The organism is Anaerobiospirillum sp. NML120449, assembly GCF_023051105.1.
Taxonomy (GTDB): Bacteria; Pseudomonadota; Gammaproteobacteria; order Enterobacterales; family Succinivibrionaceae; genus Anaerobiospirillum.
The window spans coordinates 1-52,720 of record NZ_JALKIL010000032.1 but is presented as its reverse complement, the minus strand read 5'-3'; the positions used below and the strand labels follow the sequence as shown (position 1 = coordinate 52,720).

Genomic DNA, 52,720 nt, shown 5'->3' with positions numbered 1-52,720 from the left:
CATTTAACTGCCATACAAGTTGTATTTTAGACATAAAAAAACTACCTCGAGGGTAGTTGCTTATAAACGGCTTATATATGCGGTTTTCTGGCAAGGGTCAACACCATAGGGGGTGGCGATTGTTTTGTATTGCACCTAGTCCAGCGCGCTGACCATCAACCTTGGCAATTACTGAATCAATTTCAGCAATTAGCTTGCTGGCATCGTCCGCTGTAGCAAGGGTAAAACCAGCAGCTTTATCCCATAGCGCATTACCACCTGCAGCGCCTGCAACAAAAAGCTTCGACATAATTGTGGCCTCGACCTCAAAGTCGATGGTGTCACCCTTGTTTGCGCCTACTTGCAGGGTCATTTTGCCTTTTACATCATTACCGGCAGCTGGCTTTGTATAAATAGAATCATCGTTAGCACCGTCAAGAACAGTCTTACCACCGAACTTGGTCTGACGGGCAATACGGGTAATCTCATTACCAAGAGCATCAGCTTCTTTCTTCAGGGCTGCGCGATCCTCAGCAGTATTGGTACCGTTTGCTGCCTGAACAGCCAGGGTACGAATCTTCTGCAGCATGGATGTGGTTTCATCCATGGCACCTTCAATGGTCTGAGCAAGGGCAATACCGTCGGAGGCATTGCGGTTACCCTGATTCAGGCCATTAATCTGAGTGGTTAATCGGGAGGATATCTGCAGACCAGCGGCGTCGTCCTTGGCGCTGTTGATTCTCATGCCTGAACTGAGGCGCTGGTATGTAGTAGTGAGCTGATTCTGTACGTTGTTTAGGTATCTGCGTCCGTTTAAGGAGCTGACATTGGTATTTACATAAACTGCCATCTATAACTCTCCTGAAGTGTGTATATTTAGCCTGAAATGGTGCCTGGGCCCAATTTCTTGCGCAGTATCCTGCATTATCAACTGTAACGGGACAGCAGTTGGTTATTAGACCGTTAACAGGCTGTCGATGCAAAGGCTGCAATATTATCTATATAGATACATGCGATAATAGTAAGACGCACGTATAAATGGGATCATTTGTGAGATCGTTTCCTTATTAAGAAATAAAGTACCTGATGAGAAGTGGGCCATAGAGGAGCGCAGTGACGCCATTATCTCTTTGAGAGGTTACTTTAATTCTGTGTTTACCTGCTGGAAACAAAAAGCCCCGCAGGGCAAGGCTTGCAGCCGTTGCTGTGCGGGGCTTTGTTGCAGCTTAATATCCAGGGGCTGTCCTGGAGGCAGGCCCGGGATTGATTTGTTGCCGGATTAGCGGTTGATTCTGGCCTTGATGGCGTCGAGAATCTGGTCTGCAGGGATGTTCTCGCGCTCGCCGCTGCGGCGGTTCTTGTATTCGATAATGCCCTGGCCAAGACCCTTGGCACCGATAGTGATCACATGAGGGATACCGATTAACTCCATGTCGGAGAACATTACGCCGGCACGCTCATCGCGGTCATCGTACAGAACCTCAATGCCCTGGTCCTCAAGCTCCTTGTAGAGCTTCTCAGCCGCTTCGGCAACCTCAGGGGACTTGCCCAGACCAAGAGCGATAATACCTACGGTGAATGGAGCCATGGAGTCAGGCCATACAATGCCCTTGTCATCATGGTGCTGCTCGATGGCAGCAGCAACTACGCGGGTTACGCCGATGCCGTAGCAGCCCATCTCCATAGGGACAGCCTTGCCATTGGAGTCGGTAACGGTAGCGCCCATAGCCTCAGAGTACTTGGTGCCGAGCATGAAAACCTGGCCTACCTCAATACCCTTGCGCAGGTGCAGACGGCCCTTGCCATCAGGGCTTGGATCGCCCTCTTCAACATTGCGCAGATCAGCTACTTCATAGCCGGTGATGTCGCGGTCGAGGTTAACATTGATTAAGTGGAAACCATCCTCGTTGGCGCCGCAGGCAAAGTTGCTCATGATGTTGACGTTGCGGTCAATAATCACGCGGCCCTTGAAGCCTACTGGACCAAGTGAGCCTGGATGAGCACCGGTGAACAAGAAGATTTCCTCGTCGGTAGCAAACTCAACAGGATTGGCTACGCCCTTAATCTTGCCAGCCTTAATCTCATTTAACTCCTGATTGCCACGTAAGGCCAGCAGAATGAGATCATACTGGCCATTCTCATCAGGCTCGCCGCGTACAACGAGGCTCTTTAAAACCTGGTTTGCATCGAGCTTAAGGGCTGCAGCTGCCTCGTCAACGCTGTGGCAGCCTGGGGTGGCAGCCTTGGAGCAGGCTTCGCCTGGCTCACCACGGGTGCCCTGCGGAGCTACGGCCTCAGCCATTTCGATATTGGCTGCGTAGCTTGACTCATCAGAGTAGGCGATGGTGTCTTCGCCGGCATCTGCCAGAACCTGGAACTCGTGGGAGTTGTTGCCACCGATGGAGCCGGTATCAGCCTCTACAGCACGGAAGGTCAGACCAAGACGGGTAAAGATGTTGGTATAAGCATCGTACATGTCCTGGTAGGTCTTCTCGAGGGACTCGTGGTCAACGTGGAAGGAGTAGCCGTCCTTCATGATGAACTCACGGCCGCGCATTACGCCAAAGCGTGGACGTACTTCGTCACGGAACTTGGTCTGAATCTGATAGAGATTAAGTGGCAGCTGACGGGCTGACTTGATCTCATAGCGGCACAGAGCAGTGATGACCTCCTCGTGGGTAGGGCCCAGAACGAACTCATTCTGCTTGCGGTCATTGAGGCGGCACAGCTCAGGGCCGTACTTTACATAGCGACCGGACTCACGCCATAAGTCAGCGGGCTGAACCACAGGCATGGAAAGTTCGATGGCGCCTTTCTTGTTCATCTCTTCGCGAACAATGGCTTCCACTTTGTGTAGAACTCTCATACCGGTAGGCAGCCAGTTATAAATACCTGAGGCTACCTGGCGGATCAGACCGGCACGCAACATCAGACGGTGGCTGTCAACAACGGCCTCGACTGGATTCTCTTTTAAAGTTGCGAGTAAGTAATGACTGGTACGCATGGAAAAATAAAACCCTAAAGAAAAGATTGACCCCAAAGATAAGCAAGGCCAGTCCCTGTCTGGTCTGGTCGTAATGCTGTGCTCTGGACATGTTCTCAAAGGGCGTATCTTATGGAGTTAACAGCAGCCCGGGCTGCTGCATCCCTGAAAGATATGCCTTTTCAGATCCGCAGACATTATATGACCACTTTGCAGCTAAACCAAATCAATCAAAGTGAGCTGCCCTGACATACTGCAGCTCATATGTCCTGAGAGCCTGGTATGCTGCGCATACGGACACATGAGGTACTACTTCGCAGGCAGACTGGTTGCAGCACAGAGCGGGAACCTCTGCTGTGTCCGGGCTGATGCCGGGACAGCTGCAGGGCAGGTAATGGCGTGATGCTAAGTGAAGGACCTTATCCTGGGGATATGGCGGTGGCGTTGAGCTGTCATTGCGGAGTAATGACAATTCTTATCTGTTCTTTGTCGCTAAAAACGTGCTTTTTCCTTGAGATCAGGCGGTCACTGGTGTTAAATAGATGGTCAGCTGCCTGGACACATGGCAGCTGATAAATCTCTGCTCAATAGTAAGCTCAGGCCGGATAAAGCTTTTGGCTCGATCAGCTTGGTCAGGGATAGCGGGAGATCTTTTAGGATCACTGTTAATTTTCTATAGCTCAGGCTACTGAGGTGTTTTATGGTTTACCTGGTTTCATTCGGCATTTTTCTGGTTTTCGTTTTCTGCCTGGCAATGGGCATGATTTTCAAGAGAGGCGGTCTCAAGTCTGAAAGCGAGGCTCACGCCATTCTTGAGGGCCTGACCTGTGTCGCCTGCACCAACAGCTCCTGCGGCTTCCAGGGCCAGCAACGCAAGCCAACCAAGAAGTGCCTTAACGATACTGAGCACGAGAGCGCCCAGGGCAAGGACAATATCGCTTTCAAGCAGGTCTGATAAAGCCAGGGCAGCCAATGTACGGCAACGTTCTGCACCGTGCATCAAATGCCCGCAGTCTTACCGGCCCACAGGGCAGGGACTGCGGGCAATTTTTTTGTCAGCCTGGAAGCATGCATGTATCCCCATGCCTGGTGAAGTCCTGTTCTGAAGCATAGCGGTTAAGTCCTGGCCCGTGCCTGTTGCTGGCGTGGGGGCATGCAGTTACGATGCTCCATGTCCTGTTGGGCCATCCCGGATGAGGCTGGAATGGCTGGCCGGGCGGGGTAGATTTTTTTTGCGCTGTTTTGTGGCTCATTCGTGTTTATGGATGTTATCGGGAGCGCAAAATAACTTATATTTAGATGGATCGTGCCTTTATGGCTGATTTGTCTTTGGTGTATGATCGCTGCATATGCCAGTTATCCCGTATGGCTGGGTGATTCAGGCGCCTGGGCTGCTGCCGGGCCGGGCCTGATGATTTTGCGGCTGTTCGCTGTCTGCATGATGCCGTTGCAGGTGCAGGGGCGGGCGCTGGTAATGGTGAAAGCGCAGTAATGCCGGAGCCTGTCGTATTATGAACAAGCAGCCTGACCGGGCTGTGAGCAGTAACTGCAGAAACTTATTTTAAAGGGGATGATGGTGACTAAATTTAAGAAAGTACTTTCTCTTTCAGCTGTTGTTGCAGCCGCCTGTATGACCTTAAGCCTTTCTGGCTGCAAGGACCAGGAGCCTGACCGCCCAGCTGACCAGGTTACCGAGAAGTCCACTTCCGTAACCAAGATCGATGGCAAGACCTTTGGCACTTTCTACTACATCACTGTGCCAGGTGGCTATCCAGGCGGTGAAGAAACTCTGCGTAATGATGCCGAGTTCATCTTCAAGAAAGTATCTGATGCCATTTCCTCTTTTGACAAGGAAGCTGAAATTGCCCGCTTCAATGCCTTTGACAGTACTGAGGACTTTGTAATCTCAGGCTATCTGGCCGGCATTATGGAAGAGGTTATCCGCCAGTCCCGTCTGGTTGATCAGGCCATGGACCCAACTGTAGGTCCTCTGGTAAATCTCTGGGGCTTTGGTCCTCAGGGAGATATTAAGAAGTCCCCAACTGATGAGCAGATTAAGACCACCCGTTCCTATGTAGGCCTGGACAAGTTTGAACTGCGCCGTGCCGGTAATACCGCCTACCTGCGCAAGCACGATCCACGTGTGGCTCTGGACCTGTCCACCATTGGTGAAGGTCTGGCCGCTGATGAGCTGGCTGCCCTTATGGATGAAAAGGGCCTGACCAGCTACATGATTGCTGTTGCCGGTGCTATCCGTTCCAAGGGTGGTAACCCTGATGGCAAGCTCTGGCGTGTAGGCATTGAGGATCCTTTAAGCCAGGGTGCCCGTGTCTATCAGGTAGTCTGCCCTCATGACATGGCTATCTCCACTGCCGGTTCCTACCGCAACTTCTTCCTTGATGAAGAGACCAACAAGTTCTACTCTCACGTCATCAATACCAATACTGGCAAGCCAATTGACCACCGCACCGTATCTGTATCAGTACTGGGCCGCAGCGCCATGGTAACTGATGCCCTTGATACCGGTTTGCTGGTACTGGGTGCCAAGGCCGCTGTAGAGTGGGGCAATAAGAACGATATGCCTGTATACGCCATTGAAATTGACGAAAATGGCAAACAGCTGGCTACCTACTCACGTACCTTCGAGCCTTACCTCAAGTGCGTAGTAAATAACAATATCACTCCTGCCAAGTAAGACAGGACAGCTGAAGTTGCTGCATTTCCGGCGATTTTAGACGACAATAGAGGCCGGGTTAATACTTTGAGCATACAGCTTTGAGCATTACCCGGCTTTTTCATGCCCTTTTCAGGCAGAACGGCTGCCCCTGAGCTCTCGGCTCACAGGCTTGCAGATACGCTCTGTGGAGCCAGCCATATGCAGACCGTCATATGGTGCTCTCCATATGGTGACTGCCATCTGATGTCCTCTATATGGTGCTCGCCATATGGTCATCGCTATATGGTGCCACGCAGGGCGCGCGTTACCAGTTTGCCCTTTCAACACAGTCATACCATCATGCATATTCATATCTTAGGAATCTGCGGTACCTTCATGGGAGGTATTGCTCTTATTGCCAAGCAGGCAGGACATAAGGTTACCGGTTCAGATCAGAACGTTTACCCACCTATGAGCGATGAGCTGCAGGAGGCCGGTATTACCATCTACCAGGGCTATGATGCCGCCCAGCTGGATATCAGGCCTGATCTCATTGTGGTCGGAAATGTCATGAAGCGCGGTATGCCTGTAATCGAGCGTATGCTCGATGAACGCCTTAACTATGTGTCAGGTCCGGGCTTCCTTGAGGATCTGTGTCTGCGTTCCCGTACTGTACTGGCCGTCTCCGGTACTCACGGCAAGACCACCACTACAGCCATGCTCACCTGGATACTCGAATATGCAGGTAAGAATCCGGGCTTTCTCGTAGGTGGTATACCAGAGAACTTTGGCTACTCTGCCCGTGTGACCGACAGCGAGTTCTTTGTCATTGAAGCTGACGAGTACGACTGCTCTTTCTTTGACAAGCGCTCCAAGTTCGTTCACTACCACCCTAATATCGCAATCATCAACAATATTGAATTTGATCATGCTGATATCTTCAATTCCATTGAAGACATCAAAAAGCAGTTCCATCAGATGATACGCATCATCCCTTCCTCAGGTACCGTGATTTATCCGGCCGATGATGCCAATGTCCAGTCCACCATAGACAAGGGGCTGTGGGCAAAGCCTCTGGCCACAGGTTCAGATACCTGTCCTTATGTGCTGAGCATCGACAGTGCCGACGGCTCTGAGTTTTCAGTAAAGGACCGTGAGGGCAAAAAGCTCTGTTCAGTCACCATCAATGCCACTGGTCTGCACAATGCCCATAATGCTTTTATGGCCCTGCTGGCAGCCCATGAGGCCGGTGTTTCCTTTGAGGAAGGTGCCCGTGCCATGGCCGAGTTTAAGATGCCAAAGCGCCGTATGGAGCTGGTTGGCCAGATTGGTAATGTGCGTGTCTATGACGACTTTGCTCACCATCCAACCGCCATTGCCACCACAATTGACGGCCTGCGCAAGAAGATGGGCGAGCAGCGCCGCATAGTATGTGTTTTTGAGCCACGCTCCAACTCCATGAAGATGGGCGCCAACTCCGAGCTGCTCGGTCAGTCTTTCAGCGCTGCAGATGAGGTCTTTGTCTATCAGAATGAGGCCGTAAGCTGGGATATGAGCCGTCTGGTTACCGACTGTCCAAAGCCTCTGCACATCATCGATACCACCACAGCTGACCTCATTGACAGGGTAGTAGCTGCAGTTGATGACAACACTGATGTGATTGTCATGAGCAATGGCGGCTTTGAAAACGTCAAGGGCCGCCTGGTAGATGCCCTGCGCAAGGCCCGTGGCTGATAAAGGTCTGCGCAAGGGCCGTGGCTGCTAAAGCCCTGAAACTCCTGGCCGGCTGGCTGCGCTGCTGACAAGGTCAGCAGCCGTATCACTCGCAGCAGCCGGTGCTCAGTTGTCCACAATGAAAAAAGCAGGACTGAGTTCATTCTCAGTCCTGCTTTTTCTTTGGCCGGTCCGGATGGCAGCGCCCTCAGGGCATCAGCCATGCACCAGCAAGCCGCCAGCCCTTTGGGGGCGTCCCGGGCAGGTTAGACAGCTTCGAGGGCCTGACGCAGGTCTTCGATGATGTCACTGACATTCTCAAGGCCTACTGACAGGCGCACCATGCCAGCTTCGATGCCGGCGGCAGAGAGCTGCTCATCTGTGAGCTGGCGGTGGGTGGAGGAGGCAGGGTGCAGCACGCTGCTCTTGATGTCAGCTACGTGAACCTCAAGGCGTACCAGCTTGAGATTGTCGATAAAGCGGGCACCGGCATCACGGCCGCCTTTAAGCACCAGAGCGATTACACCTGAGCAGCCGTTTGGCAGATACTTCTGAGCAAGGCCATAGTCAGATGAGCCGGCCAGACCTGGGTAAGATACAGACTCGACTTTGTCATTGGCAGACAGGAAGCGGGCCACCTCAAGGGCATTGGCGCAGTAGCGCTCCATGCGTAAAGGCAGAGTCTCCAGGCCCTGATTGATGTAAAACGCGTTTTGCGGGCTCTGCAGACAGCCAATGTCACGAATAAGCTGGACACGGGCCTTGACTATGTAAGCAGCTCTTCCAAAGCTCTCGGTATAGACACAGCCATGGTAGGAGGGATCGGGCTCAGAGAACTCGGCGAACTTGTCCTTGTGGGCGCTCCAGTCAAAGTTGCCCGAATCAACAACCACACCGCCTACGCTCAGGGCGTGACCGTCGATGTACTTGGTGGTTGAGTGCATGACAATGTCAGCACCAAACTCAAATGGACGGCACAGATAAGGGGTAGCAAGGGTGTTGTCCACAATCAGAGGTACGCCATTTGAGTGAGCAAGGTCGGCTATACGGCTGATATCAAGAATACGGGTGGACGGATTGGCAATGGTCTCGGCAAAGACAGCTTTGGTATTAGGGCGGAAGTACTTACTAAGCTCCTCATTGCTCAGACTCCCGTCAACAAAGGTTACCTCGACGCCAAAGCGCTTGAGGGTAACGGCCAGCAGATTGATGCTGCCGCCATAGATATTGGAGCAGGCCACCAGGTGATCGCCGCTGACACACAGATTCATGATGGCCAGCATGCAGGCGGCCTGACCTGAGGAGGTACAGATAGCGCCTACGCCGCCTTCAAGTTCGGTTATTTTCTTCTCAACAGCATCAACAGTAGGGTTGGCAAGACGGGAGTAGAAAAAGCCTGCAGACTTGAGGTCAAAAAGAGAGGCTACTTCATCGGTTGAGGTATAGGTATAAGTGGTGTTCTGATAGACAGGGAATACGCCTGGCTCACCGTTTCCAGGCTTATAGCCTGCATGCAGACATTTGGTCGCGAACTTCATTTTCGTTTCCTTTTGATCGCAAATTGCACATTGCCCGGCAAGATTGTGCACAGCTGCTTGCAGAGCTAAAAGAAAAACAGGCCTCAGGGCCTGAGAGAATCCAGCTCTATTAATATAGGACAGTTGCCCCTTATGTGGGGCCTTTTTAGCTCATTAGCTGACTCTTTGCACCAAAATCAGACCACTACTATGGCCCTTGCTCAAATTAGGAGCACATAACGCCCCACAGTGCAGCCATCCGCCAGCAGTCCACAAAGTCGCCTTGACTGCACACAGCACAGCAGCCGCGCTGTGCGCAGGTGTGGTCTCTGGGGCTGATGGAACAGTGGGACATCAGGGGCAGCAATGTTGCTCTGCAGCTATGCTGACCTACAGCCCGGTTGCGGCCTGCAGCTATGCTGACCTACAGCCCGGTTGCGGCCTGCAGCCTGTTGCATGCAGAGGTGTGGCACAGCAGGCCAGGGACAGTCAGCTGCCTGTGTCAGGATGTGTGACATGGCATCTGGGGATTGGTCGCGGGTATGGATTTAAGCTGAGGTCAGCTATAGCAGGCAGGCCTGCTGTTGGGGCAGGTCTGGGGACTATGCCTGCTGCTGTTGGAAGGTACATTTGCACGTGCACGCCAGGAGGGCTCATGGGGGACGGGTCTGCTTTGTGTTCAGGCAGCGCAAAGCGCCTGGGACCATGGGGCTCAGCAGAGAGACTGGTGTCTAAGGGGGAGGTTTACTTGTACGGGAGGGGCAGGGGCCTGGTACTGAAAGAAATGCAGGTCCTGAATCAACATGTGAGGATGCGAGCACATTGCCGGCTCCTGGCCAGCGCCCTGTCTGGGGCTAATGTGCTCGGACAATTTACTGAAAGTGGCTCTAACATAGCGCAAAATCTGATGGTTTTCTAGCCAAACATGAATTTATCTGCAATTTGCACTGATATAAGAGGTGTTACGGGGAAATGCGCCTATATAAGGCATTTTGCTGTTTCTTGCTCCAGAGCAAAATATAACAAAGAAAAAAGCCTGGTACTCCTAATGCATTACTCATTGTGACGTTATATCATGACTGTTACTGTCGTCGATGACCGGTGTTTACTGATAACCTCAGGCTTCATTTTGAATGGATGCTTCATTGATGACCTGAAGCTTCTTTGTGACTGGATGCTTCATTGATGACACGGTAATGTCGCCCCTGAGCGGCAGATAATGATGGAGGTAATCTCAATGGCCCTGAAGTTCAGATCACTGTGCATAGCCGCCGCTGCCGCCGCTTTTGTCGTGGCTGGAGTCTGTTCACCAGCTGTGGCTGACGGCACTGCTCAGCGTGTGACTCCGACCAATCCCTGTGCCCTGTATGCTCAGCTCAGGAAAGATGCCTCTCCTGATGTAGTCAAAGTGCAGATTCTGGGCGTGCAAAACGGGGTGGCCGGCGTGATGATTCTTGGTCTTGCCCGCAGAGTAAATGTCAGCCTCAACGGCGTGGACATGCGCCTGAACAAGGTTCACTCCCAGCAGATAGTCTGTGGTCGTGAGGCCATTGGTGAGCTCAGTGCCTATGATCTCAGCGCAACTGGTATGGATGCAGGTTACTTTCAGGTTCAGGCCGACACCATTGTTGAGGGCCAGTCTCTGGTTATCCGTCAGTATTAATTGCGCTTTCAGGCCCCCCATTCGGGCCGGTAATGGCAGCGCATTAGCGGCCGGTGAAGCCTGCGCAGCTGTGCTGCATCGCACCGCACAGCATCGCGCTGTGCTGCTGCACTCCATCGCGCAGCAGCTCCACCCATAAGCAAAAGGCAGTATTGCTCATCAGAGCGATACTGCCTTTTGCCTTTTCCGGGCTGGTGCACATAAAGGGGCAGGCTGAAGTGTTGACGGCTTAGCCTGATTAGCCTGGGGCTGCGGTTGAGACCGGCTGTTTATGTGGAGCATACTCTGGCAGTCTGTTGCTGATAAGACTGGGCAGATGCGCAGCGCCAGGCTGCGTTGCCTGCAGGGAGCTGATTATGAAGCCATTGCCTGACTGTATGAGAGCTCCCGTACAGGTAAGCTTTCTGAATAGGAAAGATTTATAAGCATGGTACAGACTTTTCTGCCGTTGAGAGCATTCAGCAGCCAGGTGATCGGCCAGAACAGGGACCTTGTTTGAATGCCTGGATGGCAAGGGCCTGGTCTGCCCGTCAGGGACGGAGCCCGGGCCTTGCCTTGCATAGCCTGGCTTTGCAGGCATGGCGCTTGATTTTGCTCCTGTTGCAGACGCAGTGGCTGTTTATAAGTGTTTGTTAAGGGGCCGTCTGTGACGGCCGGGATTCAGGATTTACAAGCATGGAAGCCGGTTCAGAACGGCTGTGCAGGTCGAACTTAAGCCAGTATGGCGGTCTGGCAGCCAGGCCAGGGGCTACACTGTAGCTGACTGCCTGGCTGCAGGGCGACCTTTGTCCATTATCGCATCGAAAGTTCAACTGAACGTGCAGACATGTCTGTATGCAGCATCATAGCGCTGCATGTCTGCCGTATCTCTCTGCCTGGGTCAGAGGCTTTGTCAGTGCTGTTCTGAGCATATCCGGTTATACAACTAAAATTACAAATATCAATAATAACTTTGCGGCTCTCAAATCAGATAAGTCCTTAACAGGCTTAAGTGTGCATATTTTGATGAGAACCACGCATCAGGGCTGCCGCAGGCTGCCGGATAGCTGCTGATGGCCTGGCAGATGATGGCACGGAAGCTTGCGGTATGGCTGATGATATGACGGCATCTGACTGCTGGCAGTGCCGTTATGCTTATCAAACGAAAATATCAGTTTACATTATGCAGAAGGCTCATGTTGCAGCATGGCCGTACAAGGCGGCAGTCCTGACCCTCTCCATACTTATGGCTTTTAAGCAGGGGAGGTTTCTGCATATCATTCATACGCTCTCAAAGAGAACCTGTCCTTGAGGCATACCTCAGCCGGGCAGAGTTCGGCCTGAATGTTAAGCGTAATACCTCAGTAAATCATTGCAAAATAATATACTCAGCTCTTGCACTGAGACTGGCTGAAAATAATCGCTTTAACAGCTGCCACACTAAACACCTCAAGAGTGGCAGCACGAATTATTATCGAGGCAATACTATCATTTAGATACATGACAGGACAATATTTTTCGACACATGAAAGTACGTTTTTATCATGTTTTTTCGATATGTTGTCCTTATTTCTGACCGTGTAATACGTAACAGTTTATGATTGATGAGTATTGATACAGCAGACAAAACTCATCCTCAAATTCATATTAAATTTGCTCGCATGTGGCGGATTTATCCCAGGTTGATATTGGTAAACAGACAGATATTCACGGGAGTGTACTCACGAGATTTTAAGATAAAAAAATGCGTCACCCCCATATGAGGGTGACGCATTTTCTGTCTGTGACCTGAGTGATGCATGTTTACATGGACACCTGGTCATGTATCAAAAGTGATCAAACGGTTAGCTGTATCTGCCCTGTTAATGACCGTGCAGCTGCACAGTCCTGGCTTACAGCTGCAGATCACGGATGTCAGCATGCAGCAGTAAAGCGTTTGCGCAGCTACTGCAGTGCCCGCTGCAGCACCTGCCTGCAGTAAGCATCGTTATCCGGTGCTCCAGGCAGCGCAGACAGGCGCTCAGCGGCAGGCAGCGCAGACAGGCGCTCAGCGGCAGGCAGAGCAGCCCGGCGCTCAGCGCCAGGCCACACGCGGCCTGCCGGGACTCACGCTGACCGGTGACAGCCGGGTGCTTACAGACGGTTGAGCTCTTCCATCTGAGCCTTGATCTTGGCCAGCTGCTCCTTATTAAGCTCAACCTGGGCGCGGGCACCCTCAATGATGTTGGCTGGAGCGCGGGAGACAAAGGCCTCGTTCTGCAGCTTGGCCTCACCGCCCTTAATCAGGCCTTCAAGCTTGGCAGCCATTTCGCCCAGACGCTTGAGCTCGTCTTCCTTGTTGATGAGATCCTTCATAGGAATGAGTACCTCAGCCTTATCAAGAGGCTTGGATACGCAAGGAGGCAGGGTCTCGTCACCGACAAAGACAGGCTTTTCGATGTTGCTGAGCAGGGTGAGGTAAGCTGAGTAGTTCTCCACACAGGAGCGCTCAAAGTCACCGGCACCACGAAGCATGACGCTCAGAGTCATGGCAGGGCTGGCCTTCATTTCGGCTCTGAGGTTACGTACACAGGTAATGAAGTCACGGATCCAGCTGATGGCCTTTTCAGCCTCTTCATCACGGGCATAATCACCTGCACATGGGTAGGCGGCGGTCATGATGGTCTGGTCAGCGTTCATGCGATCAAGCATTGGAGCGGTCTGCTGCCAGATGGTCTCAGTGATGAAAGGAATGACCGGGTGGGCCATACGCAGGATGGCCTCAAGAACGTTAACCAGGGTGTAGGCGGTAGCGTCCTTCTGAGCCTGAGTGGCATTGTCATCCTTTAAGGTGGCCTTGGTGAACTCAAGGTACCAGTCGCAGTACTCGTTCCAGATAAACTCGTAGATAGTGGCAGCTACCTGATCGAAGCGGTAGTTGTTCATATGACCTTCTACGGTCTCAATGCAGCTGGACAGACGGGAGAGAATGTAGCGGTCAGCAAGTGACAGATCGCTGTCCTGTGGACGGGCGAGCTTTTCTGAAGTTACATTCATCAGTACGAAGCGGGAAGCATTCCACAGCTTGTTACAGAAGTTGCGGTAGCCCTCAAGGCGCTTCATGTCCCAGTTGATGTCGCGGCCATTGGAGGCAAGGGCGCATAAGGTAAAGCGCAGAGCATCGGTACCGTGAGGAGCTATGCCGTCCTTGAACTGCTTGCGGGTACGCTTGGCGATCTTCTCAGCTATCTGAGGCTGCATCATGTTGGCGGTGCGCTTGGCTACCAGATCATCAGCACTGATGCCGTCAATCATGTCGATAGGGTCAAGAACGTTGCCCTTGGACTTGGACATCTTCTGACCTTCTTCGTCACGAATCAGGCCTGTAACGTAAACAGTGTGGAAAGGAATCTGGGATGAGCCGTCTTCATTCTTGATAAAGTGCATGGTCATCATGATCATGCGGGCAATCCAGAAGAAGATGATGTCAAAGCCGGTTACCAGAACAGATGTAGGGTGGTACATCTTCATGGCCTGGGTATCATCAGGCCAGCCCAGGGTGGAGAAGGTCCACAGAGCGGAGGAGAACCAGGTGTCAAGAACATCAGGATCCTGAGTCAGCTCAACATCGGCACCGAGGCTGTACTTGCTGCGTACTTCCTCTTCGCTGCGAGCTACATAGACCTTGCCATCCTTGTCATACCAGGCAGGAATACGGTGACCCCACCACAGCTGACGGGAAATACACCAGTCCTGCAGATCACGCATCCATGAGTAGTACATGTTGGTGTACTGGGCAGGTACAAACTTGATGCGACCATCCTCTACGGCCTCCAGAGCCTCCTTGCCCAGGATTCTGGCACGAACGTACCACTGGTCGGTAAGCAGAGGCTCGATAGGCACACCACCACGGTCACCAAAAGGCTGAGACAGGGTGTGATCCTCGATATGATCGAGCAGACCAAGCTTCTCAAGGTCTGCAAGAACAACCTCACGGGCCTTGAAACGCTCGAGGCCGCGCAGATTCTCAGGGATGAAATCAGTAGTCTCGTCAGAGGCAATACCGTCGGTGTTGTAAACCTCGGAAGCGTCACGGATGCAGGCGTCCTCGGTCATGATGTTGACCATAGGCAGGGAGTGACGGCGACCTACGGCATAGTCGTTAAAGTCGTGGGCCGGGGTGATCTTTACGCAGCCGGTACCGGTTTCCATGTTGGCGTGTTCATCGGCGATCACTGGAATACGACGGCCTACCAGAGGCAGCTCGAGGAACTTGCCAATCAGATCGTTAAAGCGCTCGTCCTTTGGATTGATGGCTACGGCAGTATCACCAAGCAGAGTCTCAGGACGGGTGGTGGCTACCAGCAGGTAGTCCTTGCCTTCCTTTGTCTTTACGCCATCGGCCAGAGGGTAGCGGATGTACCACATGGAGCCCTTGACTTCCTTGTTCTCAACTTCGAGATCGGAAATGGCGGTGCGCAGCTTAGGGTCCCAGTTTACAAGGCGCTTGCCACGGTAAATCAGGTCCTCATCATAAAGGCGTACGAAAACCTCAAGCACGGCAGCACTCAGGCCCTCGTCCATGGTGAAGCGCTCGCGTGTCCAGTCTACGGAGTCACCCAGACGGCGCATCTGGCTGGTAATGGTGCCACCAGACTGCTCTTTCCACTGCCAGATGCGCTTGATGAACTCTTCACGGCCAAGGTCGTGACGGGTAATGCCTTCCTCGGCAGCAATCTTGCGCTCAACTACCATCTGGGTAGCAATACCGGCATGGTCGGTACCGCACTGCCACAGGGTGTTGTCACCCTTCATGCGGTGGTAACGGATTAAGGCATCCATAATGGTCTGCTGGAAAGCGTGACCCATGTGCAGAGAGCCTGTCACATTTGGAGGAGGCAGGGCGATGGAGAATGATGGTCGGGAGCTGTCGCCATTTGGCTTGAACAGGCCCTTTTCTTCCCAGTTCTGGTAAATTTTGCTTTCAAAATTTTCCGGTTGGTAGGTCTTATCCATTTCCATAGTAGATTTCTCTAAGATTCCTTTAGGCTGTGAAACAGAAAGCACCCTGGCTCAGTCCCCGGCCCCTGCCTCAGAACAGCATGTCTCTGACGGCTGCGACTGCATACCCCCATCTGGCTATGCCCGGAGGGCGATGCCCCCAGGCCCGCCCTCTGGGCGCGCCCTTGATGGCAAGGCAAATGAAGCCCTTGCCGCATGATGGTATCTGTCAGTCCTGCTGGCAGCGTTGCTGTTCTCAGGCCATGCCAAATTGTGCCCGGCTGAGTGGCGATGACGTCATCTGGCAGCTCACAGCAGCTCTGTGCTCAGCGCTGGCGCTGCTTTACGATCTGTCATCAGGCAGTTCACACTTTGGCATGTCCTGGTATGCCTGCAAGGTCAGGCTTTACTGGTGGCGTCCATAACTTTACTGTTGAGGTTCGCCCGGGGATGAGCTCGGTTTCAGATCGGCTGCATTGGCATTGGCCGACCCGCTTAAGCATAAATAGAGAATTGTACTCTAATTCAGGCCTGACTTTGGGATTTTTCATTTGTCAGGCGGGTAGGGGCCCGCCCATGCCGTCCTCCGCTTTGGCGGTATGTACTCCCGGCCGCAGCAAGCTCTTCAGTTTCAATATGTAGTTGCGTACGCAGCAGGACCTCAGTTGAAGTCACTATTTGCTGGGCTAAAGAGGCAGGGACACGCAGAATGGACTTTTACATATTTATGGGGCTGGCTCTGCATTTGTGGGGCTGGCATTGCAATGAGGAAATGAGGGACCGGTGCGATGTAAGGCGTGGTGTTGTGGGGAAAGGTGACTTACAGCAAGGAGCGGGCTGAGCAGTGACTGGTGGCCTTTGGTACTGTGATAAATGCCATCATAATGGGCTGCGGGATTTGACAAATTGGGGCACTGACTGTAGTTTGTGCCCTGTTTTTGCCTGCAAAGCTCTAATTTTTACAAATCAGGCGCAAAGATTCCGGGAAACAAACCGTTGATCTCTGCGCTTGCTCTTCACTGTCAGCAGCATCAAAAAGCCCAGGGGCAACTGCCCATGGAGCTTAATTGTGATAAATATGTGAGGGCATGACCGACATGTGCAAGGTGCAGATGTCGCGATCAGACAGGCATCGCCACATGGGTGGCATTTTTTGATCAGGCAGGGGCCATAGCTGTTTTTATGGCGCAGCCAGGGACTGACCATTGGGAATGCCCTGGGCTGGCAAGCAGCCTGCAGACCGGCAGCTGTCTACAGGGCAGGCGGCCATGCTGGCCGCTGCTGGCCACAGCAGATGTATGCCGCAGAGTTCGTGCCCATAATCAGGACGGGCACACAGGCAGGCTGGGTAACTGATCAGATTGTAGTAATTATATTAACGAGGCAACTATGGGATATGAATCAAATCAGGAGGCTATGCTCAGGGCACGCAGGCAGGCAAGGGCCGAGTTCAACCGGCTCAAACAGCTTGAGCGTGAGCAGAACCCGCATATTCCACGGGAGCACAAAAGAGGCATAGGATTGTTTCGCATTTTCCTCGTCCTGATTCTCCTTATGGTTATGGGAGTCGGCGGTGTGGCCTTCTGGGGCTACAAGCAGCTGGACGTTATTACAGCAACCGTAATTCCTGCAAGGGAGGAGCCGTACAGGATTCGCCCTGGCTCAACTTTATCCTCTGTAGTGCGTGACCTCACAGGAAATGCCTACCACCGCTATCTTATCAGCGCCTGGGTAAGGCTGCATAATCACGAGTACCCTGTCATTCAGAAGGGTGATTACCTTATCGATGGTGTAAAAACCCTCCCTGAGATTCTCACTGACATGGCCCAGGGTAATGTGATCAAGGTCAAGCTGCCCGGCATGCCCCTGATTGAGGGTATGACCATTACCATGGTAATGCGTCGACTTGCTGCCAATAAGGACATTGCCAAAAAGCCGGAGCTTACTGAGATTCTGGCTACTCCTGATCTGTTCATGGAGGCGCTGCTCATAAGAAATAACAATGACACCTCCTTACTGCAGGCCATAGGTGGCAGCCATCCAACTCTTGAGGGTCTGCTCATGCCGGCCATTTACGAGTACGAGCCGGGCAAGACCACCGATCTGGAGCTCATTGCCAAGGCCCTTATCAAGATGGCTAACTTCATGCGCGAGCGTTACATAGAGCGCAATCAGGCTATCGACCAGGTAGTATCCACTCCTTATCAGGTACTCATTCTTGCCTCGCTGGTAGAAAGAGAAAGCTCGCTTAAAAGTGAGCGTGCCCTGATTGCCGGTGTCTTTATGAACCGCCTGCGCAAGGGCATGAGACTGCAGACTGATCCGGCTGTAATGTATGGTGTAAGCCCTGACTTCAAGGGACCACTGCGTCTGTCTCAGCTGCGCCGCGATACCCCTTACAACACCTATACCAGACGCGGTCTGCCTCCAACTCCTATTGCCATGCCATCTCCTGAGTCTATTGAGGCCGTGCTCAATCCGGCTCAGACTGATGCCCTGTACTTTGTAGCCCGTGGTCCGGATCCAAAGGAGGGTCACATCTTCTCAGCTACCCTGCAGGAGCATAACGCTGCCGTTAAGCAGTACCGCAAGGCTGTAAGTGACTACAAGAAGGAGCATGCTGAGGACGAAGGACAGTAGTCGTCGCATGCAGGCCCGGCTGGCCCATGGCAAAGCCCGCAGGTCCTTACCAGGATGCCCCATGGCAAAGCTCGCTGGTCCTGACCAGGATGGGCAAAGCCCGCAGGTCCTTACCAGGATGGGCAAAGACCGCAGGTCCTGACAAGGCTGGGCGTGGCTCACATGTCTTGACCAGGTGGGCGTGGCCCACATGTCATGACCACGGAGGGGGCCTGCAGGGCATGCCCTTCGGGGCGTGACTGGACCTGAAAACACAGGCCCTGAGCGCATCTGACACATGAGTTTGCAGGTGTGCTCAGGGCTTTTTGCTTTATCAGTACTTAATCAAAAGTTGTAATAATCAGGACATCACGCTGTGACGCTGTCATATCGGTGATATCATTTGCTGAATTTTGAGCAGGGCTGTACCCCGGGTGCCGGTCAGCTGCTGGCTGTTTGTTCTGATTTTTCCCCTGGAGTATTGCTATGCAACGCGGTTTTTTTATCACCCTTGAGGGTGGTGAAGGTGGTGGTAAGTCCACGCAGATTCCTGTTATCAAAGATTTTCTTGAGGGCAGGGGCTTTAAGGTTGAGTGTACCCGTGAGCCAGGCGGTACCGCTGTTGCCGAGCAGATCCGTTCCATTTTGCTAAACCCTGATCATGAAGAAAAGATCTGCTCAACCACCGAGCTGCTTTTGATGTATGCATCCCGTGCTCAGCTGGTAAACAGCAAGATTAAGCCTCTGCTTGAGCAGGGGACAGTGGTCATTTCCGATCGCTTCGACCTGTCGACCATTGCCTATCAGGGCTATGGCCGTGGCATGGATCTGGACCTTATTGGCCGTATCAGAGAGGTGGCCATTGGGGATTTCAACCCTGATTTAATCCTGCTTTTTGACATTGATGTCAAAGAGGGCATGATGCGCGCAGGCAAGCGCAGTGCAGCCGACCGCTTCGAGCAGGAGTCCCTTGATTTCTTTGAGCGTGTGCGTAAGGGCTTTACTTCCTACGCCAGTGCTCATGAAGACCTGGTCAAGGTCATTGACGGGGCACAGAACATTGATGGTGTCAGCAGCCAGGTAAAAAAGGTACTCTCCGATTTTATCGACAGACGCGGCTAGACCAGGCAGGTCCTGGCGGACAGTCGGCTGTGGCGGGCAGGCAGCTCTGGCGAGCAGGCCGCCATGACTGAGATGGCCAGGCAGCTGCACTGAGAATTTATACGTGCTCTTTGACAAAGGGTGGCAGAGGCCACCCTTTGTCATTACCGGGCAGCAAGGTCGTGCGGCCATGACAGGGCGCGCCAGGGGCGGCCATGGCAACGGACCATAGCAGGGCCCTGGCTGATACCTGGCCCATGCTCATGGCGGCATGCTTATGGTCAAACTGTAAGACAGGGAAGTGTTGATTTTTAATCTACTGTGCAGGTCCGTATAATGGCATCTGGCTGCATAAAAGCTTTATGTACTGTCGAATGCAGGCCATTAGCGGCTATAATCTTATGGATTTTTCCGCCTCAGACGCGGAAAAGGGATTTAATGGCACAGGCGGAGTATTTACATGTTGTTTTCCTGGCTTCAACCCTATTACCAGCAGTATCTGGCATCCTTAAGTCAGGGGCGTGCTCCGGCCTCAATTATTATCGCCGGACATCCGGGCCTTGGGGGACGTCATCTGGCTCTGGAAATTGCCCGTGCCTTTTTGTGCCAGAACCGCAGTCCGTCAGGACCATGCGGTCACTGCGTTTCCTGTCAGTCACTCAGCCGCTATTCAAGTTCCGACCTTAAGGTAGCTTACTGCTCCACAGCTGAAGAGGCAGGCAGCGATGCTGACTTCACTCATGACTGCTCGGGACTGATTGTTCCTCCTGAAGCTGCCCGCAGTACCCGTACCATGCGCATTGACACCATGCGTAAGGTACCCCAGTTTATCAATGAGTCGGCCGTAGGCGGCGTGGGCAAGGTCGTGATTATCGACGGCGCCGAAAAGATGACCACAGGCGCTGCCAACGCTATCTTAAAGACCTTTGAAGAGCCGGCCCCTTCTACCATGATTATCATGGTAGCCCGCAGCCTTGAGATGCTGCTGCCTACCATTCTTTCCCGTGCTTCCAAGGTTGTTATCCGTGATGTGCCCATGGAGCAGGCCATGGAGTACCTGCTCAACAGAGAAAATCAGCGTCCGCCGCTTATCAGGCGAGCCTTTGCTGACCCGGCTGAGCAGGAGGAAAAAGAGCGTACTGCCCTTGAAGCCTGTGAGGGCCTGAAAAGCCCTGTAACTCCCGAGCGTGCCGCCATTGCGCTGTCCTTAAGTTCCCTTGCTCCCCTTGAGGCCATGAAAATGCTGCTCTCAGGCGAAGACATCAAGGCCATTAACGTGGTGCGTACTCTGGTAGACGGCATTCACAGAGGCGATCCTTATGACGTGGAGCTTATCGACGGCCTCAACAAATTAAGCCGCACCATGCAAATCACCCTGCTCAGTGAGCTGGTTCTGGAGGTGCTTAAATACAAGGCCTGGGTGCCTGTTGAGCAGCTTCCTCTGATTTTGCACGGCAATGCCCAGATTCTCGAGCGCCTGCAGGGTGACCATCTTTTTGAGGCCGCTGATCTGCTGCGTCATCTGCAGGACAGACCAAACATTATTCCGCACCGTGCTCCTCATGCCCTGGTGCGCAGCTGGCTGCAGGCCTTTAAAAAGGATTTCCGGGCCCGTCGCTGACATCCTGGGCAGCGCCAGGGCTGCAATCATGACCTGCAGGGGTATGACCGCCTGGCCATCCCTGGCGGTGCCAGGTGGTTCCAGGGTTGCGCTGTGTTACTGTGAATTAACCAGGAAAGAGCTGGTAACATGGACAGGTTTAGCAACGAAGAGGGAGCGACCTCAGGGTCATCAGTTTTGGCTTTTCAGCGTTTTTGGCGTATTTTGACGATTTTGCTTTTATTTGGCGAACCAGTGACCTGTTTTGCAGGTCATAGTGTGGTGGCTCTCTGAGGATGTACCCTCATGCACCTCTGGCGGTTTGTGGAGTATCCGTCATGCAGGACACATCTGTTTGCTCAGAACCGGTTTCACAAGCGTCCCGGGCAACCATGGGACTTTCCTTTGGCACGTGCCGGGACTTGCCAGGTCCTGTTAATGGGCGGGCTATGGCCCGTTCAGAGCCGCTTACGGTGCGCTCATGAGCGGGACTTACGCGTTCAGGGCCGCTTACGGTGCGCCCATGAGCAGGACTTGCCCGCTCATGGACGTGCCTTACGCGTCCATGGGCGTGCCGGGCCTTTGTATGGCCTTAGCATGTACTGAGGCTGTTTACGCTGGTTAATGGCCAGGCAGACGAATTTTCAAAGCATCACTGCTCAGGGCGGCTTGCTGCCTGAGGTTTGATACGGAAGACCAGACAGTGCTTTTAGACAAATACATCTTTAAAGAACTTTTAAAATCTCAGCTGGTAGTGCTGCTGGTGCTTGTAACAATTTTCGCCGGCCAGAGTATTGTCAAGCTCATGACTGAAGCCGTGGTGGGTGGTCTTCCTCCACGCCTTATTGCCATGTTCCTGCTCTACTCCCTGCCTGAGTTTCTGGTCTACCTCTTGCCCCTTACCCTTTATGTGGCCATTATCATTACCCTGGGCCGCATCTGTACCGACTCGGAAATGGTGGTCATGCGTGCCGTAGGCTACTCGCCAGGCCGAATCATGATGGTAGCCATGATAATGGGCCTTGTCAGTGCAGTGGCAGTGGGCTATATCTCCATGGTGCTTACCTGGAAAGCCGCCGATGCCCGCTATGCCATGGAGCAGCAGGCGGCCAATGATCCTGAATTCCTTCCTATAGACAGTGGCAGATTTGTAAGCTTCGGTCAGTTCAATATTTACGTGGAAAAGCTGGTCACCCGTGACTCCCAGACCAGGGACGTCAATAATATCTACGTTATTGATGACCACTCCATTACCGTAGCCAGTGAGGGCCATCTTTTTGTTGATGAGGACGGCGTACGCTGGCTGGAACTGAGCGACGGCCGCCGCTATGAATATCCTGCCGACGGCTCTTTCCGCAAAGCTGAGTTCAGCTCCTTCCGGGCCCCGGTATCGGCCAATATCACCGACGAGACCCGTCAGGGCCGCTCCATTGCCCGTACCTCCACCATGGATCTCATTGCACGTGTTGACGGGGTGCGTGAAAAGGTTGAGGTACAGTGGCGTATTATCCCGATTTTAACCACTCTGGTTATGTGCATGGTGGCCGTGCCTCTTTCCATGGTCAATCCCCGTCATGGACGCTTTGCCCGTCTGATGCCGGCCATTTTGATCTATGTGGCCTACTATCTGTTCCTGATGTCGACCCGAAACTTTGTCATGACAGGTGTGCTGCCTCTTTATCCTGGCATGTATGCCGTACCTGTGCTCTTTTTAATGCTGGTAGCCATTCCGCTCAACCTGCCAAAGGCCCACATCAAGCATATCAGGCACAATCGCCGAAAGAATATGGCCGCTGCCCTTGCCGAGGTGGCCGCAACCTCACGCAAGGCCGACGCAGGCTTCTGGGGAGACAATGGTAAAGAGTCATCTGACCATGCAGGCTCCGCAGCTGGCCGATCAGAGAACAGCAACCCGGACCGTAAGGACGGGCACTGATGCCTGGTGCAGCCTCCAATGCCAGGTAAAGCACTGATGGGCTGTGTGGCCAGTGATATCCGGTGTGGCAACTGGTGCCAGGGAAAGCACTGATGGGCGGTGTGGCCGCCTATGCCAGGTAAAGCACTGACCATGAGGCATAATGCCCCCGGTGCAGCAAATTAAAGACCCCTCGGTCGCAGCAGCGCCATTGTGGCGGTGCGTGACAGTAACAGGGCACAGGACGAATACTCAAGGCGCGCAAGAGGACAGTCAATAATGTTTGGCGTAATCGATCGCTATATTGGCAAAACAGTACTTATCTTCATCCTGCTGACTACAGCAGTGCTTACTGTTATTACAGCCATCATTACCTTTATTGACCAGACCCGTCATCTGGGCAATGGCAATATCGACTTTCTCTTCCTGCTTTCGTACATTGCACTGCGTACGCCTACCATGCTGGTAATGATTTTCCCGGTGGCCGTGCTTATTGGAGGTGTAGTGGGCCTTGGTCTGCTGTCCAAAAACTCCGAGCTCATTGTCATGCAGAGCACGGGCATGTCCAAGACAGCCATCATTTTAAGCTCCTGCAAGATGATTATCCCTCTGGTAATTCTGGTAAGTCTGGCCGGTCAGACCATAGTGCCCGAACTGCGTCAGTTTGCTGAAGATCGTTTCAATTACGCCAGCTCTGAGGGCCGTGTGTCGCGCACTGGCAACGGTATCTGGATTCGTGAGGGAGACAGCTTTGTTTTTATCAGAGCTGTCATGTCTGACAGCTCCATACGAGATATCAGCCGCTTTGACTTTGACGGTACCCGTCTTATCAGGATTTCCAATGCCCAGGCAGGTTTTTACAATGCTCAGGACCGCAAATGGGATCTGCGCGATATCAGCAGCCGCAGCTTTGGAGATAAGAAGATCACCCTCGACAGTCAGGAGTCTGTACAGTGGGAGCTCTACCTCAACCCTGAGCGCCTTGAGATCTTCAATCTCAAAAACGATCAGCTCTCAGTGCCTGAGCTTATCGACTACATAGAGTATCTGGAGTCCAACAGTATCGACTCCCAGCGCTACCGTACCGTCCTTTATCAGAAGTTCACCCTGCCTCTGGCCATGATAGTGATGCTTATGCTGGGAGCCTCAACTGTATTCGGCTCGCTGCGCTCAGTGCCTATGTCCCTGCGCGTACTGCTGGGTCTGTCCATGGGCTTCAGCTTCTATCTGTGCAATGAGATTGTGCCGGGCTTTACCTATCTTATCGGTCTGCCACCGGCCATAGGCGTACTGGTGCCGCCGGCTGCCTTTATTCTGCTCTCACTGTACCTGCTCAACCGCAAGGTCTGACACTCCTGGCCGTGCATCAGTGCGGCTCAGCAAGGCAGCGCAGCACCGCATCAGCACGGCAGCAGCTCAGCTGCTGCCCTGAGGACAGCGACCTGCTGCAGCCTATAAGCAAAGAGCCACCATTGAAGAATGGTGGCTCTTTGCGTTGATGGGGCTGCATGGCCTCAGGCCGGCCCTTACAGCTGACGACTAATCATCATCATCATCGTCATCATCACGGTCGTAGCGGTCATCGTCGTCGTCGTCATCATCATCGTCATCGTCGCCAAAAAACTGGCCATTACCAATGGTGATGCCGTTGTTGTCAATGCTGAAGTTGTCTCCCTTATATTCCCACTTAAAACCCTGTGGGCCCTCAGCGCTCAGTGACATGCCACCTGATGGAAACAGGCTGAATGCCCATGCGCTCCCAATGGAGAAACAGCTTAACAGCAGAGCAAATAATGCGGTGCCTAAATACCTGATCATAAATCAATCCTCAGAGCTTACAGTTGAGCTCGTATTAGTTATCAACCCCTCAGTACTGCTCATGGGCATGGGCTAAGCTATGGCCATGGCTCTGCACAACCAGGCGCCTGGCGCCATTTTGCACGCGCCTTGCGCCTTGTCATGCCTGATTCGGCCATGGTCCTGGACCTGGCCAGGCTCCTGGAGCTGAACATGTGGCTTGTCATGCCCGATGCGGCCAGGGGCCTGGAGCTTGCCTGGGGCCTGGAGCTGGACAGGGGCCTTGTCATGGCCATGGCGTTCGCCCATGGATCCGCCTGAAGGTGGATGTGGCCGGGCCAGGCCTTGCCATAGTGCTTTGCCCTGAGATAAGTACCGGCATAGCAGGGGCTTGTTACAGTGTGCCTGTGGTCGCTAAACCAGAAAACAGATAGCGCACTGAATCAGGAAAATCACTGGTGTAATCCTTATGATTCTGACTGGTATCAATACTAAAAAACGAAAATTAGCCCAGACACAGTTATCGGCATTTGGCTGCGCTGCGGTGCATGGCATATGCTCCATATGTGAGCTCACTCGCATTACTGGCCCGATTTCAAGGCCGTATGTCTGTTGTGCTAGATACAACATATGGACAAATTAAAAGCTCACTTAAGAGCTTTGCAATTGCTGGTGCCAAAGATGGGGCTCGAACCCATACACTATTTCTAGCGGCGGATTTTGAATCCGCTGCGTCTACCAATTCCGCCACTTTGGCTGTGCGGAGCCCATTTTACAAAAGGATACCTTTACTTGTCCAGTGATTTTGCAGAGTGCACCGCGCTCACCTTAAGGCGCACAATCAGCCTGTAAATGGCCTGCAGCGGCCTTGGGCGTGCCTTTGCTGCCAGTCAGTGGCGCGCCAGCCTGGCAACACGCCAGTACACAGCATGGCGCTGCTGAGCGCCTGCCCTGCCCCCTTGACTTGCTTTGATGTGAACTCTTAAAGACAAAAAGAACTGCAGGCTCTTCAGCAGTGCTGCAGCGGGCTGCATGGCGGGGTTGCTGTGGCTTTGATGCTTCAGGCCTTTTTGGCCTGGTGTGCGGCAGGCCTGCTACGTGCAGGTGCACGGCGGGGCTGTGCAGCTAAAATAAAGCAGCCGGGGCCCTGTGGGGCACCCGGCTGCGTAGTCAGGGCCGTCAGGCCCATTTGAGACATGCAGTTTGTTGCTACATGGAGCTCATAATCATGTAGAAAGCACCCGTGATAAATACACAGGCAATGGCTACCACCAGAAGCTGCATTACCATGCGCTGATAGGCAATACCAAGGAAGAAGAATGAGAACATCAGCAGGGAGCTGAAGATAATCATTGGAGTGCTTGGGAAGAGCGCAATCAGAGCGGTCAGCATTACAAACAGGCCGATGACGAAGAGAATCATGGAGCGACGTGCCTTCTTCTCCATCTCGGCTTTGGCCTTGGCCTTACGTTCCTGCTGAAGCTTCTTCTGCTCAAGCACCTTGTTCTTGGCGTTCTCAATCTTTTCGCGACGATCGCGCATCTTGGCTTCCTGCATATCACGCAGACTAGGAGTCTTACCAGTGCCCTGCTCAGGTGCCTTGGCGTCTGCTGCTGCCGGTGCCTGTTCCTGGGCCTGATTCTTGGCTGCTGCTGATTTTTTTCTGGTGGCGGCTGAAGCTTTAGTATTGGCCATGGTTAAAAGGTGCTCCTAAAGAGGCGAAAAATAAGTATTACGTGTCCGGAGGCACTGTCTGTCCTGAATCAAGGATCGTGCCATACCTGACTGGCAGAAATCCGGCGCAGTCTGGAGGCGGCTTACACGGCTGCCACAGAGCCTGTATGTATATGGCTAAAATGCCATACATATGGGCCTGAGCAGCTTTATGCAGTGCGGCAGGGGCTGCCTTTGATCTGATGGATTTTGTAAAGTAATCTGTGATGATGTCAGTCTGAGTCTTGCCTTGTGCCCCTGCAATGTAATCAGGGACGCCTGTTTTATGACTGCATGCTGATATTTAACAGTATCGCAACTGTATCCTGGGCCGGTACTGTGGTGTCTTAACTGGCAGTGTGAGTAAGCGCATTATTATGCATCTGCAGGCAGAATGGGCCATGAGCTGGACCTGCCTGAAAGGCAGTATGTATGATTAAGGTACCGTGCCTTAATAACCTGTATACCTTCCCACCCCTGTGGGAATCAGGCTTTTATAATTGATACTGATGTCTGGTCCACCTTGCTGCATGGACAGTGGAGAGCATAAGACGGGTAGGGTTTGCAGCACTTAAAGCCACACTGGCTGCCACCTCTGATCTCTGCTGAGACATAATGGACCGCAATTATAATTGAGATTCTTCCTAGATAAGACATACATGTCCGGGAAAATCTGAGTAATTTTATCACATATATGTTCGATAATGGGAGTATTTTGCCTTAAATATCGCATCCTTAGCAAAATCAGTACTGTGCCATAAGCAAAAAAAGGGCGTACCTGAACAGTATTATTTTATGTACAACAGAGCATTTTCAACCTGTCATACCAGTGGCATCAGGCCCCCTTTTTCAGTTTTCAATATCGATATTGATCATTTAATTAGCAGCTGTATGTTTATGCCTGATTTTCATGCTCTGCAAAGTACATTACCGCAGTTACAGTCGGATATGCATCAGTCTCATCAGTCAGTCTCACGAACGAGGGCAATGCAAGGACGCTGCTGCTGAGAACACAGGGCATAGTGTGATGACTGCGCATACGGTGCCGATGGTGCCTACGGGGCAAGGCCCAGAGTTGCTGGCCATGCCAATGGCCCTGGTCCATGGTTCATAGTGCAAGGCCTCAGGCATGGCTCCGGCCCTGGTCTGGCTGGGTACTGTCACTTATTGGACAGATTAAATAGTGCAAGAGTGCTGCGCCCATGAAAAAAGCTCACCTGGTAAGGGTGAGCTTTTTTCATGGGCCCGTTCGGGTAAAGCCCGAAGGGCGGTGGCAGGATGCAGTCATGAGAGCATCATGCTCTCTTACCAGGGCTATGCCGGGCCTGTCTGCCCTGCATTTTGGACCTGCATCTTAGCGCTGCATTTCCTCTTCGGCTTCGCGCAGGAGCTCGTTGAGGCCGATCTTGGAGCGGGTCTTCTCATCAACGCGCTTTACGATCACGGCTGCGTATAAGGAGTACTTGCCGTCCTTGGATGGCAGGTTACCGGATACTACTACAGAGTATGGAGGAACCTTGCCGTACATGATCTCGCCGGTGGCGCGGTCATAAATACGGGTGGACTGACCGATGAATACGCCCATGGAAATAACAGAGCCTTCACCTACGATCACACCCTCTACAACCTCGGAGCGGGCGCCGATGAAGCAGTTGTCTTCAATGATGGTAGGGCCGGCCTGAACTGGCTCAAGTACGCCACCAATGCCGACGCCGCCGGATAAGTGAACGTTCTTGCCAATCTGAGCACAGGAACCTACAGTGGCCCAGGTATCAACCATGGTGCCGGAACCTACGCGGGCGCCGATGTTAACGAAAGATGGCATGAGCACAACATTTGGCTCGAGGAAGGCGCCCTGACGGACTACGGCACCTGGAACGGCACGGGTAGATTCGGCAGCAAAGCGATCGGCAGTGTAGCCGTTGAACTTTAAAGGAACCTTGTCATAGTAAGCGCCGCCTGGAATGGTGGTCAGCTCGTTGTCCTTTAACTTGAAAGAAAGCAGTACAGCCTTCTTGATCCACTGATTGGTGACCCACTCGCCGTCAATCTTCTCAGCTACACGTAAGGAGCCGTCATCCAGGCCGGAAATTACGTCGTTGACAGCGGCGCGTACATTGGCGTCGCAGTTGGCCATGGTGATGCTGGCACGGTTTTCAAAGGCATTATCGATGATGGCTTGAAGCTGCTGGGTCATCTTTTCAATCCTCAGTATTGAGCTTATCAGGTATATGACAGTACAGCTGTCAGGAGAGCCTGAGCGGCTGCAGACATGGCGAGTGCTCTAAGGCAGCTGCGCATATCATCAATGGGCCGGAGCGCTGTCAGCCTCCCCTTGGGCTTTGTCCTGTCTGACTGTCAGCTCTGAGGCCTTAAGCCTGCAGGCTGCAGTTACAGGGTCTGGCGCCTGAATGGCCTGGTGCTGTCATGCAGTTTGCGTAAATATTAGCCCATAGCATTTATCAGTCAATGGCCATGCATATTTGTGGTGCGCTTTTGAGCTTTAAATGGTGAAATTACCTGATTTTTGCACTTAAGTGATGCTTTTGCCTGGATTTGAGTGCCAAAATAGTGCGCTTATTCTGTACTAATTGCTTATATGGTGAGAGTTGCATGCTTTTGGTGCAAAAATATCAGTAGCGTAAGGTAAAGTAAGGGGCTGTGATCGGCCGCAAGTGATGCAAAGGCCGGAACGCGCAGGCAGTGGGGAGGTACGGGCCTGAAGGGCACAAAGGCATAAGGCGCAGGCTGTGGGGGCGAGTCCGGAATGGCTGTGCAGGAGCTAAGGGCTAAGGTGGGAGTGGGAGGGGTCGCTGGCTTAAGTGCAGGCAAGTCCTGCTCCACCTGCAGCTGCAAGGCCGCTGCTGATGGGGATGCCTGGCGCCGCTGGTGCCCAGGCCAGGACCTGGCCATGGTCCGGGGCGGAGCGGGGCTGGGCGCGGCAGTGCCGGGGTTACTGATCCTGGGCGGACTGTTCGCGGTGGGCGTTGAGGGCGTCGGCCAGGGCTTTGGCCAGCTTGTCCTTGGTGCGCTCGTTAAGAGGGCGGCCCTGCTTGTCTGTCACCGAGAAGAAGTCATCGGCACGCTCGCCTGTGGTGGTGATACGGGCACTGCGGACAAAGAGTGAGAAACGGTTGAAGACAATGCCTACACGGGCCAGCAGGCCTGGCTGGTCGAGGGCTGAAATCTCGAGGCTGGTAGTCTCTTTGGTGTGATCTTCCAGATAGTTGATAACAGTAGGGATTTTGAAAATCTTCTTCTTGCTCTTCTCCGGACCTGAATCGATATTATCGAGACTTGGCTCCTCACTTATGCCTTTGATAAGGGCGCTGCGAATTGAGTGCAGGCGGTCGTTATCGATGCAGCTGCCCATCTGGGACTGGAATTTGATAGTGCAGATAGAGTGATTGAGCCTGTTGCGTATGAACTGGGCGGACTGAATGTTCAGACGCTTCTTGGTCATGATGTAGGCAAGGTAGCCAAAGTTAAAGCGCGGATTGTGCTCTCTTATGAAGATCAGCATTTCCGTGCCTGTACCCTCATGCTGGGCAAAGAGAATCAGAGGGTGGGACTCAACCTTGAAAGTCAGAATATTGCGGGTATGCCAGGCAATTTCCTGAGGGGTGTAGTAGATAAAGTACTCAGGCCTGAAGTATGACCAGTAAGAGCGAATGTCCTGCTCATTGAGATCACGCATGTACTTTATGGCCAGCTCCATGTTTTCACCGGCATGCAGCTTGATGTCATGCGGCATCTCAAGGCCATGGCGCAGAGCCTGACGGGTGGAGAAGTACAGCTGCTTGAAGACCATGTCCTTCCAGGAGTTCCACTCGCGGTCATTGGTAGCGCAGATATCAGCAACCGACAGGCAGTAGAGCAGATTGAGGTGCTCTTCATCCTGAACTTTCTTGGAAAATTCGCTGACCACCTGAGGATCATTGATGTCACGGCGCTGGGCTGTAGAGGACATCAGCAGATGGTTATAGACCAGCCAGGAGACCAGGCGGGTCTGGTAAAGGGTATAGCGGTGCAGCTGACAGAAGTACAGAGCCTCACCGGCACCGAGCTGGGCATGGTGTCCGCCCTGACCCTTGGCAATATCGTGCAGCAGGGCAGCAACAATGAGAATCTCAGGATTGCTCAGCTGACTGTAAACATGCTTGAACAGGTTATAGGCAGGCTCACGGGAGTTGCTGAAGATACCGAAGTTCTTGATGACACGAATGGTGTGCTCATCGACGGTATACAGGTGGAACATGTCAAACTGGCTCAGGCCCTCAATCTTTTCCCAGGCCGGCATATAGGCAGAAAGAATACGGTGCTCATGCATGAGCGGGAAGGCAATGGCCGCAGCTCTCGGATCATTGAGAATGGAGCGGAAAATGGCACGGCACTCGGGAATCTCCACCAGGTAATTGGTCATGGAGCGGCGGGTGCGGCGCAGCAGGCGCAGGGAGTTGACATGCAGCCCTACAACTTCAGGATGGCGGGACATGAGCAGGAAGATTTCGAGCATCTTGCTCTTGTCATTTTCAAAGACATCAGGAGTGGTGACATCGATGAGCGGACCACGGCGCACAAAGTCATTGTTGAGAAACTGGGTTTCCTCATCGCCAAGCTGACCGGTAATGCGCAGTACCTCAAGCTGCAGAGCCATGGAGTTGAGTTCACGTATGCGGCGCAGGGTGCGGTAGAGGTCACGCATCATGGTCTCAACCTGGGCATTTGAGCTGCCTTCATAGCCCAGCAGTTCGGCTACGGCCGGCTGACAGTCGAGGTTGAGTCTGTTGTCCTCACGGCGGGTATGGACATGCAGGGCATAGCGTACCTGATAGAGCACATCACGGCTTTCGATGAGCTCCTCATATTCCTCCTGGCTTAAAAAGCCCAGGGAGAGCATGTCTTCGGCTGTTTTGGCCTGGAAGTGGAAATTGGCAATCCACTGCATGACGTGGATATCACGAATGCCGCCAGGATTTTGCTTGAGGTCAGGCTCAAGGGCATAGGAAGTGTCCTTGTAGGCATGATGACGCTCAAGCTCTTCGGCTACCTTGGCGTGGAAAAAGCGCTTGGCATTCCAGGTGCTTTCCGACTTGATAGTGGCCAGCAGTTTGTCATAAACATCCTTGTTGCCGCACAGGAAGCGGGTCTCAAGCAGATTGGTGCAGACAGTAAGGTCTGCGTTGACGTTCTCCAGAGTCTCGGCAATGGTGCGCACTGAAGAGCCAATATCAAGCTTGAGGTCCCAAAGGTAGGAGATAAAGGCCGAGATCTGCTCAGAGGCGGCATCGCTCAGGGTATCTTCTGAGGCGATGAGAATATCGATATCGGATTTTAAGAACAGCTCAGCTCGTCCGTAGCCGCCCACGGCCAGCAGGGTCAGACCCTCAATTTCATCAAGGTGAAATGAGTGGTACAGACAGCACATGAGATCATCCACATAGTGGGTGCGGTAAGCCAGCAACGAGCTGATGGCATAGCCATCACGGAAAAAACCGGCAAGGCGCTCCTCAAGGTCATGAAGATGGTCACGGCCACATTTGACATTGGTGATGTCCTCAGCACACGAGCATGGGAACTCCTTTACCAGGTCAGCGCTTCGCTGTTCGTGCGGCAGACTGATATGGGTATACATGGGACATCTCCTGGACATTTGTGACAAAAAATCCGACTGCACAGGTTCCGCAATCCCCGGGCAACACAGGAGCCATGGTAAGACCGGTTAGCCTTGGGAAAGGAAACTTTCCTGCACATAATTTTACACTGATTGTCAGTCAGTGCGAAAAGCCTGGAATGGCCATGTGCGATAAGCAAGGACAGTCCCTGAGCAATAAGCAAGGACAGGCCATGTGCAATAAGCCTGTGAAGTCCATTTGGGATAAGCCAGGGCAGGCTCTGTGCAATAGCCTCATCACAGGGGGCTCTCAGATGCGGGCAGGGCCGGGACGGCACTGGCCTGGCCGGCGGGGCCGGACCGGGACATGTGATGGCAGGTCTGGTCGCACAGGGTGGCCATGCTTTGTAGAGCAGGAAAAGTACTGTGCTGCAGGGGCATAAGTTCACTGAACTTGTCGGCATCCGTGGCTGCTTTGTCTCTATATGGAGGGCATGCGGTCTGTGGGGTTAATCTGCCATCTGAGCTCAAAACAAAACAGGCTGATTCAGATTTGCTCTGAATCAGCCTGTCAGGCAGCCCAGTCGGCCTGGTGGCTGCAGGGCCCGTGGGATTCTCGGGGACTTATGGCCTTTTATTAGATATTGTGCAGAATGCGTGGCAGCTCCTCTTCTTCCTCAGGACGGAGGGTAAGGATTTCACAGCCGTCAGCGGTTACCAGAATGGTGTGCTCAAACTGGGCAGAGGCGCTCTTGTCTGCAGTGGTAACAGTCCAGCCGTTCTTCTTGTTGACTTTGCACTTCCAGGTGCCCACGTTAATCATTGGCTCAATGGTAAAGGTCATACCGGCAGCCAGAGTCAGGGAGTTGCGGTTGCGGTAGTGCAGCACGGTAGGCTCGTCGTGGAAGACATTGTGAATGCCGTGACCGCAGTAGTCACGCACAATGGAAAAGCCCTCACGATCGGCAATGCGCTGAATGGTTTCACCAATTTCAGTAAGATTGGCACCGGCACGTACTACACGTATGGCAGAGTACAGGGCCTCTTTGGTGGTCTTGACCAGACGGTGATTGATTGGAGTGGTCTTGCCGCCTACGATAAACATCTTGGAGGTATCACCATAGTACTTGTCCTTGATAACAGTGACGTCGACATTGACGATATCGCCATCACGCAGAGTACGGTGGCCTGGAATGCCGTGGCAGACCTCCTCATTTACGGAAATGCATACGCACTTTGGGTAGCCGTGGTAACCAAGGCAGGCTGAAACAGCCTTTTGATGGTTGGTGATATAGTCCATGCAGATATCATCAAGCTCACCTGTAGTTACACCGCTCTTAACATGAGGCTCAAGCATGACCAGAACGTCTGCAGCCAGCTTTCCGGCTACACGCATAAGTTCAATTTCGCTGGGACTTCTTAAGGTGATCATGGGCTGCTCCTCAAACTAAAGTGTCTACAAATCCGGATACGCCCTCAAATGTGGTTTATCAGCAAGGCAAAATAACGCTCCTGTGCTGTTCCCAAATAAAAAGACAGTTAGCATGAGGCAACTGTCCCGGGCAAGTGCTATTTTAAGACAAATACGCTATTGATACCAGTGCGCCGCCCACCACGCCCCATTTCCCGGCACAGCCTGCATGGTAATACCAGGGATCAGGCTGCACAGCAGTGCCCGCAGGGGGCACGCCTGGCTGCTGCGCAGCCACCATACTTGTCTGCAGCTCCATCATGTCTGCAGCTGCCATGAGGGATTTGCCTGCATGAAGGCTGACAGCCATGGCCGGTCTGAACTGTCTGGACTGTCAGGTGCTGTAACTCAGCTCAGAAACACTCATTAAAGCGCCATTACATCAGCTTTGATAACCGCCATGACCAATACCCCCACACTGCAAACCCCACGTCTGATCCTCAGGCGCTTTACCGCCGCTGACCTTGAGGACTTCCTGACCATATACTCAAATGAGCAGGTGTGCCGTTTTCTGCCCATTCACCCTTTACGCTCCCATGGAGAGGCGGGCGATTTTTTCAGGGGTTTTTACTGCAGCAATTACGCACAGCCCCAGGGCTATGATTATGCCCTTTGCCTCAAGAGCGATAACCGGCCCATAGGCTTTATCAATATCGACTTTGAAGATGCCCGTCAGTGGGCACGCAGCATCGCCAGCAACAGCTGCTGCGCGGCAGGCTGCAGCGGTGATGGTTGTGCAGGGGCTGCTGACAGGTCAGTATCTGAACCGGGCAGTGGCATAAATATCAGCTCAGGGATGGGCTGTGAGCTGGGCTATGGGCTGCTGCCGCAGTTCTGGGGGCAGGGGTTGATGACTGAGGCCTGCATGGCAGTGCTTGCCCGGCTCAGGGAGGATGGCTTTTCCTTTGTTTTTTCCAGCCATGATGTCACCAATGAGGCCAGCGGTCAGGTGCTGCAGCGCCTTGGTATGACTTACCAGTATTCCTGGGAAGAGCAGTGGCAGCCCAAAAACATAAAGGTACTGTTCAGACTCTATCTCATCAGCCTGGACCAGTATGCACAGCGCACTTTTCCTCTGTACTGGAAGCGCGCCTCAGTGCGCATGGTCGAGGACCTGGACTGAGCTGGGCGGAGCAGGACGGAGCATAGTAGAGGAGGGCATTGCCGGGCCGGGCCAGGGAGAGGTGGGAGTAGCCAGGACGGGCCTGGGAGAGTTGGGTATAGCCGGGTCGGCCTTGGAGAGGCTGGCTGTGCTGACCTGCTGGCGGTATTGAGGATTAGCTGATGGGCGGATGGCTGAGCCGGGCGGGTTATCGCAGCGGTTATCGGTTTTGGCCGGCACACCGGCCTGCAGTGTCGGGCATGATGGCGTGTAGTAGCGGGGGCTGCCTGGCGCAAAAACAAAAGGGTGCCTGCACTGTTGTGCGGGCACCCTCTGTCAGCCGGGCTTTTGCTTATTTGCCAGGGGGCTGCTGTGGCCGTGTTGTAGCCGTGCTTTGGCCTTAGCACATGGTGACGCGACTGAGGTCAGATGGCGACACCGGGCCGTTAGGGAATTTGGTGGCGTAAAGGGTATCGAACATGCGGGAGATATTGCGGTGTTCAATGTCCTTGAGGGTCTGACCAAGGCTGAGCATAGGATTGAGTTCCAGAATGTGCTCGGAATTGTCGTTCTCATGCAGGCGCTTCATGATGAAGTCTACAGCCATGCGGCCCATCTCGCGGCGGGCGGTGACCACAGAGGTCAGCTTTGGAATAGTGGTAGTGCCGATATTAAGGCCGTTATATCCCAGCACGGACATTTGCTCAGGAATCTTGATGCCCATCTCGGTACAGGCAATCATGGCGCCGATAGCCACGTCATCATTGGTACAGAAAATGGCATCGACATCAGGCACATCAGCAATGACCTTGCGCATCATGTCAGCGCCACGTGAGAAGTTGGAGTGCTCGGCTGAACCAAAGACATATGATGGCAGTCCGGCCTCCTTGCAGGCCATTTCATAACCGTACTGACGGTCCATGTTACGGCGGTCCATACGGGCGCTCAGATAGGCAATATTCTTGCGGCCACTCCTGATAAGACCTTTGACGGCAGCATAGGAAACCTTGACGTGGTCATAGCCTATGTTCATGTCCACAGGCTTTTTGATAAGGCTCATGAGCTCGACCACAGGACGGCGTGCCATCTTCAGACGGCGGGTGGTCATGGCGCTGTGCTCGGCCTCGGTGGTGATAAGGGCATCGACCTGATAGGACAGCAGCTGTACTACCTTGCGCTCTTCATTTTCCTGGTTGTAGGAAGTATGGGTAATGAGCACTTCATAACCATATTCGCTGGCGCGTTCTTCTACACCCTCAATCAGATCGGAAAAAAGCAGGTTGGAAAAGGAGGAAACGGTCAGACCAATGGTCCTGGTGGAGGAATTGGACAGCATAACCGGGGCACGATTGGGAACATAGCCCGACTCATCGACTACGGCCTGAATCTTCAGACCTGTTTCCCTGGCTACAGTGGCGGGATTCTTCAGATAACGGGAGACCGTCATCTTGGTTACACCTACCTTCTGGGCTATGTCTTCAAGGGTAATGCGTTGTCCTTTCATCGGCTCAATTCGCTGAGGCCATCAGACCAGTTACTGCAACCAGAGTATCTGATGCAGTACGTTACTGAAAGATCAGCTCTCCTTCAAAATAAGGTGGTCAAAACAAAAGGCATCAGACTGCCAGGCAGTCCTGTATCCATGAAAGCCGCAGGGCCGTCCGCTCTCCCGAGCTCCAGCAGCACAGCTTCCCATGCCGGTGTCCAGGCAGCAAAGATATTATTACCAGTTAAGGCTCAGATCTTATATCTATATATTTCAATATAGATAGTGCCGGAATTAAGAAGCAATGTTTACTTTGTCCGATCATTTTAAAGGCTGAGGCCTCAAAAAGCTAATGTTTGTCCGATTTCGCCATTTTGGCGCGCCCGCAAAAGCACCCGGAAAGTACTGTTACATGCCGATATGGATAAATATAAAAGCATTACAGATTAAGTCATCACCGTCATCAGCCTTAATAAGTACCCCCATCCTGACCAGCGCGGGCGCCGTTCTCACGCTGCCGCAAAAAGCACCAGGCCACCGCAGCAAGTCATCTCTCAGGCCACCGCAGCAAGTCAGCGCTCAGCCACTGCCAGCCTGTATTACATCTGCGCTGCCCGCCACTGAAGCTTATTGACATGAGGCAGCTGCGGCGCAGGCTGCTACGCAGGCTGCGATTGACTGAAGCTGCAGGCGTTTGCTTTCTGTACAAATGCCAAAGCCCTCCACAGGTGGAGGGCTTTGGCGGCTGCCTGAGCTGCTGCTGAGGGTGGAAATATGTCCAGTGCAGGTCCGCAGACTCACTGCAACTGTGTGGTGCTCGGGGTGAGCACTGCTGTTACTGTCAGCTTATGGACTTTCTGTTGAGGACAGGACCTGAGCATGGGCGGTCAGGCTGCCCTGGGGCAGCGGCCTGACCCCGGCAGGTGGGACGGCTGCCGGGCTGGCTGCAGGGGAGGCTGTCAGGCTATGAGGTAGATGGCGGCGGCAAAGGCAAAGCCAATGGTGCCAATCAGGGTTTCAAGAACAGTCCAGGTCTTGAGGGTGGTCTTCTCATCAAGGCCGTACAGACCTTTGAACAGCCAGAAGCCTGAGTCATTGAAGTGGGACATCACTACTGAGCCTGCTGCTACTGCAATCACAATGGTGCACAGCTCAATCTGGCTGTAACCTGCGCTGGCCAGTACCGGGGCAATCAGGGCTGCGGTAGTGCTCAGGGCAACAGTGGCAGAGCCCTGAGCAACACGCAGACAGGCGGCAATGATAAAGGCGGCACAGATAACAGGTATACCCAGATCTGACAGGGTTGAGGCCAGGGCATCACCAATGCCCGAGCGGCGCAGGATACCGCCAAACATGCCACCGGCACCGGTTACCAGTACTACTGAGCAGACAGGGCCCAGAGCCTTGTCGCAGAAGCTTTCGAGTACCTTCATGCTGAAGTCACGGCCAAATACGGCAAGACACACCATTAGAGTGATAAGCAGGGCTACCGGAGTCTGACCCAGAACGGTAAGGAAGTCGAGGATCTGGCTGTCTGGCAGCACGCCTGATGCTCTGAGAGTAGCAATACCGGTGTTAAGGAAAATCAGCAGTACAGGAGTAAGCAGAATGCCCATTACAGTGGAGAACCCTGGTGGAGTTACCTTGATATCGTCATCTGAGGTATCAGCAAAGAGCTCAGGCACTTTAAACTCCCACTTGCGGCCGGCCCACAGACCAAAGAGATAGGAAGACAGATACCAGGTTGGCAGAGCAATGCACAGGCCGACAATCACCATAAGGCCAATATTGGCTCCCAGTACTGATGCGGCAGCAACAGGACCTGGATGTGGTGGCAGGAAGACGTGCATTACAGAAAAGGCACCGGTAGCCGGCATGGCATAAAGCAGAATGGAGCCACCAAGACGCTTGCCCACGGAAAGGATAACAGGCAGCATAACCATCAGACCGGCATCAAAAAAGATAGGCAAAGCAAAGAGCAGTGAGGCAATACCAAGGGCCAGCGGGGCTTTCTTTTCACCAAGTACTCTGATGAGGGTATCGGCAAGTACCTTGGCACCGCCTGACTTTTCCAGAATCTTGCCAATCATGGCGCCCAGGCCCACCAGCAGTGCCACTGAGGCCAGAGTACCGCCAAAGCCTGAGAGCATGGACGGAACAATTTTGTCCAGAGGAATGCCTGTGGCCATGGCTGTAAGCAGGGAAACCAGAACCAGAGATGCAAAGGCATGCACTCTGAGTTTCATAATCAGAACCAGAAGAATCAATACAGCAGCACCTGCAACACTGAGCAGGTAGCCTGTAGAAGGGGCGAGTGACTGTTCCATAAATATCCTCAATTGGGGCCTTTAGACCCCATGCCGCTTCTTCTCCATATGTGTGACCAGTTTAAGCTGCGTCTGGCCTCAGTTCCGGTATTGCTCAGCTTGCTATCCCGACGGGGACAGTGACGCTGATGGGGACCAGAGGAACTGAGGGGCGCAGCGCGACTCAATACAATCAGCTGACCTGAGCTGACCAGATCTTGCCATACGGGCTCACGTGAGCCCCTGTGCGGGCGCAGGCCCCTGCTCAGGTCAGCAGCTATGCTGACGCAAGGAGCGGGGAGCAAGAGAGCTGATGTGCTGATCTGGGCAGCTTAGCCCAGTGCAATCATCTGGGCTGAGCCTGGCTTAGCCTGTTCCTGCTGAACTGGCAGGGAGAATAATGCTCTGTCCGGGCACGCAGGCAGGAAGGCCGGCCTTTGTGCATTACCAGTGCTGTATCAGAAACTTGATGGTTAAAGGCTGATGTTACCAGCTGTTACTGCCGTAAAGGTAACAGGCAGCAACATCGTTCAACAGCCACATTATTAACAAAAGCCAGAGCAAATAATATCGCCATGCTTTTACATGCTTCTGATAAAGTAAAATGTTACCGTTAACATGTTATGGTTAACATGATACCGGTAACATAGGTAATTTCAATATGGTCAGATCAGGATATTGTGAATTTGGTGATCTGCATCTCAGAACTGATACTTGATATTAATGTGCTATTTATGGGGTTTATCAGGCAGGGATAAGTGAAAGGAATAAAGTGTTTGCGCGGCCTGGCTGGGATTCGTCTGGGGCCGTGAAATTTCTCTAAAAATGACAAAAATGACAAAACAACAGCAAAATGTTACCGATAACTATTAAAAACCATGGCGCTTTTCTATATAATAGTTATCGGTAACATTGAGCAGGCTTGTTGCAGGTATGGATAATCAGACAGCAAAAGTCCTTATTTGACCAGATACCTCAGCTAAGTAAAGCTCAGTCACACCAGATAAGGTGCAGTAAGTTATGAGTCTGTAACTGTCCTCTCATGAGACAGGCAGGACAAAGTGGTCTGTATGCACAGCAGCCGCTGCTGAAGCGGCTCAGTCATCAGGGAAGGCAGTCAGCCTCAGGCTGGTCTGCCAGCAGATCGGGCCTGTGTGGCCGCAGGGTTCAGTGGCCTGTGGTGGTCATGCCACGAGGTCGTGGTGGTTAAATGGACTGCATCAGTAATGGTTCTAGTACAAAGGAACAGGAGCTCGCGATGAGTAAAGCTGTAAAGTGTGTAGTTATGGGCGTGTGTGGCGCCGGAAAGACTTCCGTGGCCCAGGCCATTGCCGAGCGTTATTCTGCCACTTTCATTGATGGAGACGACCTGCATCCACGTGCCAATATCATCAAGATGGCCGCCGGACATCCCTTAAATGACAATGACCGTGCTCCATGGCTTGAGCGCATTGGTGATGTCTTTTTCTCTCTGAAGCGCCGTCATATTTCAGGTGTGGTGGTGTGTTCAGCTCTCAGGAAGATGTACCGTGATCAGATCCGCAAGGACAATGACGGTCTGGTGTTTATCCACCTGCGCGGCTCCATGGAGACCATTATTGAGCGCATGGCAGCACGTCATGGCCATTACATGAAGAAGGACATGGTACAGAGTCAGTTTGACACCCTTGAAATCCCGGGAGCTGACGAGCCTGATGTTATTGAGATTTCCATTGAGCAGCCTCTTGATGCTGTTATTGCTGACACCTTAAAGGCCCTTGAGGAGGTTACTGAGCGCCAGCAGGCAGCCGATGGCGAGGCTCTCAAGTGCTCCAGCTGATAAGCGCAGCGCATGCCGCGCCTGATACTGTATCAGGCACGTCCTGTACAGCACTGCAGCCTGCAGATGCAGCCCGTAGCTGTAGCTGCAGCCCGTAGCTGTAGGTGCAGTGCCCTCTGGCCTGACAGCAGGCATATTGTCAGTGCATTTGTTTTGAACAGGGAACAGGCCTGGTGCCAGGCTTTGACATTGAGCTGTTATTAACACAAGCAGTATTTAATCCCGGACATAAGGTGTGTGCCGGCTGTGATGGTCCGGAATGAGCCGGGGATATTTTTTGAGAGGTTCAGTATGTTAAACAGTGTTGTAGCCAGGGTGACCCGTAATCTGGAAGAGCGTTCAGTAAAGGGACGTGAAGCATATCTCAAGATGATTGCTGATCAGGAAAAGTCAGGCCGTGCCCGCTCTTTCCTTACCTGTTCCAATCTTGCTCATGCCGCAGCCGGTACCGATCTTCAGGACAAGAAAGATGTGGTCAATGCCAGCAAGGCCAACATTGGCATTGTCTCAGCCTACAACGACATGCTCTCAGCCCACTGCCCTTACCGCCTTTATCCTGAGGCTATCAAGCAGTCAGTACGTAAGGCCGGTGCCACTGCTCAGGTAGCAGGCTGTGTTCCTGCCATGTGTGACGGTGTTACCCAGGGCCAGGCCGGTATGGACATGTCACTGTTCTCCCGTGATGTTATTGCCCAGAGTGTTGCCATTTCCCTGAGCCACAACTGTTTTGATGGTGCTCTGCTGCTTGGTATCTGTGACAAGGTAGCTCCGGGCATGATTATGGGCGCTGCCGCCTTTGGTCATCTGCCGGTCGCTTTTGTTCCTGCAGGTCCTATGGGCACAGGTATATCCAATGACAAAAAGACCGAGATCCGTCAGCAGTATGCTGCAGGCAAGCTCGACAGGACTGCACTTCAGGATATGGAGTGCTGCTCCTACCACAGTCAGGGCACCTGTACTTTTTACGGTACAGCCAATACCAATCAGCTGGTATTTGAGGCCATGGGTCTTATGCTGCCTGGCTCTGCCTTTATTCCGCCAGATACTCAGCTGCGTCAGGCTCTGACCGACCATATTTCCCGTGCCATTGTTGATCGTACTGTTACCGGCACCAGCCCAATGCCTTTATATAGGGTAGTAACAGCCAAAAACATCATCAACTCCCTGTGTGCTCTTCTGGCATCAGGAGGATCAACCAACCACACTCTGCATCTGGTAGCTGTGGCCCGTGCTTTTGGCTACACCCTCACCTGGCAGGACATCTCCGATCTGTCCGAGGCTGTGCCTTTACTGGTAAATGTCTATCCAAATGCCAAAGCCGATATTAATGCTTTCCAGATGGCAGGTGGTGTACCTGTTCTCATGAAGTCCCTGTCCCGCCGTAACCTGGTCCATGAGGATATTAATACTGTTACTGGCGACTTTGCCTCACAGCTGACATCCCCAGTCATAAAGGATGATGAGCTGGTCTTTGTTGACTGCGGTGAGACTCATGATGAGAGCGTACTCAAGTCCAGTGCCGATGAGTCTTTCCAGCAAAGCGGCGGTCTGCGTGTGCTCAACGGCAACCTGGGACGCTCGGTAATCAAGATTTCAGCTGTTGCTCCAGAGCACCGTCATGTAAAGGCACCTGCTGCTGTATTTAATGACCAGTACGAGGTCAAAAAGGCCTATGAAGAGGGCCGTCTGAACCGTGATGCCGTGATTGTGGTGCGCTATGCCGGTCCAGCTGCTTCAGGCATGCCTGAGCTGCATATGCTGATGCCAGTGCTGGGCAATCTGCAAAAAGCCGGTTACCACGTGGCTCTGCTTACCGACGGTCGTCTGTCAGGCGCATCGGGCAAGATTCCATCAGCTCTGCATGTAAGCCCTGAGGCTCTGCGTGGTGGTCCGCTGTCCTTGCTGCGTGATGGTGACATGATTGATTTTGATGCTGAAAATGGCACAGTAAACTGCCTTGAGGATCTCAGCGGACGTACCGCTGTTCATCCGGATACCGAGGCCGCTGAGCAGACCTTTGGACGCTACCTGTTCAAAAACTGCAGAAACTCCGTAGGGTCAGCCGAGGAAGGCGCCAGCTTCCTGTTCTAAGTAACATCACAGCAGCAAAAGATCCTTTTGGCCGGAAAGGACCTGCATTACCCTGGTATGCAGGTGTGTCACACGGGCCCGGTTTCCGGTCCGATAACCGGCAGCGCTGCCAGATCGGCACACCTCAGTGATTTGGCACCCTTAATTAATATCAAAACTTCTGTCCTGACCATGATGGTGGCTGTGCAAAGCAGATAAACCACCTGGCCACATGGTCTGGTCATCCTAAGACACCGCTTGCTTTCGGGCAGCGGTGTTTTTTATCCCTCAATCCGCACGTACCCCATCATTTGGGGGCATTACAGGGCAGCCAGTTGCTCTGGTCCTGCCTGCTGCTCTGGTCCCGCCTGTTGGCCATGAAGCGCAGTGATCTCATGATTGAAGCTGATTAGCTGAAATGTCTGGTAAGGAGAGCCATGTGGCAGTAAGGATCAGTGAGATTTATCACTGCATGGTGGAGAGTCAGAACAAAAGTGGACAATGGTACTGTCATATATGGCGTAAATATGGGCTTGTGGTGTGTATATGCGCACTTATATTTGATTATGCGTTATTGTGTGTATTTGCTGATTTTGAGAGCCTGGCTTGTCTGCGCTTTGCTGTGTAAAAATGTGCACGCGCACTGTAAATGATACATTTGTGCATTTACTGCACAAAAGGCACGGTTGTCAACACGCCGGAAGTGTCATGGGCCTGAATCTGGTGCAGAAAAGTACGGATATTGCCTGTTATGTAACAGTATCCATGGACTGAAAAGCCTATTTACATGCTGTTTATACTTTATTTACACATCATGTATCGAGACTGTCAAATTAAAGTTTGATTTAGATCACCAAACTGAAAAAACGTGCTTTTGTGCCCCAAAAATTTGCGTGCATTCGGGTATGCTGGCAACACTGGATGCAAGATAAGTGATTAAAAATTGTCTTACGTAACAGTCTTAAGAAGACATAGACGGATTTATGAAAGTTATCTGTTAAAGGCATAGCAGTGAACTTCATAAGTTCACTTCTTTTCCAATGGCTTAAGACGGGTCTAATACTGTTCAGTAATTGAAATGCTCCATCGCAGGGGAGCTCCAACAAGTTCCTGTAGAAAGATTCCTGCACTTTTTAGCATGCTTAAGACCGTATCGACATCAGCGGCGGCAATGCTGCTGACTCCTGCATCTCCCCTATGTCCGCCATGAACGGCAGGCAACGACGGCAGGCAGCGGCAGCAGGATGACCTGGCCAGATAAGGTATATGGCCCCAGGTGCTTACATAACATAAGATGCAGCGCAGCAGCTGTCTCAGAAAACATTACACAGTCCCGAAGGAAGAGTCGATAAGACAGGGACAATAAGGACAGGCCCGCAGGGCGGTGCACGGTGCGGTTGTGAACTGCATTGTGATAGCCGGAACTTATGTTCCGGTCGCAATCTCAGGAAACATTGATGTTGAAGTGTCCGACATTGACACGGAGACTCACAGAGTTTTTAGACAAGGTAATGCTGAAGGCCTCGTGGCTGCAGCAATATGTATTGCAGGGACTGGTCAGACACAGCTTTTGCTGTGTCTTTGCCCTGACCTATGGTCACAGGCTTACCATTCCCTGCTTTGAGACAAGGTTGAAGCAGGAGTGCTGACCGTAAGGAGGGCACTGCCTGCTTTTTCATTTTCAGCGCCATAAAATCAGTGCATTCCGGACGGCCCCCATTCATGGCACGACCAGCCACTCATTTCACGGACAGCCTTTGGACTGCTATACCGCCAGAGAGCAGACGATAAGCGTCAGGGGCAGGTATTGGCTGTCTTGCAGTACCGGTACAGGAAGGATAAGGCATGAGCCGCTCACTGATGGTTGCGGGTATGGGGGATGAGTGCCTGCCGGGACGTGCTGCCATCTGGCCTGGGTGATGATACAGCCAGGACGTACTGACTGATGGCAGGATGTGATGTGCAATTCGGGACGTGCTGACTGCTGGCAGGATGTGATGTGCAAGCCGGGACGTGCTGTTGGCTGGCCTGGGTGATGTGCAATTCGGGACGTGCTGTTGGCTGGCCTGGGTGATGTGCAATTCGGGACGTGCTGAACCAGCGCGTAGGTGCTGTCAGCTGGCAGGGGGTGATAAGCCTGCAGGGGCGCGCTGTTGGCTGGCATGGTGTGATGAGACAGCCCTGGCTGGACGGGCGGCCGGGCTGTCAGGCGGAGAGCTTATTCCTGGAAGGTGACCGTGACATTGCCACGGCCGAGAAGATATTCGAGTTTTTCAGGATTATCGACCTTGCCAAGGCGGGTATAGCGCTCTGTAGTCTGGCACTCCTTGTAGAAAAGGACCAGACAGCTGTTTTTGTAGATGAGCAGCTCTCCGGCATTTACTGTGCCTGGAGAGTACAGGTCGACGGGCAGGCTGGCAGGCAGATAGTGGTATTTCTGGTTTCCGCCCATTTCGTTCATGAGAAAGGTGCGAGGGAGAAGATCCAGAAAAGCATCAGCAGTGGCATTGCTCTCAAGCTCTGCAGTAAATACCTGATTGGCTATTTTGATCTTGATGCCCATTTGTATCTTCTCCTTTTGAGTGTCTGTCAGATATCAGGCCCGCCCCCCTCACATGCAACGGAGCAGGCCACTGTAGAGCATCCACCTGCATTTTCAATACCTGAATTGCCCGGGCGTATTACTTTAAAAAGATTAAGCCCTCACAGGAGGCTTAAATTGAGGGCCCGCGCTGATATCTGAACTTATGTGAGCTGGATATATTTCCATCCAGGAACGCTGACACATCAGGCTCTGACTGTAACGTTATGCCGGTTTCTGATGCGCGGGCGCCGGTACTGGTCAGGAGCGTCTAAACGAGGAATGATATGAGCGTCTAAACGCGGAATGAGCGGATAAGCGATGAAAGTGAAGAGCTGGGGCTGGCTGGAGGGCTGGTTAATTCAGGGGGCGCAGCAGTAGGTCAGGCATGGTTTTTTTGTGCAGGGGTTGTGGACTTTTCGTTGGGGATGGTAAGTGGTCTTGTTCAGTGGTTTACACCGATATATGAACAGGTTAACAACTGAATTTAGGATGGCGACTTGTTTATGGCGCTGGTACTTTTGGGTGGGGTTGCAATTAAATATTCTGTGTATCTAGCAAAGATGATAATGCCGGACATTATGGTAGAAATGCCATTTCTCGCAAACTTTACACAACTTTTTAAAGTTTTGTTATTTTGTCACGGATAACGCAATGACATTTCGGTACTTTTGAAAGAACCCAGTATTTACAGGGAACAGTCAGAACGCATTTAAAAAAATCATATATTTACGTATGAGGCTGCCTGCACGATTTTGAGCCGTGAATGCACACACAAGTTAAGAAATTTGTGTACACTGTCGATATCAAAAACGACAAGAATTATTAACTTCGCCCTGGAATGCTGTCAGTCTTGCGTATTTTGACAAGTAAATTAAACGGTATAGTTTAATTCTAAATTCCAGTAGCGGAGGCAGACTGGATAAATAGTCTGGTGAAAAACAGAAAGGAGTCTGTCTTCTTGTCAGCTTACGATTGACTTCAAACATCAGTTGCAGTCACTGCCGGTTCATGTGCATCTTAGTATGGTCCATGCATGGCTACCGTACTGCAGTTATCTGTATGTCAGGCTTTTGTGGCCGTCCCATGGGTATGTGCAAAGGATCATGTGACACAGAGGCTCATATGCATGGGCTCATGTGGCGCAGGGCATATTGCATGGGCTCATGTGGCGCAGGGCATATTGCAGGGCTCATGTGACATACAGGGGCATATGTCAAAAAGGAGTGTGGAATACAAGGCCATACTGACCGCACGGTCAGTTGTCATGGCTTTGTCCACTTCAGATTTCAATGTCGAGAGGGAGCTCGCTGTTGAATCTGGAACAGATCAGGGGAGTAATTATGAGGTTTTCCAAGAATATCATTGCCGCTGCACTGGCAGCTGCCATTGGTATGGCAGGACTGTCCCAGGCTCATGCAGCCGGCGAGCTGGAGCATGTAACTCTGTCAGTTTATGTAAATCCTGCCGGTGCTCCACAGGCTTTTCTTAAGGACAATCTCCTCCACCCTATGGGCATTGAAATCGATATCCTTTTTGAGCTGCAACGCCGCCTGATGTTCAATCTCAAGGAAAACCGCGTCTATCCTCTGCCACGTACAGATGCCTTTGCCCGTCTGCGTGACGGCACTGCAGATCTGGTTATTGGCGGCATCTCCTATACCGAAGCCCGTGCTGAAAAGTACGACTTCACACCTGTTTTCTGGCACTCCAGCCTTGGCATTCTTTACAGCAAAGACGGTGGTCGCGCTATCAGGAATGAAAACGATATCAAAGGCCGTCGAATAGGAGTGGAAAAGGACTCAGCAGCTGAGAATTATGCAGCCAAATACGGTGCTACCCCGGTGTACTTTACCAACCTGACTATGGCTATTTACCAGCTCAGTGCCGGTCAGCTTGATGGTCTTATTTATGATCGCCCTCCTATCGCTGATTTTGCCAGCAGTGTGCCCAGCATGAATATGGCCGTTACTGACAGCAAGTTCGGCGAAGAGGTCTGTATGTTTGCTTTTGCTCTGGCCAAGCACTCCCCTTATACCAAGTACATTTCCGATACTCTCAAGGAAATGCAGGAAGACGGTACCATTGACGGCATTCTGGCTGAGTGGGGAGCCGAATAGCAACTCCTTCATTATGGGCAGGCCTGGTCCTGCCTTGACTGTCAGAATTAAATAAATATCAGACTTAGCAGATCTCTCTGATTTATCGGATTTATCTGGTTTTTTCAGATATCCGCCTGCCTTTATGACTCATTGTCGTCCCGGCTCAGCCCGGCAAGCCCCAGCCTTGCCTCGGCGTGCCTGCCAGGCCCATGCACTTGCCAGGCGGGGCTGGCAGGGGCTTGTTTGCAGCGTCATTGAGGCAGCACGTCCCTCCTGGGCACTGGTAATGCATGGGATGGATGGATGGATGAAGATTTACACGACAACAGGTGTTCGCAATGAAAACGTTTTCATTGGTGATGCTGTGATGTCGACATTAAGAGTTAATCAGTAGCGGCTGCAGTAGCGCCTGTGCAGCATGATTAACTCTTAAGCACGAAACAATGGCTGGAGGACAACTGCCTTGTCCTTGTCATGACGGTCAAGGACAGTCCTGCAGGTCAAAGCCCACAGGGGCGAGCTTTGCAGTACCGGGCCTGCCCGTTTTATCTGCCTCCTTGATCATCCTGTACTGTATAAACTTTCCTTAACTAATTACGCTGCCGGTCAATGGCAGCAGTATTGATGCCTTAACTGGTTCCATGATCTATGCCATGGCACCAGCATAACAGTATTTTCGTAAGAGATTTTGTAGTTGTCCCTGATTTGGGGATTGGCGGCAGATAACAGATAGATTGCTGGATATTTTCAGCAGTTGCCGCAACAGTTTTTCGTGGCTCTTTATTTTGCGGAGCTTGTAGTCGGACAGATTTTCCTGGTTATCAAGACAGGCTGCCCGGCTTTTGACTAAAACCTCAATATTGGCGAGAATTGGTTTTTGTCTATGTATATAGTGAAAAAACTTGGTGCAGTGCTGATTGCAGCTGCACTGGGAAGCTGTGTTTTTAATCAGGCTGCAGCTGAAAATGAACTTAAGGGCCAGACACTGACAGCTCTGGTAGTGCCGAGCGGCGCCCCTATGGGCTATCTGTCTGAGGATCTTCTGCATACTTCTGGTGTCGACATCGATATCATCAGGGAGCTGCAGAGACGTCTTGGTTTTAAGCTTACCGAGGACCGTGTCATTCCTCAGAACTTTTCTGAGGGCATGAAGCGTGTACTTGATGGCCGAGCTGATATTATCAGCGGCGGTATTTCCCTGACTCCGGCCCGTGCCGAGCAGTATGGTTATACCCCTGTATACCTGGCCTCCTCGCTTACCGTCCTTTACAGCAAAACCCATAATCCGGACATAAAAACCATCCATGACATCAAGGGCAAGACCATAGGTGTTCAGGAGGGATCTCCATCCGAGGTTTACGCCGAAAAGCTGGGGGCCAGACCTGTCTATTTCTACAGCAATGTTCTGGCTAACTTCATGGTTGCCACGGGAAAGTACGACGGCATGATTTTCGATCGTCCACCAACTGCTGATTTTGCCCGTGTCATGAAGACTCTAAATCTTGATGTTACCGACGAGCCTTTTGGCCAGGAAACCTGCAGATTTGCCCTTCTAATGCCAAAGAACAAGTCTTACAACAAGCTCATTCATGACACTGTTCAGGAAATGATTGACGACGGTACTATCGCCGCCATCCTCAAAAAGTGGCATGTTGAGTGATTTGGCCTGACGCACCGTTGCCCGAGTCTGGCTACATATGGCATGGCTCAGGCAGCAGGCCACAGTTGCAAGCTGTACGGCTGCGCAGGGCTGCTGACGCTTAGTTCCTGCATGCAATGCATGGCTGCAGGGCCTTGTGTTCGCATCATGCAGGCAGGAGCACGAGCCCGCTGGCGGGCTGGCGGAACTGTGATGGTCGAGTGGGTAAGTGGCGTGCTTGTTCTTTTTGTTTATACGCGTCATGGGTCGGTACCCTGGTCTGACCTGGTTATTCCCAGCTGATCCTGGCTGTTGTTATCAGGGCTGTGCTCTTTGTGCTCCGTGGGACCTGGTGCTTCCCTGTGCTTTCAAAGATACGATCGCAAAATGATGCGTTGATTTCGTGCGAACACGGCACAGCACCTGAAATTGTTCATTAAAAGCATGTTTTAAGGGATGTTCAATTGCGTGCTGGTGCACGAAATTGTGTGCGTTCCTGGACAGGTTGCTGTTTTTTATCAGTTTTGCGTGCTCTTTTTGTACTATGTATTCACCGAAATTTGCCATAAATAAGTGCAGAAAAGGTACAATACAGCGCTTTATCAGTGTCAACAGATTCAGTAGCTATGTCCAAGATTTGTGATGCATCACAGATCACGGCTGTGAACTGAGCAAAATGCCGGACTTTTTCATATGCTTATAGATGGTCCTGGCAGCATGTATCCTTACCGGGCATATCATGTTGAGGTCGCTGCATCTGCAAAACCGTGCAATACAGCAGGCCGTTCAGAGACAGGCTTTTATAAATTGTGCAGCATGTTCTGCATTTCAGAAAATCTGGTCGTGAAAGTATGTATTTAGCTAAAAAGTTAGGTGCTATTGCCGCAGCTCTTACCCTTGGACTGAGCATGAGTTCCGGCGCACTGGCAGCCGGTGAGCTCAAGGGGAAAACCCTTACTGCTTTTGTAAATCCGTCAGGTCCTCCAATGGCTTTCCTGACTAATGATCTTTTTCATCCTCAGGGCATTGATGTGGACATCATCCTTGAGCTGCAGAAGCGTCTGGGGTTTGAGCTGACAGAAGACAGAATTTATCCTATTGCCCACGTTGAGGGTATGAGACGTATCAAGGAAAAGAAGGCTGATATTCTGGGCGGTGGTATTTCCTACACTGTAGCACGTACTAAGAACTACGATTTTTCACCTATTTATTTCGAGTCATCTCTGGCTCTTATGTACAGCACCAAAGTCAATCCTGGTCTGAAGACACTTGCAGACCTCAAAGGCAAGAATGTTGGAGTGCAGAGGAACTCCACTGCAGAGTCTTTTGCTTCAGCCAGTGGAGCCAGGATTCATTATTTTGAGAGCAATATTCTGGCTTCATTCTTTGTAGCCATGGGCCGCTATGACGCCATTATTTATGACCGGCCACCTCTTGCTGATTTTGCAACTGTGATGGATGAGCTGAACCTCGATCTGACTGATGACGTATTTGGTCAGGATGCCTGTCAGTATGCTCTGATGCTGCAGAAGGACTCGCCATACCGCGCTCTGATTGCAAAAACCATGGAGGAAATGTTCATGGACGGTACCATCGACAAGATCAAGAGCAGGTGGGTTACCCGTCATTAAGTCCTTATGTCCCTCGTGCGGTTGTCATACTGTAAACCGCATGCAAGTACTGCGTTCTTACTAAGAGCGGCCAGTACTGATATGAGATTTTAAATAACAGCCGGACTCCTGTGGCATTTATGTCAGGGTCTTGGCCGTGTGTGTGATGGAGTCACTTACAGACCGGGATTGAAGCTCTTGTCCGGAAGAATTTAAAACACCGTGTATTTGTTTTATTGGAGTACACTGGTGCATTATTTTTGTTTCCGGATAATTTTTTCATCCGGCACGGCTGTTGCTAATGACTAGTGCGGAAGGCGCCCTGAGTCAAAACGGCAAAGGTTTTCACAGAATGCTGAAACGCGGTATCTCGCATGCTCAGCTGACTGTATTTTCAGGGAGTAGTCCCTTTTTTAAATCAATGTTGATGCGCTTTTGAAGTTATGTGCTTACCGGTGCAGAGCTGAAAACACTGCCATCAGACATTTAGTGACTTTATAAAACTGATTTCTGAGCTTTAACAGCTGGTGTTACAGATAACAGGGTTGCCCGGGCAGCCTTTCTGGACTGACATGGCCCGGAGCTGTAATCCTCCTGGTCACAAATGCTTCCGGCACTGCTGCTGGTATTGGTATTTGAGGACGGGGCTTGGGAATTACATCCAGGTTTTCCTGGAATCAGGGGAGTAGATATCATGTCGCTGCTAAACAATGCCAAGATGAAGACCAAGCTCTTACTGGGCTTCGGTATCATCCTGTTACTGACCATCTGTATTTCCGTAACCGCAGTACGGGCTCTGTTCCAGAGTACTGCCGTAGCTGACGATGTTCGCAAGATCATTGACACCCGTTTCGAGCGCGTGCTGACTGTGAACAACAATATCGTTGCAGCCAATAACAGCCTGTCCAACTACCTCACTCCTGGTAATGTAAATCCGGAGAACAGAGAGAAGTTTGAGAGACTGATGAAGGTTGCTCTTGACGATGTCGCCTCATTAGAGAGTGACAGTGCTTTCTACGGCAACCACTTAAATCGCCTGAACGAGCTGGGCAAGCAGTTCAATGAGCTCTACACCATGGTAGTTATACCTCTGGTAGATGCTGGCAAGCCGTATGATGCTCTGTCTTTCTACCTCTCCGAGATGCAGCCTGTCTCCAGCGACATGTCCAACCTGACCAGCTCCATGAGCCGTGCAGTAGTAAGCTATGTTAAGAAGGCTGTAGGCGCACTGCAGGACACTACCCCAGCCTACATCGTAGTAGCTCTTTCCGTTGGTATTATCATTCTGGGCGTTGTCGCCGCTTTCTACGTTGCCGGCGTAATCACTTCCCACCTGAGCACCTCAGTTAACATTGCCAAGGAAATTGCCAAGAATAATCTCAACGTTTCCATCAAGAACGTCAGCAAGGATGAGTTCGGTGAGCTCTCCGATGCCATGCGTTTGATGAGAAATGACCTGAGTGATTCCATTGCCATGATCAGAAGACTGGCCGATGAGCTCAACGGCGAGCTTGATGCTACCAAGAACTCAGCCAACTCCATCATGGGCTCATCACGTGAGGCCGAGCAGCAGGTTATCTCCGTTGCCGCCGCTGCCAATGAGATGGTTTCCACCACTCAGGAAATTGCTGCAAACTGTGAGCGTGCTGCTGTACTGGCTGACCAGTCAAGCAGCGTAACTCAGGACAGCGTAAATCTGATCCGTTCCACTATTGAAGATATTCGCGATCAGTCTCGCTACACCACTGAAGATGCCAAGAAGGTTCAGGCCCTGGCTGACCAGACTCAGAAGATTGGTTCCATCGTTGGTACCATTGATGAGATTGCTGCTCAGACCAACCTGCTGGCTCTTAACGCTGCCATTGAGGCTGCCCGTGCTGGTGAGGCCGGTCGTGGCTTTGCTGTGGTAGCTGACGAAGTTCGTGCTCTGGCATCCCGTACCTCTGCCTCAACTCAGGAAATCTCCTCAATGGTAAGCCAGGTTCAGAAGGATGCTTCTGATGCCACCAGCTCCATGAACAGCTCTGTAGAGAAGATCAATGCCGTGGCAGACCGTGCAGCCAATATCGAGAGCACTCTGAACAGCATTATCGACTTCGTAGGTCAGGTAAACGATCAGATTCGTATGATCGCTACCGCTGCCGAAGAGCAGACCACTGCTACCTCTGAGATTTCAGCCAACATGCAGAAGATCACCACCGACTCTGAGGAGATCGTACGTTCTGCTGAAGAGGCCGTGGCACGCTGCGACAACTCTGTTAACTCCATTTCCGATCTGGTCAACAATCTGTCCCGCTTCAGGCTGCGTGACGGCAGTATGGACTAGTTCGCTCTGATACTTCATTACTTGCCCGTAACTCAGGAGCAGGTTTGATCCAGGAGAGCACTCTCCTGGATATGGCCGGGCCGTAGCCCGACCAGACCGGCATCAGAGCCGCTGCAGGAAAATAGCGCAATATGCGCATTCTGCTCCCCTGCAGTTAACTTAATTCCTTGCAGCTAAACTCATCCTTCCGGAACTGTTCGCTGTCAACGGGCAAAAGAAAAAGCATCCCCGGCTTTGCGCCGAGGATGCTTTTTGTGTGCTCGGCATGAGCATTATCTTGAGGGTTAAAGTCCCTTACGCACCCGCTAGTGGGAAGCGTTAGCTGAAAGCAAGGTACAGTGTGGTGACACCTGTGCTGAAAGAAGCTGGTTGTGAGCTA

29 protein-coding genes and 1 tRNA gene are annotated in these 52,720 nt (G+C 52.2%); 17 read left to right on the top strand and 13 right to left on the bottom strand.

The genetic code is table 11. The annotated features are described in order from the left end of the window. Positions 1 to 97: 97 nt before the first annotated feature. Both MXE41_RS09425 and MXE41_RS09420 read right to left on the bottom strand, forming a co-directional pair. Positions 98 to 829, bottom strand: coding sequence for a flagellin (locus tag MXE41_RS09425; RefSeq protein ID WP_247100311.1), 732 nt, complete (start codon positions 827 to 829; stop codon positions 98 to 100). 429 nt (positions 830 to 1,258) lie between these two features. Then, on the bottom strand, positions 1,259 to 2,983 hold the full coding sequence (locus MXE41_RS09420) for a proline--tRNA ligase (RefSeq protein WP_246977629.1): 1,725 nt from the start codon (positions 2,981 to 2,983) through the stop codon (positions 1,259 to 1,261). Positions 2,984 to 3,722: 739 nt separating this feature from the next. Between MXE41_RS09420 and MXE41_RS09415 the strand changes: the two genes are divergently transcribed. The 4 genes from MXE41_RS09415 to mpl all read left to right on the top strand — a co-directional run bounded on the left by MXE41_RS09415 (position 3,723) and on the right by mpl (position 7,352). Further along, positions 3,723 to 3,917: a hypothetical protein gene (locus MXE41_RS09415; protein ID WP_246977630.1), complete on the top strand. Its 195-nt coding sequence runs from the start codon at positions 3,723 to 3,725 to the stop codon at positions 3,915 to 3,917. 381 nt (positions 3,918 to 4,298) lie between these two features. Continuing rightward, positions 4,299 to 4,454 (top strand): hypothetical protein, encoded by a 156-nt coding sequence (locus MXE41_RS09410; protein ID WP_247100310.1) that lies wholly within the window; start codon positions 4,299 to 4,301, stop codon positions 4,452 to 4,454. Positions 4,455 to 4,532: 78 nt separating this feature from the next. Then, positions 4,533 to 5,657 carry an FAD:protein FMN transferase gene (locus tag MXE41_RS09405; RefSeq protein ID WP_247073841.1) on the top strand — a complete coding sequence of 375 codons (1,125 nt, stop codon included), beginning with the start codon at positions 4,533 to 4,535 and terminating at the stop codon, positions 5,655 to 5,657. 321 nt (positions 5,658 to 5,978) lie between these two features. After that, on the top strand, positions 5,979 to 7,352 hold the full coding sequence (gene mpl, locus MXE41_RS09400) for a UDP-N-acetylmuramate:L-alanyl-gamma-D-glutamyl-meso-diaminopimelate ligase (protein WP_247100309.1): 1,374 nt from the start codon (positions 5,979 to 5,981) through the stop codon (positions 7,350 to 7,352). Between the two features lie 245 nt (positions 7,353 to 7,597). On the opposite strand, the gene MXE41_RS09395 is transcribed toward mpl, so the two are convergent. Next, entirely contained in the window at positions 7,598 to 8,869 is a 1,272-nt protein-coding gene (locus tag MXE41_RS09395; protein WP_247100308.1) for an O-acetylhomoserine aminocarboxypropyltransferase/cysteine synthase family protein, read from the bottom strand. Positions 8,870 to 10,085: 1,216 nt separating this feature from the next. On the opposite strand from MXE41_RS09395, the gene MXE41_RS09390 reads away from it, so the two are divergent. After that, the gene (locus tag MXE41_RS09390; RefSeq protein ID WP_247100307.1) at positions 10,086 to 10,511 is read left to right on the top strand and encodes a hypothetical protein; all 426 of its coding nucleotides are present in this window, start codon (positions 10,086 to 10,088) and stop codon (positions 10,509 to 10,511) included. A gap of 2,112 nt (positions 10,512 to 12,623) precedes the next feature. Here MXE41_RS09390 and MXE41_RS09385 read toward each other — a convergent pair. Beyond that, a complete protein-coding gene (locus tag MXE41_RS09385) occupies positions 12,624 to 15,485 on the bottom strand; it encodes a valine--tRNA ligase (RefSeq protein ID WP_247100306.1) in 2,862 nt (953 codons plus the stop codon). Positions 15,486 to 16,859: 1,374 nt separating this feature from the next. Here MXE41_RS09385 and mltG point away from each other — a divergent pair. The 5 genes from mltG (at position 16,860) to lptG (ending at position 24,055) form a co-directional block, all read left to right on the top strand. Beyond that, a complete protein-coding gene (gene mltG, locus MXE41_RS09380) occupies positions 16,860 to 18,110 on the top strand; it encodes an endolytic transglycosylase MltG (protein WP_247100305.1) in 1,251 nt (416 codons plus the stop codon). 465 nt (positions 18,111 to 18,575) lie between these two features. Continuing rightward, positions 18,576 to 19,211 carry a dTMP kinase gene (gene tmk / locus MXE41_RS09375; protein ID WP_246977636.1) on the top strand — a complete coding sequence of 212 codons (636 nt, stop codon included), beginning with the start codon at positions 18,576 to 18,578 and terminating at the stop codon, positions 19,209 to 19,211. 439 nt (positions 19,212 to 19,650) lie between these two features. Then, complete coding sequence (locus MXE41_RS09370) at positions 19,651 to 20,811, top strand: DNA polymerase III subunit delta' (RefSeq protein ID WP_247100304.1); 1,161 nt, start codon at positions 19,651 to 19,653, stop codon at positions 20,809 to 20,811. 682 nt (positions 20,812 to 21,493) lie between these two features. Continuing rightward, on the top strand, positions 21,494 to 22,726 hold the full coding sequence (gene lptF, locus MXE41_RS09365) for an LPS export ABC transporter permease LptF (protein ID WP_247100303.1): 1,233 nt from the start codon (positions 21,494 to 21,496) through the stop codon (positions 22,724 to 22,726). A gap of 258 nt (positions 22,727 to 22,984) precedes the next feature. Continuing rightward, positions 22,985 to 24,055: an LPS export ABC transporter permease LptG gene (lptG, locus tag MXE41_RS09360; RefSeq protein ID WP_247100302.1), complete on the top strand. Its 1,071-nt coding sequence runs from the start codon at positions 22,985 to 22,987 to the stop codon at positions 24,053 to 24,055. Positions 24,056 to 24,244: 189 nt separating this feature from the next. Here the strand turns inward: lptG and MXE41_RS09355 are convergent, their stop codons facing one another. The 6 genes from MXE41_RS09355 to map form a co-directional block, all read right to left on the bottom strand. Then, a complete protein-coding gene (locus MXE41_RS09355) occupies positions 24,245 to 24,523 on the bottom strand; it encodes a hypothetical protein (RefSeq protein ID WP_246977640.1) in 279 nt (92 codons plus the stop codon). Positions 24,524 to 25,172: 649 nt separating this feature from the next. Further along, positions 25,173 to 25,259 (bottom strand) — tRNA-Leu (locus MXE41_RS09350). A gap of 452 nt (positions 25,260 to 25,711) precedes the next feature. Further along, on the bottom strand, positions 25,712 to 26,197 hold the full coding sequence (locus MXE41_RS09345; protein WP_247100301.1) for a hypothetical protein: 486 nt from the start codon (positions 26,195 to 26,197) through the stop codon (positions 25,712 to 25,714). Positions 26,198 to 27,569: 1,372 nt separating this feature from the next. Beyond that, entirely contained in the window at positions 27,570 to 28,412 is an 843-nt protein-coding gene (gene dapD, locus MXE41_RS09340) for a 2,3,4,5-tetrahydropyridine-2,6-dicarboxylate N-succinyltransferase (RefSeq protein ID WP_246977642.1), read from the bottom strand. 756 nt (positions 28,413 to 29,168) lie between these two features. Continuing rightward, entirely contained in the window at positions 29,169 to 31,850 is a 2,682-nt protein-coding gene (gene glnD, locus MXE41_RS09335) for a [protein-PII] uridylyltransferase (protein WP_246977643.1), read from the bottom strand. A 616-nt stretch (positions 31,851 to 32,466) separates the two neighbouring features. Continuing rightward, a complete protein-coding gene (map, locus tag MXE41_RS09330) occupies positions 32,467 to 33,261 on the bottom strand; it encodes a type I methionyl aminopeptidase (RefSeq protein ID WP_247100300.1) in 795 nt (264 codons plus the stop codon). 439 nt (positions 33,262 to 33,700) lie between these two features. Here map and MXE41_RS09325 point away from each other — a divergent pair, with 439 nt between their 5' ends. Then, positions 33,701 to 34,423: a GNAT family N-acetyltransferase gene (locus MXE41_RS09325; protein WP_247100299.1), complete on the top strand. Its 723-nt coding sequence runs from the start codon at positions 33,701 to 33,703 to the stop codon at positions 34,421 to 34,423. A gap of 379 nt (positions 34,424 to 34,802) precedes the next feature. On the opposite strand, the gene MXE41_RS09320 is transcribed toward MXE41_RS09325, so the two are convergent. Together MXE41_RS09320 and MXE41_RS09315 are read right to left on the bottom strand one after the other, a co-directional pair. Continuing rightward, positions 34,803 to 35,906 (bottom strand): LacI family DNA-binding transcriptional regulator, encoded by a 1,104-nt coding sequence (locus tag MXE41_RS09320; RefSeq protein WP_246977646.1) that lies wholly within the window; start codon positions 35,904 to 35,906, stop codon positions 34,803 to 34,805. A 941-nt stretch (positions 35,907 to 36,847) separates the two neighbouring features. Next, a complete protein-coding gene (locus MXE41_RS09315) occupies positions 36,848 to 38,215 on the bottom strand; it encodes a GntP family permease (RefSeq protein WP_247100298.1) in 1,368 nt (455 codons plus the stop codon). A gap of 1,237 nt (positions 38,216 to 39,452) precedes the next feature. Here MXE41_RS09315 and MXE41_RS09310 point away from each other — a divergent pair. Beyond that, the gene (locus MXE41_RS09310; protein ID WP_247100297.1) at positions 39,453 to 40,013 is read left to right on the top strand and encodes a gluconokinase; all 561 of its coding nucleotides are present in this window, start codon (positions 39,453 to 39,455) and stop codon (positions 40,011 to 40,013) included. A 291-nt stretch (positions 40,014 to 40,304) separates the two neighbouring features. Beyond that, on the top strand, positions 40,305 to 42,104 hold the full coding sequence (gene edd / locus MXE41_RS09305; RefSeq protein ID WP_247100296.1) for a phosphogluconate dehydratase: 1,800 nt from the start codon (positions 40,305 to 40,307) through the stop codon (positions 42,102 to 42,104). A gap of 2,197 nt (positions 42,105 to 44,301) precedes the next feature. Here edd and MXE41_RS09300 read toward each other — a convergent pair. Next, on the bottom strand, positions 44,302 to 44,646 hold the full coding sequence (locus MXE41_RS09300) for a cyclophilin-like fold protein (RefSeq protein ID WP_246977650.1): 345 nt from the start codon (positions 44,644 to 44,646) through the stop codon (positions 44,302 to 44,304). A gap of 1,361 nt (positions 44,647 to 46,007) precedes the next feature. On the opposite strand from MXE41_RS09300, the gene MXE41_RS09295 reads away from it, so the two are divergent. The 4 genes from MXE41_RS09295 to MXE41_RS09280 all read left to right on the top strand — a co-directional run bounded on the left by MXE41_RS09295 (position 46,008) and on the right by MXE41_RS09280 (position 52,341). Beyond that, positions 46,008 to 46,784, top strand: coding sequence for an ABC transporter substrate-binding protein (locus MXE41_RS09295; RefSeq protein WP_247100295.1), 777 nt, complete (start codon positions 46,008 to 46,010; stop codon positions 46,782 to 46,784). A gap of 865 nt (positions 46,785 to 47,649) precedes the next feature. After that, positions 47,650 to 48,426: a transporter substrate-binding domain-containing protein gene (locus tag MXE41_RS09290; RefSeq protein WP_247100294.1), complete on the top strand. Its 777-nt coding sequence runs from the start codon at positions 47,650 to 47,652 to the stop codon at positions 48,424 to 48,426. Positions 48,427 to 49,256: 830 nt separating this feature from the next. Beyond that, positions 49,257 to 50,036 carry a transporter substrate-binding domain-containing protein gene (locus MXE41_RS09285; RefSeq protein WP_246977653.1) on the top strand — a complete coding sequence of 260 codons (780 nt, stop codon included), beginning with the start codon at positions 49,257 to 49,259 and terminating at the stop codon, positions 50,034 to 50,036. A gap of 673 nt (positions 50,037 to 50,709) precedes the next feature. Next, positions 50,710 to 52,341, top strand: a complete 1,632-nt coding sequence (locus MXE41_RS09280; RefSeq protein WP_247100293.1) for a HAMP domain-containing methyl-accepting chemotaxis protein — start codon at positions 50,710 to 50,712, stop codon at positions 52,339 to 52,341. Positions 52,342 to 52,720: the final 379 nt, after the last annotated feature.

Excerpts from the sequence above, each read along its gene's own strand:
- MXE41_RS09415 (WP_246977630.1), top strand. The coding sequence starts at position 3,723 with ATGATTTTCAAGAGAGGCGGTCTCAAGTCTGAAAGCGAGGCTCACGCC.
- MXE41_RS09405 (WP_247073841.1), top strand. The coding sequence starts at position 4,533 with ATGATGGTGACTAAATTTAAGAAAGTACTTTCTCTTTCAGCTGTTGTT.
- MXE41_RS09370 (WP_247100304.1), top strand. The coding sequence starts at position 19,651 with ATGTTGTTTTCCTGGCTTCAACCCTATTACCAGCAGTATCTGGCATCC.
- MXE41_RS09395 (WP_247100308.1), bottom strand. The coding sequence starts at position 8,869 with ATGAAGTTCGCGACCAAATGTCTGCATGCAGGCTATAAGCCTGGAAAC.
- MXE41_RS09300 (WP_246977650.1), bottom strand. The coding sequence starts at position 44,646 with ATGGGCATCAAGATCAAAATAGCCAATCAGGTATTTACTGCAGAGCTT.
- mpl (WP_247100309.1), top strand. The coding sequence starts at position 5,979 with ATGCATATTCATATCTTAGGAATCTGCGGTACCTTCATGGGAGGTATT.
- map (WP_247100300.1), bottom strand. The coding sequence starts at position 33,261 with ATGATCACCTTAAGAAGTCCCAGCGAAATTGAACTTATGCGTGTAGCC.
- MXE41_RS09390 (WP_247100307.1), top strand. The coding sequence starts at position 10,086 with ATGGCCCTGAAGTTCAGATCACTGTGCATAGCCGCCGCTGCCGCCGCT.
- MXE41_RS09385 (WP_247100306.1), bottom strand. The coding sequence starts at position 15,485 with ATGGATAAGACCTACCAACCGGAAAATTTTGAAAGCAAAATTTACCAG.
- mltG (WP_247100305.1), top strand. The coding sequence starts at position 16,860 with ATGGGATATGAATCAAATCAGGAGGCTATGCTCAGGGCACGCAGGCAG.
- MXE41_RS09345 (WP_247100301.1), bottom strand. The coding sequence starts at position 26,197 with ATGGCCAATACTAAAGCTTCAGCCGCCACCAGAAAAAAATCAGCAGCA.
- lptG (WP_247100302.1), top strand. The coding sequence starts at position 22,985 with ATGTTTGGCGTAATCGATCGCTATATTGGCAAAACAGTACTTATCTTC.
- glnD (WP_246977643.1), bottom strand. The coding sequence starts at position 31,850 with ATGTATACCCATATCAGTCTGCCGCACGAACAGCGAAGCGCTGACCTG.
- MXE41_RS09320 (WP_246977646.1), bottom strand. The coding sequence starts at position 35,906 with ATGAAAGGACAACGCATTACCCTTGAAGACATAGCCCAGAAGGTAGGT.
- edd (WP_247100296.1), top strand. The coding sequence starts at position 40,305 with ATGTTAAACAGTGTTGTAGCCAGGGTGACCCGTAATCTGGAAGAGCGT.
- dapD (WP_246977642.1), bottom strand. The coding sequence starts at position 28,412 with ATGACCCAGCAGCTTCAAGCCATCATCGATAATGCCTTTGAAAACCGT.
- MXE41_RS09425 (WP_247100311.1), bottom strand. The coding sequence starts at position 829 with ATGGCAGTTTATGTAAATACCAATGTCAGCTCCTTAAACGGACGCAGA.
- MXE41_RS09325 (WP_247100299.1), top strand. The coding sequence starts at position 33,701 with ATGACCAATACCCCCACACTGCAAACCCCACGTCTGATCCTCAGGCGC.
- MXE41_RS09290 (WP_247100294.1), top strand. The coding sequence starts at position 47,650 with ATGTATATAGTGAAAAAACTTGGTGCAGTGCTGATTGCAGCTGCACTG.
- MXE41_RS09315 (WP_247100298.1), bottom strand. The coding sequence starts at position 38,215 with ATGGAACAGTCACTCGCCCCTTCTACAGGCTACCTGCTCAGTGTTGCA.
- MXE41_RS09310 (WP_247100297.1), top strand. The coding sequence starts at position 39,453 with ATGAGTAAAGCTGTAAAGTGTGTAGTTATGGGCGTGTGTGGCGCCGGA.
- tmk (WP_246977636.1), top strand. The coding sequence starts at position 18,576 with ATGCAACGCGGTTTTTTTATCACCCTTGAGGGTGGTGAAGGTGGTGGT.
- MXE41_RS09355 (WP_246977640.1), bottom strand. The coding sequence starts at position 24,523 with ATGATCAGGTATTTAGGCACCGCATTATTTGCTCTGCTGTTAAGCTGT.
- MXE41_RS09420 (WP_246977629.1), bottom strand. The coding sequence starts at position 2,983 with ATGCGTACCAGTCATTACTTACTCGCAACTTTAAAAGAGAATCCAGTC.
- MXE41_RS09285 (WP_246977653.1), top strand. The coding sequence starts at position 49,257 with ATGTATTTAGCTAAAAAGTTAGGTGCTATTGCCGCAGCTCTTACCCTT.
- MXE41_RS09280 (WP_247100293.1), top strand. The coding sequence starts at position 50,710 with ATGTCGCTGCTAAACAATGCCAAGATGAAGACCAAGCTCTTACTGGGC.
- MXE41_RS09295 (WP_247100295.1), top strand. The coding sequence starts at position 46,008 with ATGAGGTTTTCCAAGAATATCATTGCCGCTGCACTGGCAGCTGCCATT.
- MXE41_RS09410 (WP_247100310.1), top strand. The coding sequence starts at position 4,299 with ATGATCGCTGCATATGCCAGTTATCCCGTATGGCTGGGTGATTCAGGC.